Below are 57,671 nucleotides of genomic sequence, written 5' to 3'. Positions count from 1 at the left end.
TCCTGACCTTACCGTTGACTCTGTTGCAGTCACCGGGCAGGTGATTACTGCACTCCAGCAATTAGCCAGCCGCCAGATAGATCCCGCTGATCCCGTCGTTTTGACGATTGCTACCATCCATGGCGGAACGGCAAACAATGCCATTGCTCCTTTAGTCAAAATGACCGGAACGGTGCGTACATTGAATCCCGAACTGCGCAAAACGATGCCCGAACGAATGACGAGCATTGTAAAAGGCATCACCTCAGCCTTCGGAGCAGATTATGATCTAGACTACACATTCAGCTCACCATCGATCATTAACGACGACCGCATGACGCTGCTCGCACAGCAAACCGTTGATGCGCTGCTTGGCAAAGGTCATCGCTTGCAAAGTAAGCCGAGCCTCGGAGGAGAAGACTTCTCGTTCTACACGGAGCAGCTCCCATCCGTATTTTTTGTGCTTGGAGCAGGCAGCGATGCGATACCGCGTCACCCAAACCACCACCCGCAATTCACCGTTGACGAACGCGCCCTGCCTTACGGATCCGCCGTACTGGCCGCACTTGCTATGAATGCTCTTGAAAATTGAAAAAGGCTTCTGAACCGAACAAGCGGTTCAGAAGCTTTTTTAATAGACATTTTTCATGTATCGATGCGTTTTATTTGCACATCCGTTACTCAAGAACACTTTTATTTACGCAAAAAAAATCCTCCTAAAGGAAGATCTTCTTTCCTTATAATCAAAAACGCGGCCTTACACTTCCGAATTTGCTTGTTTCATTTCGATGCAGGCATCGACAAAGTGCTTGAATAAGTTGAGCATGGTTTCACTGCCGCCGGCGGTCATCGATTCCGGATGCCATTGGACACCCATCAATCCCTTCTCCGTCATATCAATGGCTTCAATAATACCGTCGGACGAGAATGCAGCAGTTTTCAAGCCATCTCCTATTTTGTCAATGGACTGATGATGAAGACTGTTGACAACAAGTGTTTCCTGCTCACCGAGCACTTGGTACAATCGAGTGTCTTTTTCAAGATGCACCCGATGACTGCCTTCACGACGCGGCACTTTTTGTTCATGCTGAATCGGATGTTCCAATTCACTGCCGATATCCTGAATCAATGTGCCTCCAAGCGCAACATTGATGACTTGAAGTCCGCGGCAGATGCCGAATACAGGCTTGCCTCGCTTCAACGATTCACGTACCAATTGCAACTCTGCTTTGTCACGTTCCGTATCAAATACGCCGCAGCCGGGCGTCGGATCTTCATTAAAGAATTGCGGATTCACATCACATCCGCCGCTGAGCAGAAATCCATCGCACAGTTCTGCATACCGCTCTGTGCATGGACCGGGAGCGATCGGCAGGATCAAAGGAACAGCGCCAGCCATTGTCAGCGAAGTTATATAATCTTTATGCGCATAATCACCTTCTGAAAAATTTGTGAGTTTTACAAAACCACTGGTGATTCCGATAATAGGTTTTGACACCGCTTCTACTCCCTTCTCGCTCTGGTCGTTTTACAGTTTAATATAATGATTTTTTACGAGCACGTCAACGTACCTCTGGAGATCACGAATTTATGGTGCCTCAAAGCTGATTTTGAGCTCGTTTTTCTTCATTTTACTTAAGTAACGGTAGATCGTCGCTTCCGAAGTCTTCAGCTCCTGGGCAACGGTTCCGACAATACCCTTGAGCAGGAAAATACCATTGTTGTTCAGCTGATGAACCACGTGCAGCTTTTCTTGCTGTGACATACGTTCTGACGGAACATTAACGCTTGAGACAATCTCCTTAATGCTGCTGATGGCAATATCTTCAATGGATGGACTGAGGTGTTCAACATGAGGTTCTTGATCACCGTCAACCGGTCGATCGATACCGACAAAGTCGCCTAGGTACTGAATCGCTTCCTCCATTTTGCGGAAATTGATGTTGATACACAGCATACCGATAATCTCATCGCTCTCGTCATAAATAAAATATGTCGATGATCTGAGGACCGTGCCGTCTTTGGATTTTCCTTCATAATTGGTGACGAAGGTTTTATGAGATTTTTTCCCTTCCTTCAATTTTTTTAAAATCAAATTTGTTGCCGGCGACCCAATCTTGCGATCTGTCAAAGTGGTATCGCTTAATGCAATCACCGAATGCTCCAAATCCCGCACATCGTGAAGAATGATTTCTGCGTCATCCCCCATCACATCGCTTAAAAAGGAGACAAATTTCTTATACCGCTGCAGTTTATCTTTAATGTTTGTCCTCCCCTTACTTTCAAAAATTCGACAGCCATCATGTTCGTATGTACAGTCGTATTAAACGTTCGCACGAGCAGCCATTAATTGTTGAAAAGCGCGCAGCACCATGCTTGTGCCCTTTTCAACATTTACTCGCGGCGTTGCAATATTCATTCGAAAAAAACCGTTTCCGGCTTCGCCGTACATGCTGCCCATTTGCAGCGCAACTCCGTTGGCAACAAATGCTTCATTCACTTCTTGTTCAGACAATCCCAGTTCCGCATAACTGATCCACATTAAATAGGTCGCATCACTGTCCATACATCGGAGTCCGTTAATTTGCGTGAGGTGTTTGCGAACGTAATCACTGTTTCCCTTTACATAGTCAAGCAGCTCGTTCATCCATTGCTCGCCTTTTTCATAAGCGGCCGTCATCGCTGCAATTTGAAAAGGATTGATTTCCGGATAAACCATGAGCTTTTGTTCACGTTTTATTTTTTCGGTAAGTTCGCGTTCAAATGTCAAAATATAGGATGGGCCGATTGCCGCCAAATTGAATGTTTTTGTCGGTGCCATTAACGTAATAATCGTGCACTTCCCGGCGGCAAGCTGTGCCATTGGCTGGTGTTTCATCCCGGGAAGTACGAGATCCGAGTGAATTTCATCCGCAATAATCGGCAACTCATACTTTACAGCCAGATCAATCACAACCTGCAATTCCTCCGGATCCCAGATGCGTCCGCCGGGATTATGCGGCGAACAAATGAGAATACACGAAACATTTTCTTCATTAATTTTACGTTCCATATCCTTAACATTCATAAAATAGCGGTTATCATGAATGTCGAGTTCCGATACAACCGGAACGCGCTCAAGCTGCTTTAGCTGCTCAAAAAAAGGATTATAAACCGGGTTATGGATCAAAACCTTATCCCCTTTTTTCGTCAGCACGCGTAGCGCAAGCGAAATACTTGATACCACGTTATGGTTGAAAACAATTGCTTCGCTCGGAACCTTCCAATCATAATGCTTACTCAGCCACGACTGTACCACCTGTTTCAAGGATTCAGGGGCATAGGTATAGCCGAAAATTTTCTGATTTAGGCATTCCTTCAGCGCGCCAAGAATGCAATCCGGTGCGCTGAAATCCATGTCAGCAATCCACATAGGGAGCAGCTGCGGCTTTCCATACAGACTTTCCGCCCCGTCCCATTTGACACAATTTGTATTTTTTCGTTCCACAATTTGATCAAAAATACATTTTGACACCGTATGTTACACCTCTTTTCAAAAGATCATTTTTCATCATTTCATCATGCTTAAAAAGAAATCATCATTTAAAAAATAATAATCTCGTATCAATTACGAGATAATTTGTTATCATAATAATAATTTATTTATTGTTTATATTTTCTTTCTTTTATAAAAATAAGTCAACATTTTTTTATAACTTTGGACATCTCTATGGAGACTATTGGCGCGCAGGTGAACTGATAGGGACTCTATTTCTTAATAGGACGTTCCCGCATGAGTCTTGCACTTACGTGTCTGATGTCCAACTTTTATTAATCCGAAACCCATTTACTTTCTTTTTGTATTAGAAAAACCGGGCAAAAAGCACTCGGTCGTTACTTCCGCAGGACGCGGTGACTTTCGCGTTGGAAAGTGCCTTTATCTCACTTCTGTTTTATTAAGCATTCTGGTCCTTCATTATGTAACGAGTAAAAATAAGCGGAGATTTTCCGCTTATATGCACCATGAAGGTTATTTCGCCGGTAAATAAGGGTAATTTTTCCGCTTATGCAAAGCAAAACTCTCCATTTTTCCGTTTTTCGATTCGATAAGCGGAATTCTTCCGTCTATTTAAGCTATTTTTTTGTTCGTTTTCTAAATAAGGGTAATTTTTCCGTCTATCTATCGGAATGGGTGCTTCACATGATCTCCCAATCGATAAGTGCGGATTAGAATCAACCTCTTATGACCTTATTGTCGTGCCGGCAGGGCAAAATCTTATACTTTCTTTTTGTATGATAAAAGCCTTTCCTTATAAAGGAGAGGCTTTTGCCGCAATGATGGCTCCGGAAAGCATCAATAGCCCAGTTCATATTTTGCAAATGGATCGCTGATCACAATTCGCTGCGCCTCTGCATCGCTCGTGCCGACGTATAGCGTCATCCGTCCTTCACTGCGAATGGCGCCGCCGGTGAAGACGACATCGCGAAGATCCGGGCGTTTTGTCGGTCCATCAATAAAATCTTGACGTGTGGCAATGATTTCAAGCGGTGAATGGCGTCCGGTCATCGGGTCCAAAGTAAAAATCATTGAGTAATAGTGTCGTTCCCCTTGGTGATCAAAATATGCGATATGTCCGAGCACACCTGCATTGCCATTTTTTAGTGGATGAATTTCATTGGCTCCGCCCCACTCGTCATCGGCAAAGTGTCCATCGAGCAACGGCGCACATTCAATTTTTTCCGTATCGAGCTCATCAAGCGAAGCGAGAAGCACATAGCCGATCTTACCGCGTCCTCCTTTTTCACCTTGAGGGCGGGTTAAAACCAGAATCAAGCCATTCGGCATTTGAGCAATTCGTATGTCCTTCATACCAACCGGTCCTTCAAAGAAAGGACGCAAAGAGCGAATGGTCTTGCCACGGAAAAATAACGTCCGCCAAGTCACATGGCCCTTCGTGTCATGCGCGACCCAAACTCCCCCAAAAAGCAGTAAATCATCGATTTTCGTGATAAACGGATCTTGAAGCGGGAAAAACGGCATGTCCTTCATTAAAATCCATCCATTTATATCTTGCTCAAAGAATCCGACATGGGCGCTTTCGCTGTCCCGAGATTCTACGCGCGCCGCGATGATCCGTCTTCCTTCATCATAAAAGGGAGCCGTGCAGTTATAAACATCCTTAGCACCAGCCCCCTTAAAATTTAGTTTTTCAACAGCGTACACAGTCGAATGATCAGCCATGTACTGCTCTAGTAAGTCCAAGCATTCTGTGACATGCTCCATGAATCTGCGCCTCCCGAAATAACACCGCGCTGATACGGCATCACCTCTACTATAGTCTTCTGAACACGCAAATTCATGTGTCGGCACCATTTTTGTACTGTCTCTATTCGTTATTTTGCTGAACACTGCGAATCAGCTTCTCAATCGCAGCATGCCGATCCGCGAAGGTGAAGATTGCTGATCCCGCAACAAATAATGTTGCTCCGGCATTAAAGCAGAGTGGAAGCGTTTCCGTATCCACGCCGCCATCTACCTCAATTTGAACCGACAGATTTGACGTAGCAATCATTTCATGTACAGCTTTTATTTTATCAATCATTGAAGGGAGAAAACGTTGACCGCCAAATCCGGGATCCACGGTCATGATCAAAACATAGTCGACATCCTTAATAATCGACTCCAGTGCTGATGCAGGTGTTGACGGATTCAATACGACTCCTGCTTTTGCTCCTCCGTCCTTGATCATCTGAATGGCGCGATGCAGATGTGTGCATGCTTCATAATGAACTGAAATCATGTCTGCGCCTGCGTCAAGAAACGATGGCAGTAAATGAATCGGCTCATCCACCATCAGATGCACATCTTGAGCGACCTGAGTATCCCGCTTCAATGCATGAACAACATTCGCACCCATGGTTATGTTCGGCACAAAATGCCCGTCCATGACGTCAACATGAATCAAATCAACATCTTTCTCTACATCCCGCACTTCATCTGCAAGACATGCGAAATTGGCAGATAAAATTGACGGTAAAATTTTCATGAATACTTCACTTCCTTCCTTTAATTGTAAACGTTTACGTATACAATCTATTTTAATCGTATTCCTCGGAAAATTAAAGCACCGCAGAGTTGGAGCCTTTTTTCTTTTCCAAATGGTCATTTTTAAGGTTGATTGATCTAAAAAAACCGCAGAGCCTTTAACAGGTTCTGCGGTCGTTCATTTAAATACACGATTTATTCAGATGCCCTCGCCATACGTTAATACATACTGTTCAGCGGCTTTTGACCACAATCCGTTATTTTGCACAAGTACCTCTTTTAAACCTGCGTAGAATGAATCCGAATGATCGCCTGTAACAATCTCTTCCAACGATTTGCGAGGCATATTCTTGTGTGTATAAATCAGTTTTTTTCCTCCTGGGATCGATGGCAGATTGAGGGTCGTATCTGCGACCGCATTTAAACCAAGAAGATGCGAAACTACTTTTTCAACCTTAACTTTTCGCTCTTCCACTAATTTAATTGCCGCACGCATATCATCGGTATTCCCGCCTGAAGTGCCAACATAGTGTGTGAAATTATAGTGCACGTCATACAGATTCACTTCTGCAGAGAAATTCTTATCTCGTGGACCTGCAAAGAAATTCAGGCACCCGTCTTTGGCAAGCAGGGTCGATGCTTGAGTAAGAACTGGTTTTACCGGAACAAGCACGAAGATATCATCATACGATTCATTATCGACAAATGACTGAAGATAAGCCACTTGGTCTTCTTGCTTGCTGACATTAACATAATGAAGATTTATTCCATCCTTCTTAGCATCCTCAGGTGAATACAATTTTGCAGCCGCCTGTAATTTTTCATCGGTGAGATCGGTCACAACGAGATTTTTTGGATTAATTGGACCATGCAATGCGTAATCAATCTGCAAAAGACCCATTGGACCCGTGCCGCCCATAATTAAGAGATTGCCGCCTTCTTTGATCCCCATTTTATGATCATAAGTGCCTTCAATGAGATGATAGTTCGCATTAAAGCCGCCGATAACACAAGAGAGCGGTTCCAATAATGAGCCTTCAAAATAGGTCTCCCCGTTGTATTCAAGTAAACAATCATGCTCCATAACTTCTTTAGGTATGACCACATAGGTCGCATCTCCTCCAATATACGGAAATGAATAACCTGGGCAATCCGGGCGGTCCGGCAGCTGAAGGTTCGGCTGAATGGCGAACTTGCTTCCTTCTTCAAATTTATCTTTCCATTTGTCTCCTACCTTGACAATCCTTCCACAAAATTCATGTCCGACAATAATCGGATTTTCCGCTATATCATTCGGAACTTTCTTGTGATCAGACGCGATCTTCGCTTCTTTCCAAGAAGACATGCAGATGCTGTCCGTTACAACCTCAGCAAGTATTTCGTCACTTTTTATTTCAGGAAGTTCAAATTTTTCTAATCTCAGGTCTTCTTTTCCATAGAGTCTAAGCGCAGTTGTTTTCATTTTTTCATTCTCCCTCTCGTTTTTCATTTTTTGTCTCTTGATTTATTTAAGAATACCTAACCAATAACCAAGGATCCCTACACCAAATAAGGCGAAAATAAGCAGAATCGGGCTTGCTTTCTTTTTCAGCAGATACATCATCAGAAACGTAAGACCAAGAGCGAGCAGCCCCGGACAGAGTTGATCCAGAATCCCTTGTACCGTCATTGTGGATTTGACGCCAGCCTGATTGGTTGTCTGCGAGATCACAACGGGCACATTAATTTTTGTCCATTTGGTAACAAGCACACCCATGACAAATAATCCGAGAATACTTGCACCTTCCGTCAGTTTCGTTAAGGTGTTAGAAGCCATATCCTTCACAATGCCCATGCCTGCCTGATAACCGTAGGTAATTCCGTACCACTTCAGTGCAAGCCGTACCGCGTTAAAGCTGATAAAGAAAAGCAATGGCCCCAAAATGTTGCCGTTAAGTGCAAAGGATGCACCTAGTGCAGCTGTAATCGGCCGCAAGGTCCCCCAAATGAGCGGATCACCGACACCGGCAAGGGGGCCCATTAAACCGACCTTTAGACTATTAATCGACCCGTCATCAATCGGTTCACCATCTGATCTTGCTTCTTCCATGGCAGCAGTTACACCGACAACGGGACCGCATACAGCCGGAGTCGTGTTAAAAAAAGCCAGATGGCGTTTTAAAGCAAGGCGCCGTTCTTCATCCGTTTTATAAAACTTTTTAATTGCAGGAATCATGTCAAAACAAAACCCTAATGCATGAATTCGTTCATAGTTAAAGGACGCTTGCTGAAAATTTGAACGAACGAACATATTAAATAAATCTTTTTTGTTTAACTTTTTAACCGCTCCACTCATCGCCTTCTCCTCCTAATCCTCAAGCATGTCGTCGGCAAGCGTTTCTGACGACCCCGTAGCTGCTGTCTGAGTATGTTGTTGATATTTTGGATTGAGCTGTGTATAGATAAAGGCCACAATCAAGCCTATTGCACCAAAGCTGAGCAAGCTGAAGTTCAAATAGGACGCCAAGATGAACCCAAGGAAGAAGAATGGCATCAAGTATTTAGCGCCCATCATATTGAGCACCATCGCATACCCGACGGCGACGATAAATCCTCCGGCAACATTCAAGCCTCCCGTAACCACATTAGGAATCGAGTTGAGCAGATGCTGCACGCTGCCGGCATTCATGAATACGGTCACCAAGAGTGCTGGAATCGCCACACGCAAAGCCTGAACAACGAGAGCGGACATGTGCAGGAAATCCAAGAGTCGGAAATTCACCTTCTCCGCAGCTCGATCCGCAGCATGTTGGAAGAAGACAGTAATTGTACGTGCGAACACCGTCAGCACTTGCCCGGCGGCCGCAACAGGCAAGGCAATGGCGATGCCTGCCTGAATACTTTGATGGCCAACAATAACAAGAATGGCCGAAATGATACTTGCAAGTGCTGAGTCCGGTGACTGAGCCGCCCCAATGTTCATCCAACCAAGAGCGATAAGTTCCAAAGTTCCGCCTAAAATAATGCCCGTTTGAATATCACCGAGAATGAGTCCAATGATTGTACAGGCAATCAACGGACGATGCGTTTGGAATTCATCCAAAACACTGCCCATGCCGGCAATACACGCGAAGACAAAGATGAGTATGACTTGGTACAGTTGTATTTCCATAAACTCGCCCCCTTCTAGTTAGTCGAAGACAACCCTTCGATTTTTTTCATGATATTAATTGGTGCATCGCTGTCCACGACACGCAATTCCAATTCAACGCCGCTCTCATTTAATTTCTTGAACGCCTCAATATCTTCGGATCCGAGCGAAACGGCCTTAGTAATTTGTGTTTTTCCTTCGCGATAAGCCATACCGCCGATATTCACCGTTTTAATGGGAACATTCTGTTCAACCATGCGCAGAACATCCGTGGGATTCGTGAATAAATAGAAAACGGTTTCATTTTTGTATAAAGGATTAAAATACACCTTGACTGCCTTATCCACTTCACAGACATTGACTTTCGTTCCCGGCGGTGCCGCTTGCTTAAGGAGTGTTTTGCGAATTTCATCATGTGCCACTTCATCACTGCACACGATAATTCGTTTCGCATTTGCCTTTTTTACCCAGACCGTTGTGACTTGCCCATGGATAAGACGATCATCAATTCGAGCAAAATGTATAATCATTAGAAATCCTCCTCTTCCTGTGCCTGTAATTCATCCCTCAATACTTTAAATGTGTCTGGCGCCGCTTGTTTCAGCCACGCAACAATTTCTTCAAGTGATTTAATCGTTTGATTAGAAACGGCCTCAAGACAAAGCGGAAGATTGACGCCGCTGACTAATTCAATCCCTTCATGAGTCATTGCATAGGCTGCCGACGCATTGTAAGGGCTTCCACAAAAGATATCAGTAAAAATCAAGGTTTCTTTTAAATGATTTACCTCAATTGTTTCTGCCAATTTCTTTTTGATGTCCTCCACATTTTCTCCAGGAACAAAACGGATCGGGAACACATTCTTCGCTTCACCAAAAATCATTTCAACAGATTTTTTTATCGATTCTGCAAGGTCTCCATGAGCACATACAATAATTGAATACATACGAACATCTCCCCGAACTTTTAACCTCTTGTCTTACCACCGGCAATATTGTAAGTAGTACCCGTAATATAACTTGCTCGATCCGAGCTCAGGAACAAGACAAGATCGGCAACTTCTGACAGCTTCCCATCACGTCTGAGCGGAATAGACTTGTTCGTGTATCCCTTGCGAAGCTGCTCTACGGTTATACCTCGCGTGTAGGCGAGCGCTTCTTCATACGCCGGCGTGCGAAGTCCCGTTTTTTCGAGAATACCCGGTGCGAGGCCAACTACTCTGACATTGTATTTTCCAAGCTCTTTTGACCAGGAGCGAGTAAAACTATAAATCGCTGCTTTTGTCGCCGCATAGGCACTTTGGCCTTCCGATCCCTCTAAACCGCTTTCAGAAACCATGTTGACAATGACCCCTTTGCCTGCCTTGACCATTTCTCTTCCTGCAATCTGTGAACAGAGGAATACACCCTTTTGGTTAATGCTGACCATCTTATCGAACGTTGCGTCGCTCAATTCGAATTTACTGTTTTCTTCCTTTGGGTCAATTAAGAGGCGCGGTAGATTAATTCCAGCATTATTTACAATGACATCAACGGATCCAAACTGCTTTTTGGCTGCATTCACAAGATTTCCAACGCTTGATCGATCAGTAACATTGGTTGATACAAAGAGAAGCTGATTATCTTTTGCCTTGTTATACAGATCTTGATCCGGTTCGTGCAAATCTGCTAGTACGACCTGAGCATCATTGTCTAGTAGGGCTTCGACGACCGCTTTACCAATCCCAGATGAACCTCCTGTTACAATAACTGTCTTGCCTTTAAGTCCGAGCCATTCACTCATGATAATACCTCCAGTACATTTTTATCAGGCTTCAATTGCACAATTGTGTTTTTAATGATCTTTTGTGATTACCCTTTTAGTATAATTTAAATATATAAGTTGTCAATTGTTCTTATGTTGCAAATTTGTTAACTTTTTAAGTGCTTTCATTATCTGTTTTACAAAAAGATGATCTTGGAATATAATAAATGGGTAGTTATATGCACATTTTCAATAAAGTTGACCATTTGTGCTCGATGAGGTGATGAAATGGATAACGTAGAAACGAAAAAAAAATATATTCAGATTGCTCAGCTGTACTATGAGCAGAATCTGACCCAAAATGAGATTGCTCAAAAGACCGGTATCAATCGAACATCAATCAGCCGAATTCTCAAGAAAATTCGAGAAGAGGGGATTGTAAAGATAACCATTAACTATGATCTGAATGACCTGTCACTAGCGGAAAAATTAGAGAAAACCTTTCATTTGAAAAAAGCGATCGTGATTCCTGTCGACCACCAGCAGCCCACTTCCGTAAAGCTTACGGCAATTGGTCAGGCTGCTGCAAAATTTCTCGATTCTGTTCTTGAAGATAATGATGTGATCGGCTTTTCCTGGGGAAGCAGCCTTGCAGCAACTGTTGAAGCGCTCGATCCGATGGATGTACACCAAAACATTTTTTGTGTGCCTATGGTGGGCGGTCCGGCAGGAAAACTCGAAAGCCGGTATCACGTCAATACAATTTGTTATCAAGCGGCAGAAAAACTTAAGGGACGCTCATTAATGATTGATGTCCCAGCAATCGTTGAGAAGCCGTCAATGAAAAGTGACTGGATGCAGACACAATACTATAAAGAGATTGCGAACATGTGGAACAACATCAGTGTCGCATTGATTGGCATAGGGTCAATCAACAGTACTGGTCATTCAACGTGGCGCGCATTCTACAGTGACAGCTCCGTTGAGAAATTCAAGGCAGAGTACGCAGTGGGCGATCTATGTTCCCGCTTTTATGATCGAGACGGCAATGAAGTGCAAACACATCTCTCAGACCGAACCCTCTCAATCCCGCTGGATATTCTGCACAGAACACGTTATACAATCGGCGTTGCAGAGTCTGAAGAGAAGATTTCCGGTATCCTTGGCGCATTAAATGGCGGCCATATTAATGTACTGATTACAACGGAAGAGACAGCTGACGGCTTACTAGAACAGGTAAATCAAGAACAAATGAATGAGAAAAAGAGCCAATGATCCTAAAATCGAGATCTTTGGCTCTTTTTAAACTTTATTTTTAATCGATCAGCCTGTATCGTTTATATTCTTAATTCTTGTTAATCACAAATTGTGAGGCAATCTGTCTCAGTTCATCAGCCAGCGCTGACAGACTTGTTGCATTGTGTGCAATTTCTTCCATAGACGCGGATTGTTGTTCTGCTGCTGCGGAGACATTTTCTGTCAACCCACTTGCGGTTTCCGACAAATGCGCAATGTCATCAATGCGATTGACAATCTCTCCGGTAGCCCCTGATATCGTCTGTACAGAATGGTTGACCTCATTCGCCGCTTCTGACACAGATGTCACCGTCTCTTCAATAGATGTGAATGTCTTTGTCGCTTCATCCGCGACAATAATGCCTTGATCAACTTGCTCAGTACTGGTTTGCATCGATTGCACAAGCTCGCGTACCTTTTCCAGAATAGAATCCTCAATTTCAGCAATCTTCTTCGAGGAATCTGAAGATTGGTTCGCCAGCTTCTGAATTTCTGCCGCGACGACACTGAATCCCTTACCTTGTTCACCGGCACGTGCCGCTTCGATCGCCGCATTTAATGACAAAAGGTGCGTCTGTGCGGCAATATCGTTAATTAAGCTGTTTGTGTAATTGATTAATTCCATCTTTTCAACCAAATCATTCAGCTCACCAGTAACCTTATTATTTGTTGATCGAATGTTTTTAATCTGTCCGGTTACCTGGTTCAACGAAACTTTTCCACTGTTTACGGTACCCATTGCTGCATCCGATTTATCACGAAGTGTACCCGCCTTCATCAAAATATTCTCGATTTCTTTATAAATAGCCGTAACGTTTTGTTTCGAAGCATCCACTTTCTCATTTTGATCTTGAGCACCGGCTGCGATATCCTGAATGGAATGGGCAACTTCATCAGATGTGGCCTTATTCTCTTCTGTTGAAGCTGTCAGTTCTTCAGAGGAAGAGGCGAGCGCAGTCGCTTTTTCATCCACATGTGACAAGACATCGCTTAGTGAATCAATCATTTGGTTGAATCCGATTCCCAAATGTTTAAATTCCTCAAATCCATCCGTATTTGCATAAGCAGTGAGATCCTTATTTGCAACCTTCTTTGCTACACTGATTAAATTTTTAATCGGACGAATGATCCATATTACGGCAACTAATGCAATCAGCGCCGCGATGATTGCTGTGATGCCTCCGACAATGATGGAACTCCAAAGAATGCTGTTTGTATTGCTCTCCACCTCACTCTGGAGCAGCGATCCGACAATCACCCAGCCAGTATCTTTATTCGTGACGTAAACATCTTGTTTGCGCACCCCTTTATAAACTGAGTTGAATGCGCCATGGCCCGATTGCTTCACACGTTTAAGTAATAACTTATCAGGAACCTTAACACCGGGCTTGAGGCTTGGATGGGCAACGATTTTTCCGTCACTGCTGATAATAAATGCATAGCCCTTTTGACCAATGTTTACTTCATTGGAAATCTTCTGAACATCATCCAGTTTTAGATCTAATCCGACCACGCCTTCTCCATCCGTAGTCGTTTCCGACAATGACACTACATAATCCTTCACTAGTTCCGATTGATAAGGTTCGTTGACAACAATATGGTGCGGATTCGCCATTGCGCTTTCGAACCATGGTCGTTTTGCAGGATTATAGTTGTTCGGTTTGATTAGTGACTGCGGTGTATACACATAGTGACCCTTTTTATCGCCGACATAAGCCTGAGCAAGGCCACTGTCTGATTGCTGTTGGGACAACAACGTATCCAGAATCTCACGATTGCCTCCACCTGTCATGTTGGCGGCCGACACGTGAGTGGATAAATAATCCAGTCTTGTTTTTTCTTTATCAATCATTTGGGTAATGTTTTGATTGAGCAGTGTCACACTATTTTTCGCACTGTCCTCCATTTGCGCCGTTACGGCATTCTTCGCGTTTATAAAAGAAAATGTGCCTACTATCGTTGCTGGAATGATGGTAAAACAAACCGCAGCGGTAATTAATACGCGTCGCAAATTCACTTGAACAAAGTGGAAATGAAATTGTTTTTTCTTTTTTGACATTATTCGACAAAAACCCCTTCCTTTCGCTCTTATTAATATATCGGAAACAGAAGGAGGTTTTGTAATAATAATTTCATATTACTATAATAATAATTTACGATTCATTAAGATTTTCTTTCAACTTTTCCCATTTATTGAATGTTCGTCATCATCGTTTACTCTCAACTTAATTAAAAATAATGGATTCATTAATTTTAACGCGCGGGTGCAGGGATTGAATAACCGGACAATTTTCTGCGATCTGATAAAACACATGTTCAATTTCCTTACGTACGCGTGCATTTGCTTTGATAAAAAATTGGACGTCGATCTTTGCGACTGGATTCGGATAATATACTCCGAGTTGATAATCAAACAAAACTTTTTTCAGTTCGTAGGGAATGCCGCGTTCGTCAAGCAGCTTTTCAAACACGTACGTGCTGCAAGCAGCCGCTGATGCTGCGATAAGCTGGACGGGTGAAAAGCCGGTCTCCTGGCTGATCGACCAATTTCCAAGCGTATGAACAAGCTCCAGGGTCTCAGAAGGTTGAATCAGTTCCATATCTGCCGCCTCCGAAAAATCGTTCTTTTTTTGCATTTACTCAATTGTATGGCTGGATTCATGTCAATATGAGCAGGCATTCGAACGCAATATATTAAAAATACGGTAACTTTTTTTCAACACATTCTGAAAAAAAAGTCGAAATTTTGCTATACTATTGGAATGGTATGGAAGTAAGCCGAGCGGTGGATGACCAACTGCTTCTCTGCCGCAGCATTTCTTCGCACACCGTTCACTTCTGAACGATTTCGACAGTTAAAAGGAGAAAAACATGGTTAGAAAAAATGAATCGGGCAACTCAAGAAGTACACTTAGAAAATCAAGAAAACATCATCGCGTTCTTCGTATCGTTTTGTTGAGTCTCGCACTCCTGCTGATCGCAGGAACGGCTTATGGATTCTTTGAATATCATCGTCTCAAACCGGAAAACCATTTTAATAATCTTAAAACCGTCGGCGGCACTTCGAAAAGCACAAGCAACTATAAAGAAAAAGCCGGCACATTCAATGTACTGCTGATCGGATCGGATGCACGAAAGGGCAACACGGCGAGCCATACGGATTCGATGGTCTTGATCCACGCTGATCTGAACAATCATACATACAATATGCTGAGCATTCCGCGAGACACGCGTGTATACATGCAAGGCTACGGCTATACGAAGCTGACCAGCGTACAGTATATTTCGCAAGTAAAACAAGGCGAAAAAAAAGGAATTGTTTCAGCCGTACAAGCCGTGTCTAATCTCACCGGTGTTCCGATTCACTACTATGCCGAAACTAACTATTGGGGGCTGCAATATATGGTTGACGCACTCGGCGGTATTGATATAAACCTGCCATTCAAGGTGACGCTCACCCATCCCTGGTATAAGAGAAACGCAGGCAAAACCTTTGCACCAGGTGTTCACACGGTGAACGGTGAAATGGCCGCTGAACTTACCCACGAACGTTATTCATTGCCCGGCACTGACTACGGACGCCAACAGTTGCAGCAAGCTGCGCTGATCGGTATCGCCAAAAAAATAATGCAGCCGTCAAATGTCACTCGACTGCCTGCCCTTTCCCGTTCACTGTCTAAATTTTTGGTTGCGACCAACATGTCTACAGAAGATATGGTCAGTGTGGGGCTTGGTGTCAAAGGCGACTTTCATCCGGAAAGTCAGATCAAATACCGCCAAGTTAAGGGAAGCAGTGCCACCATGTATGATGATCTGCTCAAGGCTAACAACAGCCAAATCATTCTGAACAAGAACGAGCTTCAGACAACGATTAAGAAATATTTCTCGAATTAAAATAAATAAAAGAGCCGTTCCGCATTTTGCGAAACGGCTCTTTTATTAGAGCAATAAAGCCGGGATCATCCATCCCGACTTTATTTTTCGGATAAATTTTGATAGATACTCTTCAAACGCTCTTTTGTTATCTCAACCGGATTATTGCTCATGTTCGGTGCAAAGCTTTTGCTCACCAAATCATCAAGATCTGCAGAATTAATACCCGCTTCTTCCAACGTTGTATGAAGCTTCATTTCCCTTTTCATCATATCCATCCGATCGGCCAGCGCAGCACTGTCCTTAAACCCCAACCGTTTACTGAATGCCTGCAGCCGTTCTGTTTCTGGGCCTTCGCTGCTGTTCAGCCTCCAGAAAGAAGGTAAAGTAAAGGCGCATGCATCCCCATGGGGAATTCCATAGTCCTGAGTCAATGGATAGGAACAGGCATGTGCTGCAGCCGTTTGAGTGATGCCGAATGCAAGGCCTGCCGTTACCGACGCCTCACTCATTTTTGCTCGTGCTTCTTGATTGTCCGGCTCACGGTACGCAGTGAGCAGATAATCAAAAACAAGTGTGGCTGCACGTTCTGCCGCAAGATCGGTCAGCGGCTGATGCTTTTTGCCGTAATAGGCCTCTAGCGAATGTGCGAGCACATCAAATCCGCTCGCAGCCGTCACCCTTGGCGGACAGGTCATCGTTAATTCCGGATCAACAAGCGCATAGACCGGATAGAGATAATCGCTTGCCAGCAATGCTTTGACTCCGCGCTCCGTATCGGTCAATACCGAAGCCGTTGTCACCTCACTTGCCGTTCCGGATGTTGTCGGAACAGCAATCAGCGGAATCCCCGCATGATCGATCTTCCGCTCACCCGAAAGAAAATCTGCCGCACTGTATGGTGTCCCGGCAACAAAACACGCTGCCTTCGCACAATCCATGACGCTTCCCCCGCCGAGCGCGATCGCAAAGGTGCATTTATCTTTGCGGAGCATCGCTGCACACGCGTCCGTATTTAAGACGGTCGGGTTCGGTTGAATATCTGAGAAAACACCAATAATGCGTCCGCCCGATTGCTCCATGACACGCTGTGCGATTCCAGCGCGTACCATCGACGGCGCGCTGATTAACAAGCCGCGATCCAGATTCATTTGAGCCAGAATTTCCGGCATCCGGCTGAGTTTTCCGAAGCCGAAGTCAATGGGTACCGGTTGTTTATAATAAAAATTCTCCACATATGTCACCTTCTTTTCATTTCAATCCAACCGTTTGATCAACAAATAGGACATGGTCTTCAAAATGCCGTAACACATCTTCAAACAGATTCATTGCTTCATTAAGTTCTTCTTCACTAATAATAAGCGGAGGTGCAATGATGACGCTTGACTCATGAGAATAGGTGTAAAATCCATATTCACTCAACATGCTGATGAATGTGGACATCAGGCCGACCTTATCTTTCCCATAATCCATGCCGTATGCGATCAAAGGTTCCTTTGTTTTTTTGTCTTTAACAAGCTCAACCGCCGCAAAGAGTCCGATATAGCGCACATCGCCGACCGAATCAAAACGGCGCAGCTTCTCAAGACGAGCCGCAAGAATGTTGCCCATCGCCGCGCTGTGCTCGATCACATGCTCTTCTTTGTAAATATCCATCGTTCGGCAGCCGATCTGAGTCGATACCGTGTGTCCACTATACGTCAGACCTGTCATCAGCACATGATCGTCAAAATAGTCGGCTATTTTTTGATTGACGATCACGCCGCCAAGCGGACTGTAACCGCATGTGACACCTTTCGCAAACGTCATCATATCCGGCTCGAAATCAAAATGATCAACCGCGAACATTTTTCCCGTGCGACCGAACCCGGACATCACTTCGTCACAGATCATCAAAATGCCATATTGGTCGCACAGCTCTCGGATACCTTCCAGATACCCTTTTGGAGGCACAAGCACACCATTGCTTCCGGGGATCGGTTCCATGAAAATCGCAGCGATCTGCTCCGGTCCCTCATACAGAATCTGACTGTTCAACCGATCCAGATAATAGTCGGAGACCGCTTCTTCACTCTCGAAATGGAGAAACTCACGATATAAATAGGGGGTATCAAACTTAATGAAGCCCGGAAGCCCTGGCTCAACAGCAAACCGGCGCCCCTCCCCGGAAAGATTGCCTGCACCGAATGTTGCGCCATGATAAGAACGATAACGCGAAAAAATTTTATAACGCCCGGTAACCATTCGCGCAATTTTTACCGCATGATCATTTGAGTCCGCACCGCCGTTTGCGAAAAAGACTTTCGCCATGCTGCTTGGTGCAGCTTCGATGATTTTCTTTGCAAGCTCTGCTTTCGATGCCGTCGCAAACCCAGGAGATGCAAGCGGAATCTCGCCGATATGCTTAAATTCATCCATCAACTTCGGGTGACTGTGCCCGACATTCAAATACACTAGCTGGGAACACATATCATAATACTTCTTTCCCTCTTCATCCCAAAAGAAAATGCCTTCGCCTTTTTGAATCACCTTTGGATGAACATTCTTCTGCTTTGACCATGAATGCAGCACGTATTTTTGATCGTCCTGCTTGATTTGTGCAACGTTCACTTTTTCCATAATAACCCGCCTCTCCCTAGTGACTGATCCTTTAAATTTCACTATAAAGCACAGGAAACGGAAAACAAGCAGCACAAAAACGAAAAAAATTGTGCAGATGCACAAATCAAGTGTATTTCGATTGGCGATAACCATTTTCTTAAGTTAATCGCAATGTATTTTATCTACTCCATTAAGGGTTCATGACAGTTCACGGACAATGCGCAGCACATCAGCCGGACGATCGGCAATAAAATCCGGTCCTGCCCTTCGGACATTTTCGATTCCGTCAAACCCCCAGGCTGCCCACATAACACGAATACCGCACTTTCTGCTCGCCAAAATGTCACGTTCCTCATCACCGATGTAAACGACCTGATCAGCCGTCAATTGGCTGCGCCGTAAATAGCGGTGCATCAGCCGATCCTTCGCAAACAGCTTCTTCGAACACATCACTGTTGAAAAGCAGTCCAGTCCATGCATATTCAGAAATGAGCGGATGTTTTTTTCTTCATTTGAAGATAAAATCGCTAAAGTATACCCGGTATCGCTCAATTCCTGCAGCATCTCCCGCACACCTTCCATCAATGGGATGCTCTTAAGTGAATTTTGATACAGCTTGGATAACTCTCCGACAAGAAAAGGGATTTTATAAAACGAAATGCCGAGCGCCGCACAGCGTTCCTTCATTGAGCGTGACTTTAATGAATCGAAACTCGCCAACGTCATTTTTTGGAAGTGATGCCGACCGGCTAATTGGTTGTACGCTGAAAGAAATGCTTCTTTAGAATCTGCTAAGGTTCCGTCAAAATCAAAAAGGACTGCTCTAAGCATCATAAAAGACCTCTATTCATAGATTTTCGTGCCGACATTTATTATGTTCTGCGCCACGGTTTCCCAACTCAAATGGTCTTCAGTTCCGATTATTAAGCTCAAGGACCTATGACCATTATTCTGATTTCACAGAAAAACAACACAAAAGCGACTTAGATCATGACTTTTTCATCACGATTTTTTTACTCATTTTATGAATACTAGAGGGTAGAGATCGTATATCGCAAAGGAGCTGACTTTGATGCGTCAATTACAACCGTCGAACGAACTAGTTTCAGATATCGTTACCTTGCTCAAACAGGAGCAAAGACCGCTGCATTCCGGTGAAATTGCCCGCAAACTGAACAAGAATGTCCGAGATATCCTTACCATTCTTTTCAATACAGCTTATCAGAAAATCATTCAAGTTGTCATAAACAAAGACGAAACGAATAAAATTTGTCAGCCTTCCTACAAAATAAGGTCGGAAAATACAAAATAAATTTTTGAATTTCAGCTGATGCAGCTGTTCAAAACCATCCCAGCAGCAAATCGAGCGATAGAGCGCTGATTACGGTTGTAATGAGCGTACAGCTGGAAACAAATTGAGGCTGTGCGTTGAATTGAATCGCGTATAACGTTGTGTTCGCTGCACTCGGCATCGCGGCCATGACAATAATCACGTTCCGAAGCAGTGGATCCATGGGGAACAGAAGGCAGACGAGGAACGCGATCACCGGAGATATGACAAGCCGAATGAAGGAAGCAAGACCAATACGGCCCCAATTCATATTTTGCACCGACACATTGGCCAGCTGCATACCGAGAATAATCATAATAATCGGGATCGATGTGCTGCTTACGAGTTCGATGCTTTGCATAAAATTTGCCGGAATCTGAATGTGAAACGTTTGAAGAAGTAAAGCAGGAAGAATAACGTAATTCATCGGCTGCTTGAGGACAGTGTAAAGTGCCATTTTTGCGCTGCCTTTTCCATTTGCGGCAATATAGATGCCGACAAAGCCCATCAGAATTGCATGGAAAATCATCAGAGGCATCGCGTACACCACACCTTGTTTCCCAAAGGCAAATAAAATAATCGGCACACCGTAGTTTCCGCTGTTTGCAAAAATGGTAGAGAGTAAAAACGCGTTCGTTTCACTTTTACTGTAGTGGAGGACATGTCCTGCAATGATACCGACAACAATTAACAGCAGCATAATCATCAGAGCGGTTGCTGCAATATAGAAGAAACTAAGATTCATAGGTGTTGTATAAAAGATATCAAAAACAAGAAACGGGAGCAGCAGATAGACGGCGAGCGTCGAGATCGGCTTAATATCTAGTTTGAAAATTTTCTGTAGAATAAACCCGCTGAGAAAAATTAAAAACACCGGCAAAATCACATCGAAAAAAATACGCACAATCTGTTCCCTCTCTCTGCTGTCCATGGTTTCAATGAGTTCATTTTACTTGGTTACCGTATGAAAGATCAAGATAAGTTTTACGCGCCGGTGTGTGTGCAAAACAGTGACTCAACATCTCGCCTCATTTATAGCTTAAAATTCACATAGAAAAAGAGACGGTGAGAATCATTCATTTCTCACAATCTCTTTTTCCCATTTTTAATAACACAACTGCCTTTTCTATGAATCAGAAAAGGCTATTTTTTTCACTCTTATTGGTCCACAACTGATCCATCAATATGAAGCCTGGTTTTTATCGGCCGTCGCACATAAGGAAATTTTGTTTCAATATCATCAACCAATTCGGTCCCAATTCCCGGCAACCGAGGAATTTCCATAAAGCCTTGCTCACATTTAAAGGTTGTCGTGACAACATCCTTCTTCCGAACACCCTTCTCAACATTTGTCGACCCGTATTTTTCCGAAAGCGCGGGCTGATCGTCACCAGGATACTCAAGGATCGCGAAGTTTGGTATACTAACCGCGATCTGCAGACAGGCTGCGGTTGATACCGGGCTCAGTGGATTGTGCGGAACAACCAGCACATCATTTGCTTCCGCAATTGCAGCGATCTTCTTTGTACCCGTTATGCCTCCGCACATGCACACATCTGGTCGAATGTACTGGACAGCATTTTTCTTAATCAGCATTGCAAATTCTTGCGGGCTGATTAATCGTTCACCCGTTGCAATCGGTACAAATGTTTTGGCTGCTACCAATTCCATCGAGTCAAGATTATCCGGACCTACAGGATCTTCGATGAAATAGGGATAGGAGTGTTCAATTCCCTTGGCAAACGCAATCGCATCTGCCGGCTTCAACCGAGTGTGTAGTTCAATCAGCAAGTCCACATCATTGCCGACAGCATCTCTGTAAGCAGCCACACGCTCAACGGCTTCGCCGATCTCCTTGGCATGAGTGGTGTAATAAGGCACATCTCTTGATTCATCCAGGAAAGGAGAAAGATGACCAATTGCGTTATAGCCCTGACTTTTCGCTTGCTTTAGATTGGCAATGACTTCCTCAGTTGTTGATCCACCAACATGGCCGTAAACACGGACCTTATCACGGCATTTCCCGCCAATCAAATTGTATATCGGCGTTCCATAATACTTTCCGGCAATATCCCACAAAGCAATGTCGATCGCGCTGATTGCGCCCATAATCGCCGATCCTTTAAAGTGCCAACAGCGATACATATACTGCCAGTGGTGCTCAATTCTTAATGGATCTTGTCCAATCAGATACGTCTTAAAAGCGTCAATCGCCCCTTTAGAAGCATCCAAAAAACCCCAAGTCCCTGATTCTCCTAAACCAACGAGTCCCTCATCCGTATAAATTTTCACAAAAAGATAGCGATTTGCTAAGATCGTTTTTACATCTGTAATTTTCATCCTTTGCGCACCTTTCTAAAATACTTGTCATTACCCATTTTGTCATTTAAAAAGCCGCCTTCTGAAAATAGAAAGCGACTTCGACTATGCGGATTATAAGCAAAAGTTTCTTCCTTATCTCTCAGAATAGATCTGCAGGATTTGACACCATACTTATTGCTGGTTGTCGGGGTTCATCGGGCCAGTCCCTCCGCCGCTCTTGATAAAGAAAACTTGGCGAGGCCAAACCTTTGGAGCAGGCTGAGCCTTAGTTGCACTTACACTATTTTCCTTGAATCTTTATACTTTATTTATGGTGTAAGAAATATTAATCATATTAAGTTAATATGATTAATTATATATAAATCTGTCCATAATTCAATCTTTTTTCATGAAAAGAAAAAAAACGCAATAAAAACGAGACTGCCCAAGTGGACACCCTCGTTTCTCAATCGTTCTTTCACACCTTTTGTTAAATCGAATAATTTTTACACCGACCGTCATCCCAAAGTGCCGGTCGTTTTCAGCTGTTTCGCGCTCTCCGCCAAATGAAGCAAATCCACGAGCATTTCATGACTTTTCGCTTCCATGCCATGTTTCTTTGCAGTTTTCACAATATAACCGTTTATATAATCAACTTCAGTCGGACGGCTATTAACCATATCCTGATACATCGATGGGTGGTGAAGCGGATTGACCTGTGAGCTTTCATGATCGATAATCTGCAGCATCTCTTCACGGCTTTGCATAAATTTGACACCATCCGCAACGCCCGCAGCATACCCTTCATCAATCAAGCGTCGGGACAACTCATCCGCCCCGGAATAAGCCACATACTCGCCCATCGTGATATCCATCAATGTGCACAACGTGTTGATGACCGAATTCATGAGCAGTTTAGACCACAGCGTTCCCATGTAGTTAGTTTGAAGCGTCGGATTCATGCCCGCTTTTTCAAATTCTCGGACGACCTCATGTGTGAATGCATCCGGATTTTCCGTGACATTCACCAGCTGCGTGTGTGCCGCACCCTTTGCACCCATGAAATCTACTTTTCCCGGTGCGTCAAGAACAGTCGCGATTAACGCAATCCCTGCAATAATGCGTTCATCAGGCACATACTTGCGAATCTCATCCACCGAACCGATCCCGTTTTGATTCGTCAAAACATAGGTGTGCTCGCCAATAAAATGCTGGCAAGCCTGCATCGCTTCTTCGGACTGCATCTGTTTTGTAAATAAAATCACCAGATCCGGAGTCTGCGCGTATTCAGCAGGCAGGAAAACATCAACCGGTACCAAATGCTGATTCTGATGGTCGCGAGAAACATAGACGCCGCCTTGTTCGCGAATCGCCCGATAGCTCGGTTTCCACGGTTCAACAAAATCGACGTCGTTACCTGCTTCTTGCAGAAGCACTCCATATCTGAGTCCCATTGCTCCTGCACCAATCACTGTAATTTTCATTTTGATTCCTCCACTCATCTGTATCTCAGCTTGTCTGTAACTATTTCTAAATACAATAATACTCTAAATCGAGTGGTGTAAAAAGAGCAGCCACTAAGGAAAAAGTAGCCACTCTTTTATACGTCTTATTTGTTCAAATTTCACAAATTCTTATCCATATTAAACGTCAGTTTCGACATACTCATGGATTGCGTCGTCAAGTCTTGCAAGAGCGCGCGCGTCTCGCTTAACGCGAGCTCGGCAGTTTCGCTGCTTGCCTCGTTCAGAACATCTACCACATTGTCTTGACTCGTATTTTTTGCTGCTTCGTCGGTCTCAGCGATCTTCCCAAGAAATTTACTGTACAGATGTTCTTTATAATCAAGCACCTGTTTGAGAAAGGCGTTGTAATGCGGTTCAACGATGACCGGAATCGTTTTATACAGCCAGTATGCCGAATCAAGAGACAGCTTCATCGGCGTAACTTCGTATGATTCCGGCACTGATGTAATGTTCGTATAAAAAGGCACATAAGGACTGAATGTGCCGGCAAGCGACACCCATTGAATGCCCGCGAATGCATCCGGAACATCAGGACGGATTTGCAAGATATGCGAGTCTTGAGTTCGATTTAATGAAATCGCGCGGAAAGTGGTCCGCTCTGCCTCGCTTCCGCTGCCCAATGGATCGAAAGGCGTTTCCTGATAGTGCGAATCTAGAATATAGGCAATGTCATCAACACCGATTTTTCTGCTTGCCTTGCACAGGAATGGCAGATCATTCGACATCGGATCCTGTTCGATTTCCGGATTCAAATATTTTTGACCATACCAGACGCGCGGCGTATTGTAATGACGGTCAAATACATTTTGCCGTCCGAAAATACTCCGGAAGTTGATCGTGTCAAAGCCGTTATTCAGATGATGCTTTTCAATAAAATCAATCAAATGGGTCGCCAGAAGGAAATTGTCCTTATCATAGGGATCAATTTCTTGAATTGCCGTCTGATTGGCAACCACCGCATAGGAATCATCTGGAATGCGTTGAGCAACCCATTGATGACCGGTTGCAATTTCCATATACCAGACTTCGTCCTTGTCTGAGAACAAGACGCCATTGGACTCGGCAGCACCATATTTTTCAACAATCGCCCCGAGTCTTTGCACACCTTCACGCGCCGAATTGATATACGGCAGCACAACCGTGACCATACAATCCTCGGCAATTCCATTTTCAACGAGCGGATCATAGCCCAGCACACGCGGATTACCGTAAATGCTTTCCGTCGCACTCATGCCGACATTTCTCTCATTAATCCCCGCATCTTCAAACGTAACATAACGTTCCTCTCGATCGGGAATCGCCGTATAACGATAGCGTTCCTTTGGCAAGGTGATTGTGAAGCGGTTGCTCGGCGACACATAGGTCTCCTCTTTTTCGAGCACTTGATGCGGATGCACCGTGAACTTTTTCGGAACGAGCACTTCATAGCTGTCTCCATTCCGTGCAATCATCGTTGACCCATCGAGTGTCGCGCCCTTGCCGACCAGTACTGTTGTACAGGCCGCGTGTGAATTATTCTGCATTATGCCATCCCTTTATTCACAAATTAAGTTGCAAGTAACTCATAAACTTACTACTATCTTAACTCAATTTTGTTTATGTGGAAATTCACGGCGTTCGAAAGAATCGAGTTCAATTCCGCGGACAATTACAGGTGTTGAAAACACAATCTGTGTATTCGTTTTGCCAAACCGCTGCAGTTCATTAATAAACGAATCAAGCAGTTCCGTGCTCTCGAAAATAACTTTGATCAGCATCGCAAATTCACCGGAAACACAATCGCATTCAAGTACATTAGGAATTTTCTCGATATATTTATAGAATTCGTGTTTATCGCTTGGCTCAACCTTCAAGTTAACATATGCCTTGATGTGATAGCCCATTTTTTTGTAATCAATTAACGTATAATAATTTTTAATGATTCCTTGTTTCTCCATCTGATGAATACGCGCCGATATGGTCGGCGACGAGATGTAACATTCATCCGCCAACGCCTTAATCGACACGCGTGCATTCTGCTGCAGCCGGTTCAGTATTTTGCGATCAATCGCATCCATTGAGGCAGTCTCAGCTCCTTCTTATCACCTTATCCGAATTCATTATATTAGCGAATCAAAAAGAAAGCAAAAATCATAGTCAGATTTTATGACATATGCTCGTTATTTTGTTAATTTATTTGACACTAAAATTTATTTCGTTAAATTTATTGTTCATGAATTTTTTTATTCAAGAAGTTCACGCGCAGGTATAGTAATCTTGTTCCTTTTCAATTATTTTTAACGTGCAGGATGACATGAATTGGAGGAATGAGTTCGTGAGAAACGAAAAAGATTCGCTCGGTACGAAGCAGGTCCCTGAATTCGCCTATTATGGGATTCACTCACTGCGGGCAAGGGAAAATTTTGATGTAACATCAGAAAAGCTTGATGTCGAACTAATCAATGGACTGGCACAAATCAAAAAGGCGGCTGCATTCGTTAATTATGAAGATGGGAAACTAACCAAGGAAAAGAAAGATGCGATCACACGTGCTTGCGATGAAATTTTGGATCGGCAATTTGACGCTCATTTTATTGTCCCGCCGATTCAAGGAAGTGCGGGAACGTCCATTAATATGAATGCAAATGAAGTCATCGCTAATCGGGCGATTGAATGGTTGGGCGGACGTAAGGGAGATTACTGCCTCGTCCATCCGAACGATGATGTGAATAAATCCCAGTCGACAAATGATGTGTTCCCATCCGCAAGCAAGCTGGCACTTCTGCAACTGACCCGTCTGCTTTCTTTGGAAATTGAGGATCTGCTGAGCAGCCTGCTCCGCAAAGCGGATGCTTTAGAACAGGTTATAAAACTTGGGCGGACACAATTGCAAGATGCCCTGCCGACCACGGTTGGCAGCACATTTAAGGCGTTTGCCGCAGCTATTGGACGCCATTTATCGGAATTCACACGTAGCCGAGAAGCTTTAAAAGCGTTGAACCTTGGCGGCACAGCAATCGGCACTTCCGTCAATGCCACCGCTTATTATGTCGAACACATTGTTCCTAAGTTGAGTCAGCTTTTAGATGAAGACTTGCGTCAAGCAGATAATCTGATCGATGCGACTCAAAATGTCGACGCATTCGTCCAGCTCTCTCATAGCTATAAACTGCTCTCCATAACCCTGTCAAAAATGGCGAATGACCTGCGTCTGCTTTCGAGCGGTCCCCAGTTCGGATTCAATGAACTGAGTCTGCCGAAAAAACAAGCCGGTTCATCCATCATGCCTGGCAAAGTGAATCCGGTCATTCCTGAACTCGTCAATCAAGTGGCATTCCAAGTCATCGGTTACGACACAACCATTACCATGGCATCCGAAGCCGGTCAGCTGGAGCTCAATGCATTTGAACCGATTATTGTTCGCAATCTGATTGTTTCGACACATTTGCTGCAAAAAACGCTGCACACATTCCGAGTCAACTGCATCGACGGCATTCAAGCGAATGAAGCAAAGTGCCTGAGTCAAGCGGAAAACTGTTCTGTTTTAGCAACCGCACTTGTTCCTTTTATTGGATACAACAAAACATGTGAGCTAGTGAACCAATCAATCCAAACCGGAATGCCCATTAAAAATATTGTCCGCGAAATGCCGCTTGCTCCTGCAACCGCAGCGGAATTGCTCAATCCTAAAAATCTTGTTCATTTATACGATCAACATGTGATGGTTGATTAATTGTTTATCTTTTACCTGGGATTACGCCTGTCTTAAAATAAAAGACAGAAATATTTGATGGGCACTGTCGTGAATTCACATAAAATAATAACGAACTTGTGCGAAGCTAATAGGATTCACAACTTATTTGTTTACAGCAAAAAGACCTTCAGTCCAATATGATCTACTAACTGATCATACTGCCAAAGGTCCTTTTTTGATTCGAAACTTTAAGACTCAGCCATGCGTGCTGCGCAGAAGCTCGGTTTCATCCCAAAGAATTTCATGACCTTCAATGACCACTCCGAACTCGGCTTTTGCGCGTTCCAGTGAGATATAGTCATCAAGCACGTCTGCGAGAACTTTCTTTGGATCTCGTTCGAAGGGATCACCGTAACCGCCTCCGCATGGACCGACAATTTCCAACGTTTCACCAGGATGTGTTTTCTTGTATGGCACTTTAGACGGAAGCGACGTTTCGTCTCCTTTATTATTTTTGAAAATCAACTTACTCGGTGTTCCGTCATAGCCGCCGTTAAAGCCCCAAGGTGCGTACTTTTGTCCTTCGCCTTCGACGGAAAAACCGCCATCATCCGTAAACTCAATATCACGAATCGGACCAACTCCGCCGCGGTATTTTCCTGATGCCGCAGCATCATCCGGAAATTCATATCGCGTAACACTCAATGGTTGATGCGATTCAATATCTTCGATTGGATTGTTCCGCGTGTTGGCATACAGAACATCGATGGCGTCCATGCCGTCTTTTCCGTATCGGCCTCCGGAGCTCCCCGCCATAATATCCATATATACCCAATATTTTTTATCAATCATGCCGCTGTAAGCGACCATGTACAAGTTTCCGATCCCAGCACATATTTGATCCGGTACCGCTTGGCCAAGCGCATGCATAATCGTATCTGCCAGTGCGTTGCCCGGACAAAATCGGGAAATCGTCGGCGCCGGGTACGTTGGATTAACGAGGGTTCCTTCAGGCGCAATAATTTTAATCGGCTTAATTAAGCCGGCATTTTGCGGAATGTAGCCGAATTTCTTTGAATCAAGTAAAATCGTTCGAATCGTCAGGTAAACCGCCATGTCCGTTGTTCCAGGGAAAGGCATATTGATCGGTCGGTCATCTACCTGATCAGAGGTACCGGTCAGATCAACAATCATATCGTCGCCTTTAACCGTAAGATTTACATCGAATTTCAAATCCTTACGTTTCGGATCTTCGCTATCCAAATAACCATCAATATAACCAACAGAGTGATAGGTACCGTCAGGAATTTTTGCTATTTCATGACGCAGGACGCGTTCGGAATAATCAATCATGTAGTCACGTGCAGCACGAACTGTCTCCAAACCAAATTTTTCAACCAATTCGAGATAGCGTTGAGCACCGATTCGACAGGTCGCAATCTGTGCTTCCATATCGCCGACCACCATATCTGTAGCACGTACATTGTCGCGAATCATGCGCCAAACCATATCAACGGGCTTGCCTTCTTCGTACACCTTTATTGCCTTAAATTGAAGACCCTCGGCAAAGCAATCGACCGCATCAATAATACCGATCGATCCGGGAGACAATGCGCCCAAGTCCAGCTGGTGTGCTGTGGAACAAGAGAACCCAATCAACTCATCTTTGTAGTAGACGGGCACAAAGAAACCGCAATCCGGCTGATGCGTCGCACCATAAAATGATGAATTGTGCAAAATAACATCACCAGGTTTGAAATCATAGCCTCGCTCCGCCATGATTTCACGGATTCCTTGAAGATACCCGGGAATCGGTCCGGATTGCAGCGGCGTACTGTTTACGGATTCGCACAACTGCTGACCGTTTTCGTCAAGCAACGCACAGCCGAAATCATTGGATTCACGGATAATGCTGGAATAGGACATTCGGGCAAGCTTATGTCCCATTTCAATTGCAATGTTCTTGAGTGCTCCGCTTAGAACTTGAGCAGTAATCGGATCAATCGCTTTCTTTGTATCCACCATTACGCCTCGCCTCCTATTTTCACAATGATGCTTCCGTTAGACCGCATCGTTGCTGTACAATCCGGCGGAATAACCGATGTAGTATCTTTCTGAAGAATAATGCATGGCCCGGCAATTACGTCGCCAATCGGCAGTTTGCTCTTCATATAATGTGGCGTATCGAAAGCTTTCAATTCGCCGTCTGCACGGAACCATGCCGAGGCGACTTTAACCAGCGCTTCGTCAAGCGAGTGGCTGCCTGCGGCAAAATCCGGATCGCCGATTTTCGGCATTTCTCCAATACCGGTCACGCGCATATTGACTATTTCAATTGGAGCATTTAAAAATGAATGACCGTATTCGCGTTTGTGTACCGTATGAAAGGTATCCCAAATATCCGACGCATTGCTCTTGTCAATTGGGCCGGATTCTACAGGAATCCGCAATTCATAGCCTTGCCCGACATAGCGGCAGTCAAAGAAGCGTAAAAGTGATATATGATTCGAATCAAATCCGGCTTCAATCAACTGAGCGGTAATCTCTTCTTCGAGACTCGTAAAACGTTGATTCAAATAATTCAGGTCAACCTTATCACTTGCCATGAAAATAGTCTGAACCGCGTCATATTTTAAATCGGTTGTCAGCAGCCCGGTTGCCGAGGTAATGCCAGGATAAGGCGGGATGATTACTTCAGGTATATCCAAAATTTTTGCCACTTCAATCGAGCACATCGGTCCGCCGCCGCCTAATGCAGCTAAACTGAACCCGCGCGGATCAAAGCCTTTCTGGATGGTTCGTGAACGAATGGCATTTGCCATATTATTATTTACGATTGTTAAAATACCTTCAGCTGTTTCATAGAGACCAAGGCCAAGCTCTGATGCTAGATTTTGAACAGCCTGCACCGCTTTTTCCGGATAGATTTCCATTTCACCATCAAGGAAATGATCCGAATCCAATCTGCCAAGCACCAAAGTGGCGTCGGTCACAGTTGGCAGTTCACCGCCGCGTCCGTAGCATGCAGGGCCAGGGTATGAGCCTGCACTTTGCGGTCCGACCTTGAATGCGCCACCGGCATCAACATAAGCAATACTTCCGCCGCCAGCGCCGATGGTGTAAATATCAATCATGGGAACTTGAACCGGATAGCCGGCAATTTCCGTGTCACCTGCCGACGATTCTGCAAAACCTCGCTCAGTCACAATCCCGATATCTGCACTGGTTCCGCCGACATCAAAGGTAATTAACCGCTCATGATGGGATAATTTCCCTGCCCATTGTCCACCAAGGACTCCCGCTGCAGGTCCTGACAGCAGCGTCATGACCGGCTTTTGTGAAACGGTAGCAGAATTAGCGACGCCGCCATTAGACGTCATAATCAGCAAATCACAAGAGATTCCCGTATCATTTAAACGTGATTCAAGGCTTTGGATATAGCCCTTCATCTTCGGCCCGACAAATCCATTCATACTTGCCGTCGCGAACCGTTCAAATTCGCGAAATTGCGGCGAGACATCGGCTGAAGTCGTGACATAGAATTCCGGAAACTTTTCGCTGATGATTTCCTTTACGCGTTCCTCATGAGCTGAGTCAAGATAAGAAAAGAGAAACCCGACAACAACAGATTCAACGCCTTCCTGCTTAAATTCATCAAGAATCTTCACCACCGCTTCTTCATCAAGCGGCACCTTCTCATACGCTTTGCCATCGAGAACACCGACACGTTCAGACACGGTCTTTCGGTAACGCCGTTCCACCATTGTGCGATCCTGCCACGGAATTTCCTGAGTGATCGAATAGTTTTCCGGGCGCTGATGACGCCCGATCTGCAAAATATCCCGATAGCCTTTTGTCGTAATCAACGCCGTTTTTGCTCCCTTATGTTCCAAAGCTGCGTTGGTCGCAATCGTTGTCCCATGAAAAACATGGTCCACACTGCTCCGATCAATGCCATAGCGACTGCATAGTTCTGAAATTCCGTTCACCATGCCGACCGATGGATCATTTGTGGTTGTCGGTGTCTTATGAATACGTGAAACGCCGGTATCCGTATCGGTATAAATAACATCAGTAAACGTACCGCCAATGTCTACTCCAATTAATTTCATACGCACTCAGCCTCCATCCGCTATTGCAAACTTGATTCCATGAGCGCTCCACAGTCCGGCAGCTTGAGTTCTTTTTCTCCTCAGTAAGAGTACTGCCTGAGATTCAGGATCCGGTCATGGATTGCTTCAATCTCTGTGCAAAAAGCACGTTAGTCATGTACCTCCGTGCATCTGCTGACAGCAGATGCACCGTTACGGACAGATCATCGTCCGCATCGTCTGACCGTTGCATAGTTACATAAGCGCCGCTGAGATTCTCAATCACTTTCACAATATGGAAATTGCTCTGCAGCAACTCGTCTATTTTTCTTTTTTCTTCTAAAAAAGACCGATGCTCGTGCATGGCTTACCCCCCAAACATGCTGATCATCCGCTGACGTTCGTTCCACGTCATTGAAACCTCACTTGGCTTGTCAATCATCGTAATGGCGCCTTCCGCAGGACAGACAATCGAGCAGAGATTGCAGCCGACACAATCTTCCTCACGAACGCTAAGTGCTCTCCGGCCATCCGCATCCGTGAAAAATTCAATACATTGATGCGCTGCATCCTCACACGCGATATGGCATTTGTTACAATGAATGCAATAATCTTGATTAATATGAGCAACGACTTTGTGATTCAGATCGAGATCGCCCCACTTCAAGTATTTCGGAACGGATTGACCGACCAGATCCATTACAGAAGCAAGGCCCTTGTCATCAACATAATTGTTCAGTCCGTCAATCATATCTTCCACGATTCGGAACCCATGGTGCATCGCAGCAGTGCACACTTGAACGGTTGACGCTCCCATCAGCATGAATTCGGCAGCATCCCTCCAATTCTCAATCCCTCCGATTCCGGAAATCGGAATTGGAATATCCGATTCACGTGCACATTCAGCAACCATGCTCAGTGCAATTGGCTTAACAGCCGGACCGCAATACCCACCATGCGTTCCTTTGCCCGCCACATTAGGAATGGTGTTCCAACTATCCAGGTCAACACCCATTAAACTATTAATGGTGTTGATCATACTGATCGCATCCGCGCCGCCTTGTGCCGCGGCAAATGCCGTAGCCGTAATGTCTGTGATATTCGGCGTCAGCTTCACGATAACCGGGGTTTCGGCAGCTTCTTTTGCCCAATAGGTCTGCTTTTCGACCAATTCCGGAACCTGTCCGGATGCAGAACCCATTCCGCGTTCAGCCATACCATGAGGACATCCAAAATTAAGTTCCAGACCATCGACACCGGCATCTTCAACCCGCCGGACAATTTCGTGCCATTTTTCTTGCTTTGGTTCAACCATCAGTGAAGCGATAATGGCATGATCCGGATAGTTTCGTTTCGTTTCCCTGATTTCACGCAAATTGACCTCAAGCGGCCGATCGGTAATCAGCTCAATATTGTTAAAACCCGCCACCCGCTGTCCGCCGTAGTTTAGACCTGAGAAGCGCGAGGTGACATTGATGACCGGATCACCAAGAGTTTTCCAGACCGCGCCACCCCATCCCGCATCGAACGCACGCTGAACTTGATAGCCTGTGTTTGTTGGCGGCCCGGAAGCCAGCCAGAATGGATTTTTCGACTTAATGCCTGCAAAATCAATCTGCAAATCCGCCATAAAAATCACCCCTTATCTTAAATTTTGCTGAACATTTGCTCGTGGATGGCACGTGCTGTCCGTTTTCCTTGTTCTGCAGCAGCAACCACCATGGCTTCACCTTTCCCGTTACCGAAAATGACATCCCCTGCAGCGAACACCTTTGGATTTGATGTCTGAAACGTTTCGGGATTAACCGTCACAACACCATGCGAATGAACTAATCCAAATGCATCAATGAGTGATTTATAGCGATTTTGGCCGATCGCCTTCACAATCACATCTGCATCCATAATAAAATCCGAATTTTCAATCTTAATCGGCCGATGACGTCCGCTTGCATCTTCATCACCAAGCTTCATCTGCACGCATTCAAGCTTCGCTACATGACCATCCCCATCACTTACAATCCTTTTCGGTTGTGTCTGCCAACAAAATTCGATTCCATCTTCTTTGGCAAATCGAAATTCAAAAGGGTATGCAGTCATTTCTGCCTCAGAGCGCCGGTAAACAATGTGTACCCGTGCAGCTCCAAGCCGTTTCAAGCAGGTCGCTGCGTCAATTGCTGTATTTCCCGCACCAACAACAACTGCCTTTTTGCCGATAAATTGACGCGTGGGTTTGCCATCTTTCACTTTTTCAATGAGTCGGATGGCATCATAGACTCCATCCAGATCTTCACCCGGAATACCGAGTGATGGAACATTTGCCATCCCTATAGCCAAAATGACAGCATCAGATTCATTCATGATTGATTGAACAGAGACATCTTTCCCAACTTCACAATTTGTTCGGATCGACACACCAAGTTGTTCAATTTGTTCCACTTCCCAAAGTGCTACCCTTTGCGGCAGACGGAAAGGAACAATGCCGTAAGTATTCAAACCTCCTGCTTTTTCATGCTTCTCATAAATGGTGACTTGATAACCAAATCGAGCCAGTTCCCGCGCCGACGACAGTCCCGCCGGACCTCCTCCGATGATTGCAATTTTTTTGCCGTTCGGCTTGCCTGCTTCAAACAATTGCGGGTTATTTTTCATTGCCCAATTTGTTGTGTGACGCTGCAAATCGCCAATCATGATCGGTAGCGATGCATCATTCAGCACACAGGCACCTTCACACAATTCTTCTGTCGGACACACACGCGCACATGTTGCGCCCATCGGATTAGCATCCATAATGACACGTGCCGAGCCTTTCATATTGCCTGTTGTAATTTTCTTAATGAAGAGCGGAACGTCTATGTTTGTCGGGCATGCCTTCGTGCAAGGAGCATCGAAACAGAACAGGCAGCGATTCGCTTCCTCCATGACCTCTTTCGGTTTCAAGTCGGGTTCCACTTCATCGAAAATCTTCCAAAGAACAGATGCATCAGGCGAATCCATTGCGACAGCCACCTCCATTTAATTCATCTTCCGGATGACTCATTAATTTATATGATTACACATTCTCCGGACCTTGTTTCACCATGTTCCCGGCAATATCTTTGGAGGCACTCGGTGGATCCATAACAACCGTGATTGCGGCATACTCAGCGTCAGTCAGACGACTTGAATCATTTTTCATTAAGTATCCGTAGACACACCCTGAGACAATGAGACCGATCGTCCAGGCATTATCCCACAAGAAGTGCAAACCCGGTACAAAAAGTCCGAGAACAGAGATCACAATACCAATCAAGAATGCATAAATACTTTTCATATTAAAACCTGAAGCATAGCTGTAACGGCCAGTAGGTGAATACAGCTCCGTTAATGAAAGCTTGCGCTGGCGGACGATCCAATAATCAACAATGGCGATGCCGTCAATAGGTCCGAGTAATGCTCCGTAACCACCAAGAAATACGAAAATATAATTGGAAATATTACCCACAAGGTACCATGGCTGCATTGCTAGTGCAAGAATTCCGGTCAATACGGCACCACCTGCAAAAGTGATCTTCCGAGGCCATAGATTCTCCGCAGCACGTGCCGGTGCGACAACATTTGCAGCAACGTTTGTTGTTAAAGCAGCCAAAATAATGCCTACAGTACCAATCAAGATAATAAATGGAGGAAAATGCGACATCAAAGCAGCCGGATCCCAAATTGCTTGACCGAAAATAACCACAGTAGCAGAAGTTACTGCAACACCGATAAAAGCAAACAGTCCCATCGTTCCAGGAAGAGCAATTGACTGCCCAACGATTTGTGCTTTTTGACTCTTGGCATAGCGACCAAAATCAGGAATATTGAGTGCCAATGTTGCCCAAAAAGCAATCACGCCCGTTAAGGATGGGAAGAAAATCGTGAAAAACTGTCCTGCGGATGTAAATTTAGAAGGTGCAGACAGCATCGGACCGAACCCCCCGGCAGCGACGATTGCCCAAATCAATAAAGCAAGGCCAAGAACAATAAGTACCGGAGCTGCCCAGGCCTCCATTTTTCGAATTGATTCCGGGCCACGATAAGCGACAATAACATTTAATGCCCAAAAAGCGAAAAACGAGATGAATAAGTGACCCCCGACATTTTCCCAGCCGGTCATTGACACAAGCAGCGTGTCAATGGCGGCACCGCCGTACCAGCAGTTGATGCCGAACCAAGCAGCAGCAACGATCGCACGTGCAATTGCCGGAATATGTGCCCCTTTGGAACCAAACCACAACCGTGCGAACACAGGATAGGGAATTCCGAATTTCGTTCCCGCATGAGTATTTAACAAGATTGGGACAAGCACAATCAGATTTCCTAAAATGATCGTGACGATTGCCTGCCACCAGTTCATACCAAGCGCAATTAGCCCAGAAGACATCGTATAAGTCGGTATACAGATACACATTCCAATCCAAAGACTTGAAAAATTATACGCCGTCCAATGATGCTCTTCCTTTGTCGTCGGACGCAGATCTTCATTCAGCATGTGACTGTCTTTTAGACTATCAGCTGCTTCGCTGGTAAGAGTAACAATTCCGTCTTGTTCAACTTGAGTTTTCAACATATGAATGCCTCCCTAATTTGAGTGGAGTTGCAGACTAGCCATCAAAAGAACCCGTCACATCTGTAAAAGCTTTCCTTATCAAAGGAATCTTTTTATTTCTTAAAAGCTGAATAAAAAAGAATCAGTGCGAAATCATTCGTCCAAAATCATGGAAAGCACGGCATCTAAAGCCACATTCACCCCCTTTGCGCAATCTTCATAGGAAGTTAATTCCTCTTCGCAATGGCTTTTGCCATGAACACTCGGTACGAAAATCATCGCCGTTGGAATGAAATCAGCGATGTATTGTGCATCATGTCCGGCACCACTGTACATTCTTTTGTAAGAATAGCCCAGCTCCTTTGTGGAACATTCCAGCTGATCGCAGATCTTGTGATCGAATTCAACCGTCTCCCTGGCCCATAATTTTCTTGCCCTGATTGAGCAGCCGCCGATTGAATCGGGCAATTCATTGATTGCTTGAACAACTTGTGCCACCACGTCCGGATCCTTGTGCCGAGCTTCCAGCGTGAATGTGACCCGATTTGGAATGACTGTATGAATGTTGGGAGAGACAAGCATCCGCCCCATAGTGTAAACAAGATTTGAATCCAGCCTGCTGAGTTTCTTGCGAAGCAATGTAATAACATCGGTCGCCGCAAACAGTGCATCTTTGCGCATGCTCATCGGCGTCGTCCCGGCATGATCAGATTCACCGCATACTTCAATTTCTTCATTCACCATACCGACGACGCCTTCGACAACCCCGATCGTCTTTTCTTCGCTTTCCAGAACGGGACCCTGCTCAATATGCATTTCGAGATAGGCTGATGCCTCTTGCAATCGATTGCCAGCCCCTCCTTCATAGCCGCTGGCAGCCAGCGCTTCCCCGAACGTCACACCCTCTGAATCAGTACTTTTCAGCATCTCCGATTTGTCGAATTTTCCGGTTATAATTCCGGAACACATCATAGCAGGATCAAAGCGGGCACCTTCCTCATTTGTGAAATCAACAAGCATGAACGGAATCTTAGGCTTGATATGATGATCATGAAGTGTCCTGGCAACCTCTAAAGCAGCAATAACTCCCAGTACACCGTCAAACCGTCCTCCTTTTTTAACAGAATCCAGATGCGAGCCCATGACAAGCGGAGGCAGATCCTCGTTTCCCTCCATCGTGGCGTAAATATTGGCAACGTCGTCAACTTTGACAGTCATTCCAAGCTCCTCACAGCATGAAATGAGATAAGTTCGCGCCTTGATATCCTCTTTTGAAAGTGATAACCGTGTCACACCGTTATGATCCGTACGGCCAAAATCAGCGAACCGCTCAATTGTCTCCTTCAACCGTTCCGCATTGACAAGTACCTTTTGTTCTTGCAAAACGATCACCTCCCGGTAAACAGAATCTCCACGACAGAACATCAAGCACAAATTACATTTTTCATTGAAAAAAAATATCTTTCATGTGTAGAAAACAATCGACCTTAATTATGGAGTCATCAGCTTTTGATCCGGAAAAAGATATGTGTTCTCAAATGCAGCAAGTGCAGACTCAAACAGATTCATTGCTTTATTTATTTGCTCTTCCGTAATGATTAGTGGCGGCGCGATCATGACACTGGACTCATGAGAATAAGTATAGAAGCCTTGTTCCAAAAGTAGACCAACAAATTTTTTCATCAGGCCGACCGTGTCCTTGCCATAATCCATACCATAAGCAATGATCGGTTCCTTCGTCTGCTTATCCTTAACGAGTTCCACCGCTGCAAATAAGCCGATATGTCGAACATCACCGACCGAGGCAAAACGCTCCTTGAGCTGCTCCAACCGTTCCGCCAGTACATCCCCCATCGCTGCCGCATGCTCAACCAGGTGCTCATTCTTATAAATATCCAGCGTTGCGCAGCCAATCTGAGTAGATACGGTATGTCCGCTGTAGGTCAAACCGGTCATCAGCACGTGATCATCAAAGTAATCGGCAATTGCCCGGCTGACAATCACGCCGCCAAGCGGACTGTAACCGCAAGTGACGCCTTTCGCAAACGTCATGATATCCGGTTCGATATCGAAATGCTCGACCGCGAACATTTTCCCCGTACGGCCAAAGCCTGCCATGACCTCGTCGCAAATCATCAAAATTCCGTATTTGGTACACAGTTCGCGAACGCCTTCCATATAACCTTTAGGTGGGATCAACACCCCGTTGCTTCCCGGAATGGTCTCCATAAAAATTGCGGCAATCGAATCCGGCCCCTCATACAGAATCTGGCTGTTGAGTCGGTCCACGTAAAAAGCTGCCGCCGCTTCCTCGCTGTCAAAATGAATCGATTCCCGATAAAGATAAGGTGTCTCGAATTTAATAAACCCCGGCAGCCCCGGTTCAACAGTGAATCTGCGATTCTCACCGGAAAGATTTCCCGCCCCAAAAGTCGCTCCATGGTAAGATCGATAGCGGGAGAATATTTTATATCTTCCCGTGACCATCCGTGCAATTTTCACTGCGTGATCATTTGAATCCGCACCGGCATTGGCAAAGAACACTTTTGCCATATTTTTTGGTGCCACCTCAATAATCTTCCTTGCCAGTTCCGCTCTTGAAGCAGTCGCAAATCCTGGCGATGAAAGCGGAATTTCACCAATATGTTTAAACTCCTCCATCAGCTTCGGATGATTGTGACCGACATTCAGGTAAACGAGCTGCGAACACATGTCGTAATACTTCTTGCCTGCATCATCCCAGAAGAAAATGCCGCTTGCCTTCTTAATGATCTTGGGATGGACATCTTTTTGTTTGGACCAGGAATGCAAGACATACAACTGATCGTCCCTCTTGACTTGCCTATCTTCAATAGGTTCCATAATCCGCCATCTCCCATTAATTTTCTGAATTAATATAATATAATGATATACCTACCAATATTGAATACAATGAACATTCAGCCAAAAAATAATGTGCATTCGCACAAAGCAAATGCACATTACTTAATCATGTCTTCAATCATAAATGCCAGTTGCAAATTGGTCTTCACAAAGGGATGACAGAGATCTGTACCGAGAATCGATTCAATCTTTTTCACCTTATAGAGGACTGTATTGCGATGAATAAATTCCTTACGTGCAATGAGTGACGTTCGCCCGTCTTCCTCAAGAAAGACTCGTAAAAAGTGAACGAGATCTGTTTCATGCAGATGATCATACCGGTATAGGACACCTAAATAGCTCTGATAAAAATTTTCAATCACGCGAGGCTTTTGTACGCCCATAATAATACGATACGCGCCTAAATCTTTGTATTCATAGATTTGCAGATGCGAATGACGCTTCGTAATTCGGAGCACCATTAACGCTTCGTGATAACTCTTCACGACCTCTGTTAATGGGTATTCATTTCCCATGCCAAGATACATCTGATGCATACCTATTTGGGAATCATATCCATTTTTTATGTTTTGCATAAGAGAAGCAAGTGTCAGGTCTGATCCACGCATTTGAACAGCAAGAAAAATCAGCTGATTGTCATGATGTATGGACAGCAACAACCGATATTTTCGCGAAAGTGTTACTTCAACGATATAACCAAGCGAGGAGGGAATCGTCTTTTTTGAATCAAAAGAACAAACAATAATCGAAAATAGTTGATCGGTTTTAATGCCCAGCTGATCAAATTCTTTATACACATAGTCATAGTCAGGAATATCATTGAATAGCAGCTCGGTCAGTGTGTGCTTTGAACGGATTTGACTCTGCTCTGCCGAAGCAAGAAATTGAATCGTAATTTTCACAAAATCCGCGACCCGGTATGCCCATGGCATGTCAAAGATCGGAAATTGATGCTCATCTGCAAACTCCAGCACTTGATTCGGAATATGGGGGATGTAAGGACCGACATTAAGTATCACACCGGATGCCTTATGCTCGTAGACATTTACAATCATCGACATGAGTCTCTGCTCATCTTTTTCCATATTAATACCCGTCGTCACGAGCAGCTCGCCCTCTTTAAAAAAATCGAAAAGGCTGTCGCTCTCCATCACGTTCACACCGGAAACCAGACGTTCCATCCCCTCTTTACCGGCGACAAGATGTATCGGCTCAAGTTCAGGCAACGCAAATAAATGGTTAAGTGTAATCATCACATAACCTCCTTTGAATCCGGAACAATTAAGAAGATGTATTGATTAAAAAAGCAAAATACTAGATAACATGATGACTCAAAGATTATTGGAAATAAGAAGGAAAAAATGTTCTCAGAGTTATTGAAAAATTTACACATATCAATAATATCACTATATAACCAACCCATGACTCTGTCCAATATGAAGTAAAGAATACGCCTGCTTTCAAAAGCGATTCTATTGAGAAAAAACATATGAATCATTCATTTTCGCCAAGGTGTAAAAAAGCCTTCCGGCAATGCATCTGCCAAAAAGGCCCTTGTGAATGAACATTAATGCTTCTTACATCTGATTAATACTTTGGTAACTCAAAACGCAGCGTATAGCCGGAAAGTTTTCCATAATAATAATTCATGATACGTGCCTGTTTGACGGCCCAACCAATATCAGTCGCATACTGATGCGATGCCGTCTGAGTATTCGCCGGATTCCAGCGCATTTTATAAAGCGTGTCCTGGTGATAGGCCGCACTATTAATATAACTTTGTGCGATAAATTGGGCGCCGCCGAGGATTGCTGCTTCCGGGGTAAACCAGCCTTGTCTTGCCGCAAAATCCGCACCTGCTTGATTTGGATTATCGTCGGTCGCACCAATCCCGAACATGTTATAGACCGTATGCAGCTGACCGTCCGTTCCCGTACCCTGCAGTTGACCAGTGGCTAGTTGAGAAGTGCCGTTTCCCGTTTCAAGCAACGCATGCGCGATCAGATAAATTTCATTGATATGTTGATCACTTGCTGCTTGAATGAACGTCGCTGCTTTCCCTGCAAGAATACCTTTTCCATTTAAAATATTGTTATTAATTTCATCAGCATTTACACTGGTTGTCGTTGAGAGATTCAGAAATTGATAGAATTCCGGCGACGTATTCGAAAAACTATTTGGATCGAGCATCGAACGCAAATCGTTCGGTGATGCATTGACCCATCCCATACTTGTACCAATCTGAAACCAAGAATCATTTCCATCTACCGGTTTCACTAAATCATTTGACAGCTGTGCTCCTTGCTTGACTTGCTTGACGATCCACGCGCTCCCATCAGCACCGCCTCGCACATCTGTATTCCCATTTACGGTCCACTGAATACCGTCGAAAGTAAGACTGTCCTTCGGCACATACATCGTATAATGATTATCCGTCTGTGCTGATGCATTGAGTTGGCGGTTTACCGCAACATCAAGTGGATATGGATACTGTGTCGTAAAATAACTGATCTCCGCCGGACGTGTGTTGCTTAAATAAGCCGCCTGAACATATCCGGTCGCATTATCAAATTGAACTTGAGCATATTTTTTGCCCATTCCAGTGATCTGGACTTGATCTCTGAACCGAGCCGTACGCAGTACCGTGTACTTTGTGCTTGCGTGATCGCGAACTTTCAATGTCGGAGAAGTCACAAACGCAGTACGTGCCGCAAACGGAGTCGTCGTCAGGCATTGATTCCGTACATAGCCTGTTACCCCGTTTGCGCTGATCAGTGCGTATTTGTTTCCCTTCCCTATAACAGACACCTGATTGCTCATGCTGAGCACTTGCTTCACTGAATAATGAATACTCGCTTTACTGCGCACTTTCAATGTGTACGCTGTCACATAAGCAGGGTACGCGCCGAACTTGGTTCTACTTATATGTTTTGACTGCACATAACCGGTCGTTCCCTTATAAGAGATGCGAGAATATGAACCATGAATACTCGTCACTTTTACCTTATTTCCCATGTTCAGTGTGCGCAGCACTTTAAATTTTTTACTCGCTTTATTTCGTACCTTCAGTGTATAGGTTTTGACGTAAGCACTGTATGAACTGCTCGCATGAGCTTGTCCGCCTAACGGAATGCCAAAGGACGCAAGCAGCAGCACCGCAACCAGTGCACCTGTTACTATTTTTTTCATATGTATTTTCGACTCCCCCCAAATAAACTTTCAATCTTCTGCAGCTTAAACTCTATTTCATCAGGTCCAAAGAACCAAAAATATATAGTTTTAATTTTCTCATAGTAAAGTCCTAGCGTCTATGTATGATTGACAAAAATCAGGAATAAAATGTAAAGTTTCCCTTATTGAAGATAATGCAAGGAGTATACAGTAAAGATGGACTGCGCAGCAAAGGGAGATTCGGTTCAACTTTTCGAGCTTTCGGTCTAACCTTCCATGGATTCGGTCTAACTTCTCGAGTGTTCGGTCTAACTTAAGTTAGTCTTAATAGTGGACATGTTAAAATGGGATCCCGTATGATTTAACTATCATTTAAAAGGACGTGTCCATCATGGCAAAACACTACGATCATGACTATCGAGACTATGTAGCTAGACTTGTTGTTGACGATGGAAGAAAGGCGCGGGAGATCGCGTATGAGTTAGAGATTGCGAATTCTACAGTTAGTCGGTGGGTGTCCAGTTATCGTGAGAAACGGAACGAGGGCAACATTACGAAGTACCAGACTCAAAACGAATTAGCGCGCATTCAAAAAGAACAGGAAAAAGAGATCAAACGGCTTAAAGAGGAAAACGAAATCTTAAAAAAAGCGATGCACATCTTCACGCACGACCAAACGTAAGGTACAGGTTCATTCATGCTCTTCGAGATGAACATTCTGTAGTGATGATGTGCAAAGTGCTGAGCGTATCGAAGAGCGGCTATTACAAGTGGAGACAAGCACGAACGCGCGAAACCGAACGGGCACACGATCGAAAAAAGATGAAACGTCTGATTCGAAAATCCTTCTACCTGAGTGATGGGACATACGGAAGCCCCAGGGTGCATGATGACCTTCTAAACTGGGGCCATGTGATCTCTCAGAAGACGGTTGCACGTATGATGAAAGAAATGGGACTAAGAGCGACACCAGAGGTAAACTATTTGACGACGACCGACTCAAATCATGACCAGAAGATCTATCCGAACCTACTTAATCGAAACTTTCACCAAGACGCACCCAATAAGGCATGGGTAACGGATATGACCTATATTTGGACGTTGGAAGGTTGGATTTATCTTGCTTCAGTGATTGACCTGTTCTCTAGAAAAGTGATTGGTTGGCATATGGCTACAACCCTGAAGACAGAGCTTCCCTTACAGACACTGAAGATGGCAATCATGAAACGTCAGCCGGAGGAAGGGCTGATTCATCACTCAGATCGGGGCTCACAATACTGCTCTGGAGATTATACGGAGTTACTCAAAGAACACAAGATGCAGATCAGCATGAGTCGTAAGGGAGATCCTTATGATAATGCCTGTATGGAATCTTTTCATGCGACACTTAAGAAAGAGTTGGTGTATCGAAGACGTTTTAAATCACGCAAAGAAGCGATTCATGCGATTAACCATTACATCAGCCGCTATAACCAATGGCGGAAACACTCAAGCTTGGGCTATTGTTCACCGAGTCAAGTTGAACACTTATATCAAGTTGAGCAAGCTGAAAAGAGTTCATAAATAGCCCATTAGGGTTCAATCATGAAGAGTTGGCTCTTTCAACTGTTCGTGGTTGAATCCAACCAAGCGCAGCGCGGTGGGCTTTGAAATGTATTTGAACCAATTTTTTGTGTCCACTTTATTGACAGAAGTCCAAACCTTCCATGGATTCAGTCTAACTTCTCGAGTGTTCGGCCTAACTTTCCATGGATTCGACCTAACCTCCACTTTTCGGTCTAACTGTTCGAGCATTCGATCTAGCTTTCCATGGATTCGACCTAACCTCCACTTTTCGGTCTAACTGTTCGAGCATTCGATCTAGCTTTCCATGGATTCGGCCTAACTTTTCAAACGTTCGGTCTAACTCCTTCTCTTCGGCTCAACTTTCCTCATATTATAAGTGTTTTTTCCATTGATACGATGTGGTGCATTTTCCGTCTACTGTCAGATAGGCGGTTAACGCTGTTTTCACCTTCCCTCCGTAAAAAAAGCAGGCCACAATCGGCCTGCTTCCAAGAATCCTATTTCTTAAAATCCTCCAATAACCACTGTATCCAGCGACTTCAGAATTTCTACGGTCAAATTCACGGCGGAGACAAAATCTTCATACGCAACGAAGCAATACGGAGTATGTGCATAGCGCACCGGTACACTAATCACAACGGTCGGCGCACCTTGATACAAATTAATCACAGCGCCGTCATTGCCGCCGCCTGTTCGCACGGAACGCTGCACCTTGATCTCGTTTTTCTTCGCAATGTCCAGGCAAAACTTTTGAAAGCGCGGATTGACAATGATTGATTTATCAAAGTCACGCAGCATTGGACCTCGCTTTAATCCCGTCTGAATCATGTAATCCGGCATGACGGTATCATCCGCCGGTGCACCCTCGAAGACAACGGAAACATCAGGACTAACTTTCTTCACGGCAACCTGGGCGCCGCGCTCCCCGACTTCCTCTTGAGCAGACAATGAAGCCACGACATCCACATTTAAAGAGGTGCCGTCCAACTCGCGAAGTACCTCAGCCATAACCGCCGTCCCAATACGATTATCGAATGCCTTCCCGAGCATCACATCCTTTTCCCTGAGAAACTCAAAGGTAACGTCAGGCACGACGGGTGCACCAATATCAATTTTAAAATCATGCGCCGCCTCCTCGGCGGAAGTTGCACCAACATCGATCACCATATCAGCGACCTGCGGCAGACGATTGCGCTCTTCCGGCGTCATAAAATGAGGCGGTGTGCTGGCAATAATCGCCGGGATATATACACCTTCCCGATTGCGCACACGCACCTTATGAGCAGGAATGTTTGCCCGGACCCAGCCGCCTACTGTCACAAACCGCAGCATTCCGTTCGGCTTGATCGCCTGAACCATAAAACCAACCTCGTCGCTGTGCGCGTCCAATTGAACAACCAATCCGTTTCCCGAATTTTCATTTCGCTTCACATACACATTGCGCATATGGTCTTCCACAACTTTGCCAAATGGGCGTACAGCATCAGAAAAAATGCCGGCCACCTCATCCTCAAAGCCTGAAACACCATTCGCATTTGATAATTTCTCAATCAACCTCAATGACTGCTCTTTGTCCATAATTAAGCTCCTTGAATAAAATTCAAAACTAATATTAATTATAATCCTTCATAAAAATAAAAGGACGCTATTGGTCATTTAGCGTCTCAAGTTTACACAACATCTTCAGTTGTTTTTTTAGGATTATTAAATAGAAAAGATGGAAAAAGTGGATAGCATTCTGTTCCAGCTCCTAAGATGGGAGCACGTTCCAAAAGCAACAGGTTCAATCAGCAAGACAAATCCGTTCCATTGAAAACAGCAGCTTCCTGAAACTGTTTTATTGAATCAATAATTTCTCCGTAACTTTTCCCCTTGCCAAAAAGAGCAGAAGTACCAAGTACAAAACCCGTGACGCCAAGCATACTCAATTCCTGAATCTTTTTTAAAGATATTGCCCCATCAACTACAATTTCAAAGTGATCGGACTGGCGAAGTTTACTCAATCGTTTAATTTTTTCAGTGACAAATTCAAGATACTCCTGACCGGCAAAGCCCGGATTAACGGTCATGACCAGTACTTGATCAACGAGCGGTAAAAGTTCGCTAACAAAATCAACGGACGTCCCAGGATTAATTGCAATGCCAACCTCTGCACCGAGCTGCTTAATTTGGCTAATAATCCGGGATGCATGCGGCGTTGCTTCGGGATGAAAGTAAACGCGTCTTGCTCCTAATTTAATAAACTTTTCCACATAATTTTCCGGATGGTAAATCATCAGATGGACATCAAGTAATTTGTTTGTGTGATCCGAAATTGTTTTAAAGTCTTCCGGACTCATCCCAAAATTCGGGACAAAAGCCCCATCCATAATATCCATATGTAACCCATCAATTGCCGATTCTGACAGCAGTCGTGTTTCTTCTGAAAGATGATTAAAATTAGCACACATCATTGAAGGATAAAGCTTTCTTTGCATCGTTCATTCTCCTTTCAAAAAGCTTCTATGGCGGAGCTGTGTGGTTGTTTTCTCATTGAACCTACTCAAAGAGTAGCATAAAAAAGCCCTCATAGTAAAGCGCTTTCATTTTTTCTTCACTTATTTATTTGCAGAGGCGTTCAGAACTGGATGTGGTAAATTAATTGCCCCTGGCCAGTCCACTATGTTTCTCTCTCTGAACATTAAATGAAGCATCCATTCGACTGCGGATAACAAATAAAAGGAAGAGACTTATCGCAAATTACATTAAATCAAAAGCTCACTATAATAAAGCTTATGAAAAGATTCAAGATATAGATCCTGTTCATTGCCGCCTTCCAAACGAATTCGATGCAGAAGTTGTTCTTTAAAGGAGCCGCCGCCAAACTGACTGACATGCTGCTCCGCCGATTGAACTTTCAAATGGAATGTCTCACGAATATTTACCGAATAATTAGGGTCATCGGTGTTGAAAAGATAAGTTTCCTGCGGCTTTGAAGGTTCAATGCCTTCTTCCAGATGTTCGGGGTAATAGCAGAAGCCGTCCGCCAAATAACCCGCCTCTGAAGCAACACACCCAATTGTAATATGATCGGAATGAACATCATATTTTTTAAAGGGATCAAAAGTAATCAAAATATCCGGTCGCTCCAATCTGATTTTCCGAAACACCTTCTCTTTGAGTTCTGCTTCTCTAGCAAACAGAGTTCCGTCAGAAAAATTAAGCCAGTTCACCGTAATCCCGAGTACATGGGCAGCAAGTGCCATTTCAGTCCGTCGAATAGTTGTCACTTGTTCAGGTGTCTGCGCCCGATCATGGGTCCCCTTATCACCATTTGTCGCGATCACAACAAGAACCCTATTTTTTTGTCGTACCAACCTGGCTAACGTGCCACCGATAAATGTTTCATCATCCGGATGCGCAATGAAAACAATCACTTTTTTCTCTTCGACTCCCATCTCTCTTCCTCCTTGCTGGCGTAGTTCTGCGCCTATCCTTCCAAATAGGATTTCACCAAGGCAACAAACAGAGGTATGGAAGTCTCAAATGCTTTAGGATCTGCCTTGAATTTACTGCTATGAACCGGATATGCTGACCCAACACCTACATTGAAAAAAGTACCCGGTATGATCTGTTGATAGCAAGAAAAATCTTCTCCACCCATACTTGCTTCTAGATGCACAACATCAAAATGTTTTTTTAAGGCAACCGTTTCAACGAATTTTGTTAATCGTTGATCATTGACCACGGCCGGAGCACCGTCCACCCATTGGAATTCACTCGTGACCTCGTTAGTGGCGGCAATGCCGCTTGCTACTTTCTGCAAACGCGTTTTTATTTTTTCTCTCGTCTTTTTATCAAAGGATCGAACGGTTCCTTCAAGCAGCGACGTGTTTGGCAGCACATTCCAAGTCTTTCCGGATTCAAGATGTGTGATTGAAACCACGCTTGGGTCAAACGGATTGACATTTCGACTGACAATGGTCTGAGCGGCAACAATAAATTCACCTGTTGCCACAATCACATCATCCCCGCTTTCAGGATGAGCGGCATGCGTACCCTTCCCATGAAACGTAACAAAAAAGCGATCCACTGCGGCATTAAAATTCCCCGTTTTGACCCCAACAACACCTGTGGGCAGTTCTGGATTAACATGCAGTCCGAAAATTGCCTCGACACCATTTAATATCCCTGTATTTACAACTCGGTCCGCCCCATGATCCACTTCTTCAGCCGGCTGAAAAATAAGTAAGATGCTTCCGTTTAACTGATCTTCAATTTTCTTTAATTCAATCGCCGTCGCCAGTAAATTGGTTAGGTGAAAATCATGACCGCATGCATGCATCCGATTTGAATGTTCCGATGAATAGGGCAAACCACTCTCCTCATTAATCGGCAGTGCATCAATGTCCGCTCGCAGCGCGATCAAACTGCCTGGTTTTTTTCCGCCAATCTTCGCAAACACCCCTGTATCCATTGGATTGGATAGAATGTCAATGTTGTGCTCTTGAAGCACTGCTTTAATCTTCTTTGTCGTCTCAAATTCACTAAGGGCAAGTTCGGGATGTCGATGAAACCACTGAAATAAAGCTAAGGTTAACTTTTCTATCCCACTTTCTAATTCATATTGAGTCATCTTATTACCCCTCATAACTGATTTTTTGAAGAAACCTTAAGTTCTTATGTTGCTGCTTTTTGTAAAAACAGCACACTAGAAAAATAAAAGCGGCCGCTTTTCTTAGAACACAAGAAAAGTAGTCGCCATTGCCGTCCGATTGTACTTTTCTTATCTCTCAGATCAAATCTGCCGGAATTAACACCATACACAGTTTTCTATGCTGGTTGTCGGGGTTCATTGGGCCGGTCCCTCCCCCACTCTTGATAAGAATTATTTAGTTGATGTTTAAAGCTTACGAGAGTTCCGTTGAAGAGTCAATACTAATTCATACTATTTTTATGCGATTTGTTTTTTTGAATTAAAGTTCACCCATTTTTTTAAATCAATTGATGCCGGTGGTTCGACAATCACTCAGTTTCTACATCATCTCCGAAGATTCCTTTCAAGTGGTCTTCGAAATGTTCGTGGATGGTCTTGAATTTCTCGTCAAATTCTTCCTGTGTGATGATCCCTTTCTCCATAAGCAGATAAAATAGTGCCATGTTTCGCTCATAATTCAGCACCGCCTCTGATCCAAGCTCAGTCATCAGTTCATCATTGGTCACAAAAATCATCTCCATGTTATCGTAATGTCAGCAGCAATAATAGGATAAACGAGATTGTTTCTCGGCATACATGAAGATAATTCACTAACCACAATAATCAAGCAGTGACGAGAGCTCAGCTCATTCACCGCTGTTCCTGCCCATTATGTTCCTCTCTCTGAACAAATCGATAGAACATGTAACCCAAAACAGCTCCCGTTGTATTGAGAATCACATCATCGATATCGGTCATACGGTTAGGCAGGAAAAGCTGGACCCATTCAATAGTCGCTGAAAACAGAGCACCCATAAACAAGGCATGTGCCCAATGGAACTGCGGATACCTCATTGCCAGAAAAAAGCCAAAGGGTAAAAACAGCATAATATTCCCAAGATCATCAACGATAAAATAAAATAGAGAGGCTGATTGAAAATTTTTAAAGATCACAAGCGGATTCAAATTAATAGTAAAATGCTGAACAGGTGTCCCGGCAACGTTCCCGGTATGAATAATCCCATGTGGAATTAAGGTCAGATACAACACGAACAAAATGGAGAAAGTTAGAAGTATGTTAGCGAGAGCAATTTTTAATTGTTTCATTAAATCTCTCCTATATATTACTCAGAAAATCACAACCTGCTTGTCTGTATTGTTAGTCATTCCAAGACGATTTGTCAAACTTATAGACTGAATCGTTTTATTAATCAGGTAGAAGATAAGAGAATCCAGGAGTAAAAACTAGATTATTTTAAAAAAATGCGTGCAAAGTAAAGACGACTGCGAAGCAAAAGGAGATTCGGTTCAACTTTTCGAGCGTTCGGTCTAATTTTTCACAGATTCGGGCTAACTTCTCAAGTGTTCGGTCTAACTTTCTATCGGTTCGGCCTAACCTCTACTTTTCGGTCTAACTCTCACTAGATTAGGCCTATTTTTTCATGGATTCGGCCTAACTTTTCAAACGTTCGGTCTAACCCTTTCACTTCGGTTCAACTTTTCTCATAATATAAGTGTTTTTTCCATTGATACGATGCTGCGCATCTTCCGATGGTGTAAAAAAACACCGGAGCATTTTTACCGCTCCGGTGTTTTTGTTTCTTATTTATTTCCGCACTCAGCGCTTCTTCAGCGGCTTTGTGCCTAGATTGACCCGATATACATAACCCGTTTTGCCTTTATAAGTGACCTTGTACATTTTTGCTGACAGGGGACTTTTGGTCTTGAGCTTTGTATTTTTCGGGATCTTGATTCCTTTTCGTTTCTTACCCGTATTGGTGCTGTATAAATACGATGGCTTGTGAACGTAACGCGTCACGGACTGTGCTTTAGTTCCGAGATTCACTTTATAGACGTAGCCTGTTTTTCCCTTGTACGTCACTTTGTACATTTTTGATGAGAGCGTACTGATTGTCTGCAGTTTCACATTTGTTGCGATCTTAATTCCCTTGCGCTTTTTACTCGTATTGGTGCTGTACAAATACGATGATTTATGGACATAGCGTGTGACGGACAGGGGCTTTTCCCCAAGGTTGACTCTGTAAACATAGCCTGTTTTTCCTTTATATGTGATCTTGTACATCTTGGCTGATGGGTCGGTCTTGGTCTTGACCTTTGTATTAACTGCGATAAAACCAATTCTCGTCTTGCTGCCATTTGACGAACTGTAAAGATAGGAGCCCTTTTTCACATAATAAGTATGTTCTTTCGCATTCTCCGTATCACTCGTCTTTTGAAGCGCATCAAGACGTTTTTCCAAGGCAGATTTTGCATCGCTGTCCGCCAAAGCATTGACCTTGACTCGAGCAGCATCCACGTCTGCTTGCGATTTGGTTTGTTCCGCCTGCTCTACTGCTTTTGTTGCCGCTTCTACTGCCTTTGCCGTCTCCTCTTCCGCAGCCGCACCATCTATCTTCTCTTGTACAACTTTCAACCGAGCATTCAGCGAATCCTTCGTCGTTCCTTCCGCCAAAGCATTGACTTTAACTTTTGCTGCATCCACATCTGCCTGCGATTTGGTTTGTTCCGCCTGCTCTACTGCTTTTGTTGCCGCTTCTACTGCCTTTGCCGCCTCCTCTGCTGCAGCCGCACCATCTATCTTCTCTTGTACGACTTTCAACCGAGCATTCAGCGAATCCTTGGTCGTTCCTTCCGGCAGCTGAGCAACAAACAGCTTTGCTGCATCTGCATCCTTCTGCAGCTGACTCTGTTCCGCCGTTTCAACCAATTGGACAGCGTCATCGGCAGCAGCTTGTCCATCCATCACAATGTTGACTTTTATTGTTTTTGTTGCTGTTACTCCGGCCTGATTCGCTACTGAATAGGTTATTTGATAGGTGCCAGGCGTTTTCGTTTTCACTGTATCTCCGGACACCTTGATATCAGAAGTCAGATCGCCATCCTTCAAATCATTGGCCGACACGCCATTCAGTGCATCAAAACTGTCACCATAATTCAATGTCGTCTCATTCGGTGCTTTAATACTTGGATTATTTCCCCAGATGCTTTTAAGATGTTCACCCTCAGCCTGACTGATCGATACCGTACCATTATTAACGAAATAAGCTAGGTTGCGTGAATCAGACGGCTGATCCGGATTCGGGTAAACAAGCTGTGTGATTACTTTTTCTCCATCATTGACAAAGACTTCAATAGAAGAGGTATCCACGTATACGGTTAGCTTAATGCTGCTTGCCTTTTTGTCCAGCTTTACTTTTGTTTCCTGGCGATTAATCGATTCGCCGTCCTTGGTACGGTCAAGATAAACGATCTGCTTTTGCGGATCATAGCCGACCTTTACATATTTTGAACCGTCATCGGACTGTCGGAGCAAATAGCCGAGATCATTCGGCTCCGAAGCATTTGTCCAAGTAAAATCTGCACTGATTTTATATTGTGTTCCTGAAAAGTCCTTAATCTGCGACGTTTCGGTATCCCCGTAGCTGTCCTTGATCTTCTCATCTCCAAGGTTTATAGCACCTTGTCCAATTTGATCATCAATCTCTGAAACAGGCTCTTGCCGAATCGTATAACCGCTGTCCGATTTCTCTAAGTTCAGCTCGCGCGGCAAGGTCATCTCGCCCTTCCAAGGTGACGTGTTCTGCTCCCCGTTGTACGTCCAGTTGGACATCCATCCAAGCATAATCGTGCGATCCGGTACATTGGCAAACGTAATACCCGCGTAAAAATCTTCGCCATAGTCGAACCATTGCGGATTCTTCATGGTGTCATCTGTATCCGGAGTGAATGCAATCTTATCCGCATCATTTTTGCCGAGCGTTCCTACAAAATACTGCATACCCGACCCGCCGGCAGGAGCGCCATTTTGCACACTCAGTGACAGCACCCACTTCTTTTCGTTGGTTCCCTTAACTGTCATTGGAATCAGTTCCGGGCACTCCCAAACACCGTTTCCCACATCATTTTCACGCTTGATGCTTGTTTGATAATCCCAATCCTTTAAATTCTTCGATGCAAAAATTTCAACTTCCTGCCCGGATACAACAGGCATGATCCACTCCTGATTCGCCTCGTCATACACAACGTTCGGATCACGGAAATTGCCCGCATCCTTTGTCCGCACCTCAGTAACCGGAATAATCGGCTTTTGATTATTATATTTTTTAAACGTCTTTCCGCCATCCGTACTGTAGGCCATATTCTGTTCCTGTACTTCACGGATGCCGATGATATTTCCGAGCGAATCCTTGCTGTAATCATCATCCCGCACGCACACCTGATACGTACTCGTGTAGAAAGCGATCAGCGTATTCTGACCAAAGCCGCTCACATTATCTTTATCAAGCACAACGGAACCGCTGAAGATATACCGCTTGCCATTCGGATTGTTGAGATCCCAGTTTGTGGTTGGGCGCCCCAAATAATGGACAGGCTTCGCATCATCCTTCGTTTGCATCCAAAAGTCTACCCACGCATCGTTATCATCTTCCGGAATGGCTACCTTCTGTTCCTTCCAGTGAACGAGGTCTTTACTGATGGCATGTCCCCAGGACATATTGCCCCATTCATTGCCTTCCGGATTATACTGATAAAACATATGATAGACACCATTGTATTTAATCAATCCATTCGGATCGTTCAACCAATTCTGTTGAGCTGAGTAATGATACTGATTACGATATGGCTCTTGATAGTAATGACTGCTCGAATCCTCCGCCTTGACTTGCACCGGCAGTGACGGCACCATTAATCCTATACCTATAAGTAACGCAATACTGAATTTGAGTAGTCGATTCAACTTTTTAACCTCCTCTATTTTATTAAGCGCTTTCATTAACACATTTTGTTATGCAAGTTTCATTCCAATTAGTGTGTTATTTTTAATTGCTGATAAAGTTTGTGAAAAAGCTTGCTAATAGTGGAAAAAATTTGATGATCATTTTTTTACATTTTATGTAAGCAACTCACTAATTCTAAAAATGAAACAGATTGAACAAAAAAAGATTCACTAGAGTTAATTAAAGTAGATTTCTAAAACACTAGAAAATAGATTACTAGATTAGAGCTGACCTCTTAAAAGATGCACGCAAAAAACGACCCGAACCCACTTACACCATGGATTCAGATCGTTTCGCTTTTTAGTAAAAAAATTGTAGTGTCATCGAACAGCTCAAAATGCTATTGGACTACTCAGGTTGGTTCAAACGATTAGTTAAATTGATTCCTTAACCACTTTGCGTTCAAATGGATCTGAGCTGATACCTTCTTCAACAATCTTCTTTGACCATTCCTTGGCTGAGAAGAGTGAGTGATCACGATAATTGCCGCAGCTTTCAATCGTCGTTCCCTGAACGTCGTCCCAAGTGGCTTCGTTTGCGATAAATTCAAGCGAACCCTTCAGCGCTTTGGCAACGTCAATTGGTTCATGTTCGCCCCAAAGAATCAAGTGAAAACCGGTGCGGCAGCCAAATGGCGAGCAGTCAATCACGCCTTCCAGTCGATCACGCAGCAGACTGGCCAGCATGTGTTCAATCGTATGCAGCCCTGCTGTCGGAATCGCATTTTCATTCGGCTGTACAAAACGCAAATCATAATTTTGAATCACATCGCCCTTAGGACCTTTTTGTGTCGCAATTAATCGGACATATGGAGCCTTGACTTTCGTATGATCAAGAGTAAAACTTTCAACCTTTGCCATGACTACAATCGCCTCGCCTTTTTGTATTTTCGTAATGACCTATTACTATTTTATCAGCATCGCACTATTTATTGCATGATTAAGTGATTGGTTAATGAGCTATCTGTCTAAATCCAAAATACAAAAGAATCGACTTCGGTGCGAATATTGTATGCAAAGCACAGACTGTTCCGCTATTCATGTTTCATGATGAATCAGAGCTGATCCCCTCTCTAATGGATTAACGTTATTCTATACACATAATTCATATGTGTCAACTGTGATTTAGGCAGTCTTGGTTTCTTGATTTCTATTTTTCCTCTAACCTTAGAGTTTTTTGTTGGTTCTTTTACCGTCGATTTTTATGCACTGATTTAAAGAAAACCGCTGTTCGCATGCTGCAGCGGACGGCGGTTTTGTTAGATTATGGTAAGTATGTTTTTTATTTATACAAGTCAGGATACATTTCTTTTGCGAGTGTATCCAGACCATCAAGCGTGTTGTAGCTGTAACTGAACAGATAATTGTAATCCATGCTATATACTTTTTTATTTTTGATCGCTTTCATACTGGACAGCTTCGGATTTGAGTAAAGGGCCTTTTTCATTTTACTTCCGTCCGCTCCCCAATCCAGAACAATCAGCACGTCAGGGTTCGTTTTCACCAAGGTTTCAACGCTGACATTGCCATTCACATTTTGGAAGACATTATTGAGCTTGACCATCTTAAATGCATTATTGAAGAACGTTTCATTATAAGCAGAATAGACGTAAACTTCTTTTGGATCCGACATATGCAGATAAGCGAAGGTCTGCGTCTTTTTAATTTTCGATAACTGCGACGTAATTTTTTTCTGATGAGCCTTCAGTTTGTCGGAAAACGCTTTGGCTTTATCCTGAACATTGAAGATTTTCCCCAAATTGTCAATATCTTTGTAGATGTCATCATAGGTACCGCCGCGAATCGAGGACTTCAATGCATAGGTATTGACGTCCATCGAGTTCAGCGAATCAACCGTTCCGACACCCCAGTCCGCATTGTCAAACAAATCGCCACGGCTGACAATGATATCGGGATTCGTACCGATCGCTGCTTCTTTGCCAACATAGGAGCTGCCAAGCTTCTTCAATGAGTTGTACTGTTTTTCAACCGATGTGTCCGCAGCTCCGAAGTTCCCGCCAACACCGACGATCTTGTCTTTCAATCCGAGATGGAGGAGCAGTTCGGCTACCGTTCGGGTCGTTGCCATCACTCGCTTCGGTTCCTTCTTAATGATCTGATCTTTCTTCTTCCATTCGGTACCACCTTCTGCTTTCGTATAGTTATGAATCGTCAGCGGATAGTGCGATTTGCTACTTTCAGCAGCCTTATCCGATCCACTTGTTGTTGTCGAGCTGCCGCATCCGGCGAGTAGTAAAATGCCTGTTAGACAGCAGGCAAGTAATTTCTTTTTCATGTATGTTATCCTCCTCAGATTCCATAGGCGAAGCCTATATGTTTTGTCACTGGATTTATAAAGGTCTGGCATTTAATTTGATAGAGTGCTTCAACGGTTTCGGGAGTCAGTACGTCTTCCGGCTTCCCGTGTGCATAAATTTCACCGTCTTTAACCGCGTATATATAGTCACAGTACATAACCGCCAACTCCAGATCATGAAGCGCAGCCAGGACACTGATGCCAAGCTGTTTCACGCAGGAAAGAATCTCAAATTGGTAGCGTATATCAAGATGATTCGTTGGTTCATCGAGAATCATTAATTGCGGCTGCTGCGCAATGGTGCGCGCGAGAATAACCCGCTGCTTCTCACCACCGGAAAGTGACTGATAGCTGCGCGAGCGATAATCCTGTAATCGTGTGCGCCTCAGTGCCTCTTCTACAATCTCATAATCATCCGATTGATCCGGCTCCAACAATTTCTTATGCGGAGTCCGTCCGAGAAGCACCATCTGCTCAACGGTTAAATCAAAGCTCATTTCATTGAACTGCCCAACAACGCCCAAGCGCTGTGACACCTTTTTCTCTGAACTCTTCAGAACATCAAGATCATTTAAAAAAACGCTGCCGCTCTGGGGTGTTAGACTTTTATAGATACTTTTAAGCAGTGTCGACTTGCCGCAGCCATTTGGCCCGATCAGCCCGACAAACTGCTTGTTTTTCACAAATACAGAAGCATTTTTGATGATTTCTTTTTTGCCTCTGCGCACGTGCAGTTCTTTTGCCGCAAGTTCCATTCCTCAGCCTCCAAAGTTATAGCCTTTTTTCACAATCATATAGATAAACAGCGGCGAACCAATCACTGATGTAATGATTCCGATCGGAAGGTCAACATTGGGAATCAGTATACGGGACAAGATGTCTGCCCAGATTAAAAAGAGACCGCCAAGCAGAAGCGTTGCCGGCATCAAACGTCTATGATCCGCTCCAAAAAGCCCGCGGCAAATATGCGGAACAATTAAGCCGACAAAGCCAATCGTCCCAGAATAAGCAACCATCGTTCCCGTGATCAGCGCCGCGAGCACCATGTAGGTCTTACGAAACACGCTCAGATTAATTCCAAGTGTCACCGCCGATTCATCCCCGAGAAGCATGGTGTTTAAAACGCGATGCTGGAAAAGAAAAATACCGCTGCCAAGCAAGACAACAATGGCTAAAATCGGTACCTTTTCCCAGCTTGACGGAGCAAGACTCCCCATAGACCAGAAAGCAACCTGCTGGACACCCTCTGCATTGTTGGCAAAGTAGATCACCAGACTTGAGAGTGAACTGCAAAAGGCCCCGACAACAACCCCTGAAAGTACAAGCTTCACTGAGGTCGCCTTTCCGCCAATGCTTGAGAGCAGAAGCACCGCGGCAGAGGTTACGACTGCGCCGGCAAAAGCGCCGAAAGCGACTCCAAAATTTGCAAAGAGAGCGCTTGAACCAAAACCGATCAAGATTGCGACCGTAGCTCCAAGAGAAGCTCCCGAAGAAATGCCAATAATATATGGATCAGCAAGCGGATTTTGCACAACGGCCTGCATCACAGTTCCACATAGAGAAAGACCTATACCGATCAATAAAGCAAAAATCACACGTGGCATTCGGATCTGATAGATAATATTGAAGTATGACTCATTTCCTACCGCACTCGAAGAACCCAACTTGCCATTGGTCAGTACGTGCAATAAGATATTCATCGATTTTCCGAATGGGATATGTACTTGTCCAATCGATACAGAATAAACCGCTGAAACAGCGATCAAAAAGAGCAAAAGAAGAATAATAGGATAATAGAAATAACCTGTTACCCCTCGTGATTCCTGCCGTTGCAAAATGTCACCTCATCTCATTCTATATGGTTGATAATGATTCTCATTATCGACAATAATTATATTAACGTATAATAGGGCAAAAAACAATACGTCAATCAAAAAAACCGGTTATAGTAAACCGACTCAATTTGTGCTCCTTCTCGATCAAAAATTCTGTTGCAACCTGCAAAAAAACATAAGAAAACTTGGCTTCGCCTAGCCTCTGACGAAGGCGAAGACTTAGTTGCACTTATACTATTTTCCTTAAAATCTAGTCGAGTAGGACAGCGATTCACATCTTCTGTCCCCTCC

General features: G+C 44.2%; 49 protein-coding genes and 2 riboswitches (1 of these 51 running past the window's edge). Of the genes, 7 read left to right on the top strand and 42 right to left on the bottom strand.

Translation table 11 applies throughout. From position 1 onward, the window contains the following. Nucleotides 1-571 carry the final stretch of a M20 metallopeptidase family protein gene (locus tag NOM01_RS10645; protein ID WP_255748469.1) on the top strand. 617 nt of this gene lie to the left of the window's left edge, so the window shows 571 of its 1,188 coding nt (coding positions 618-1,188); its start codon lies beyond the left edge, outside the window; its stop codon occupies nucleotides 569-571. Between the two features lie 165 nt (nucleotides 572-736). Here the strand turns inward: NOM01_RS10645 and NOM01_RS10640 are convergent, their stop codons facing one another. The 11 genes from NOM01_RS10640 to NOM01_RS10590 all read right to left on the bottom strand — a co-directional run bounded on the left by NOM01_RS10640 (nucleotide 737) and on the right by NOM01_RS10590 (nucleotide 10,916). Next, nucleotides 737-1,477: a gamma-glutamyl-gamma-aminobutyrate hydrolase family protein gene (locus NOM01_RS10640; RefSeq protein WP_255748468.1), complete on the bottom strand. Its 741-nt coding sequence runs from the start codon at nucleotides 1,475-1,477 to the stop codon at nucleotides 737-739. A gap of 90 nt (nucleotides 1,478-1,567) precedes the next feature. Next, a complete protein-coding gene (locus NOM01_RS10635; protein ID WP_370646064.1) occupies nucleotides 1,568-2,269 on the bottom strand; it encodes a helix-turn-helix transcriptional regulator in 702 nt (233 codons plus the stop codon). A gap of 33 nt (nucleotides 2,270-2,302) precedes the next feature. Next, on the bottom strand, nucleotides 2,303-3,493 hold the full coding sequence (locus tag NOM01_RS10630) for a MalY/PatB family protein (protein ID WP_255748467.1): 1,191 nt from the start codon (nucleotides 3,491-3,493) through the stop codon (nucleotides 2,303-2,305). An 819-nt stretch (nucleotides 3,494-4,312) separates the two neighbouring features. After that, nucleotides 4,313-5,242, bottom strand: a complete 930-nt coding sequence (locus tag NOM01_RS10625; protein WP_255748466.1) for a DUF1861 family protein — start codon at nucleotides 5,240-5,242, stop codon at nucleotides 4,313-4,315. A 103-nt stretch (nucleotides 5,243-5,345) separates the two neighbouring features. Next, nucleotides 5,346-6,005: a ribulose-phosphate 3-epimerase gene (gene rpe, locus NOM01_RS10620; RefSeq protein ID WP_255748464.1), complete on the bottom strand. Its 660-nt coding sequence runs from the start codon at nucleotides 6,003-6,005 to the stop codon at nucleotides 5,346-5,348. Between the two features lie 198 nt (nucleotides 6,006-6,203). After that, complete coding sequence (locus NOM01_RS10615) at nucleotides 6,204-7,466, bottom strand: zinc-binding dehydrogenase (RefSeq protein ID WP_255748463.1); 1,263 nt, start codon at nucleotides 7,464-7,466, stop codon at nucleotides 6,204-6,206. A 42-nt stretch (nucleotides 7,467-7,508) separates the two neighbouring features. Then, the gene (locus NOM01_RS10610) at nucleotides 7,509-8,339 is read right to left on the bottom strand and encodes a PTS system mannose/fructose/sorbose family transporter subunit IID (RefSeq protein ID WP_255748462.1); all 831 of its coding nucleotides are present in this window, start codon (nucleotides 8,337-8,339) and stop codon (nucleotides 7,509-7,511) included. 12 nt (nucleotides 8,340-8,351) lie between these two features. Continuing rightward, complete coding sequence (locus NOM01_RS10605) at nucleotides 8,352-9,149, bottom strand: PTS mannose/fructose/sorbose transporter subunit IIC (RefSeq protein ID WP_370646063.1); 798 nt, start codon at nucleotides 9,147-9,149, stop codon at nucleotides 8,352-8,354. 20 nt (nucleotides 9,150-9,169) lie between these two features. Beyond that, nucleotides 9,170-9,664 carry a mannose/fructose/sorbose PTS transporter subunit IIB gene (locus tag NOM01_RS10600; protein ID WP_255748460.1) on the bottom strand — a complete coding sequence of 165 codons (495 nt, stop codon included), beginning with the start codon at nucleotides 9,662-9,664 and terminating at the stop codon, nucleotides 9,170-9,172. Beyond that, the gene (locus tag NOM01_RS10595; RefSeq protein ID WP_255748459.1) at nucleotides 9,664-10,080 is read right to left on the bottom strand and encodes a PTS sugar transporter subunit IIA; all 417 of its coding nucleotides are present in this window, start codon (nucleotides 10,078-10,080) and stop codon (nucleotides 9,664-9,666) included. The genes NOM01_RS10600 and NOM01_RS10595 overlap by 1 nt, the downstream gene beginning before the upstream one ends. Before the next feature lie 20 nt (nucleotides 10,081-10,100). Further along, nucleotides 10,101-10,916: an SDR family oxidoreductase gene (locus NOM01_RS10590; RefSeq protein WP_255748458.1), complete on the bottom strand. Its 816-nt coding sequence runs from the start codon at nucleotides 10,914-10,916 to the stop codon at nucleotides 10,101-10,103. A 249-nt stretch (nucleotides 10,917-11,165) separates the two neighbouring features. On the opposite strand from NOM01_RS10590, the gene NOM01_RS10585 reads away from it, so the two are divergent. Further along, entirely contained in the window at nucleotides 11,166-12,152 is a 987-nt protein-coding gene (locus NOM01_RS10585) for a sugar-binding transcriptional regulator (RefSeq protein WP_255748457.1), read from the top strand. 70 nt (nucleotides 12,153-12,222) lie between these two features. Here NOM01_RS10585 and NOM01_RS10580 read toward each other — a convergent pair whose 3' ends face one another. Next, nucleotides 12,223-14,232: a methyl-accepting chemotaxis protein gene (locus NOM01_RS10580; RefSeq protein ID WP_255748456.1), complete on the bottom strand. Its 2,010-nt coding sequence runs from the start codon at nucleotides 14,230-14,232 to the stop codon at nucleotides 12,223-12,225. Between the two features lie 166 nt (nucleotides 14,233-14,398). After that, nucleotides 14,399-14,773, bottom strand: coding sequence for an OsmC family protein (locus NOM01_RS10575; protein WP_255748455.1), 375 nt, complete (start codon nucleotides 14,771-14,773; stop codon nucleotides 14,399-14,401). Nucleotides 14,774-15,044: 271 nt separating this feature from the next. Between NOM01_RS10575 and NOM01_RS10570 the strand changes: the two genes are divergently transcribed. Continuing rightward, entirely contained in the window at nucleotides 15,045-16,067 is a 1,023-nt protein-coding gene (locus NOM01_RS10570; protein WP_255748454.1) for an LCP family protein, read from the top strand. An 80-nt stretch (nucleotides 16,068-16,147) separates the two neighbouring features. Here the strand turns inward: NOM01_RS10570 and NOM01_RS10565 are convergent, their stop codons facing one another. From NOM01_RS10565 to NOM01_RS10555, 3 genes are all read right to left on the bottom strand, one after another. Next, entirely contained in the window at nucleotides 16,148-17,281 is a 1,134-nt protein-coding gene (locus NOM01_RS10565) for an iron-containing alcohol dehydrogenase family protein (RefSeq protein WP_255748453.1), read from the bottom strand. Nucleotides 17,282-17,297: 16 nt separating this feature from the next. Then, the gene (locus tag NOM01_RS10560) at nucleotides 17,298-18,665 is read right to left on the bottom strand and encodes an aminotransferase class III-fold pyridoxal phosphate-dependent enzyme (RefSeq protein WP_255748452.1); all 1,368 of its coding nucleotides are present in this window, start codon (nucleotides 18,663-18,665) and stop codon (nucleotides 17,298-17,300) included. A 180-nt stretch (nucleotides 18,666-18,845) separates the two neighbouring features. Next, nucleotides 18,846-19,481, bottom strand: coding sequence for an HAD hydrolase-like protein (locus tag NOM01_RS10555; protein WP_255748451.1), 636 nt, complete (start codon nucleotides 19,479-19,481; stop codon nucleotides 18,846-18,848). A gap of 238 nt (nucleotides 19,482-19,719) precedes the next feature. On the opposite strand from NOM01_RS10555, the gene NOM01_RS10550 reads away from it, so the two are divergent. Continuing rightward, nucleotides 19,720-19,959: a hypothetical protein gene (locus NOM01_RS10550; protein WP_255748450.1), complete on the top strand. Its 240-nt coding sequence runs from the start codon at nucleotides 19,720-19,722 to the stop codon at nucleotides 19,957-19,959. Nucleotides 19,960-19,987: 28 nt separating this feature from the next. On the opposite strand, the gene NOM01_RS10545 is transcribed toward NOM01_RS10550, so the two are convergent. From NOM01_RS10545 to NOM01_RS10525, 5 genes are all read right to left on the bottom strand, one after another. Then, complete coding sequence (locus NOM01_RS10545) at nucleotides 19,988-20,881, bottom strand: AEC family transporter (RefSeq protein ID WP_255748449.1); 894 nt, start codon at nucleotides 20,879-20,881, stop codon at nucleotides 19,988-19,990. Between the two features lie 254 nt (nucleotides 20,882-21,135). Further along, a complete protein-coding gene (gene dgoD / locus NOM01_RS10540; RefSeq protein WP_255748448.1) occupies nucleotides 21,136-22,317 on the bottom strand; it encodes a galactonate dehydratase in 1,182 nt (393 codons plus the stop codon). Nucleotides 22,318-22,428: 111 nt separating this feature from the next. After that, nucleotides 22,429-22,526: riboswitch (SAM riboswitch) on the bottom strand. 270 nt (nucleotides 22,527-22,796) lie between these two features. Next, nucleotides 22,797-23,762 (bottom strand): ketopantoate reductase family protein, encoded by a 966-nt coding sequence (locus NOM01_RS10535; protein ID WP_255748447.1) that lies wholly within the window; start codon nucleotides 23,760-23,762, stop codon nucleotides 22,797-22,799. Between the two features lie 140 nt (nucleotides 23,763-23,902). Further along, the gene (locus NOM01_RS10530; protein ID WP_255748446.1) at nucleotides 23,903-25,327 is read right to left on the bottom strand and encodes a C69 family dipeptidase; all 1,425 of its coding nucleotides are present in this window, start codon (nucleotides 25,325-25,327) and stop codon (nucleotides 23,903-23,905) included. A gap of 63 nt (nucleotides 25,328-25,390) precedes the next feature. Beyond that, nucleotides 25,391-25,861 (bottom strand): Lrp/AsnC family transcriptional regulator, encoded by a 471-nt coding sequence (locus NOM01_RS10525; protein WP_255748445.1) that lies wholly within the window; start codon nucleotides 25,859-25,861, stop codon nucleotides 25,391-25,393. Nucleotides 25,862-26,118: 257 nt separating this feature from the next. Here NOM01_RS10525 and NOM01_RS10520 point away from each other — a divergent pair, with 257 nt between their 5' ends. Continuing rightward, nucleotides 26,119-27,516 (top strand): aspartate ammonia-lyase, encoded by a 1,398-nt coding sequence (locus NOM01_RS10520; RefSeq protein ID WP_255748444.1) that lies wholly within the window; start codon nucleotides 26,119-26,121, stop codon nucleotides 27,514-27,516. 216 nt (nucleotides 27,517-27,732) lie between these two features. On the opposite strand, the gene NOM01_RS10515 is transcribed toward NOM01_RS10520, so the two are convergent. From NOM01_RS10515 to NOM01_RS10470, 10 genes are all read right to left on the bottom strand, one after another. Continuing rightward, the gene (locus NOM01_RS10515; protein WP_255748443.1) at nucleotides 27,733-29,502 is read right to left on the bottom strand and encodes a hydantoinase B/oxoprolinase family protein; all 1,770 of its coding nucleotides are present in this window, start codon (nucleotides 29,500-29,502) and stop codon (nucleotides 27,733-27,735) included. Continuing rightward, on the bottom strand, nucleotides 29,502-31,589 hold the full coding sequence (locus NOM01_RS10510; RefSeq protein ID WP_255748442.1) for a hydantoinase/oxoprolinase family protein: 2,088 nt from the start codon (nucleotides 31,587-31,589) through the stop codon (nucleotides 29,502-29,504). Before NOM01_RS10510 ends, NOM01_RS10515 begins: the two co-directional genes overlap by 1 nt. A gap of 103 nt (nucleotides 31,590-31,692) precedes the next feature. Beyond that, the gene (locus tag NOM01_RS10505; protein WP_255748441.1) at nucleotides 31,693-31,932 is read right to left on the bottom strand and encodes a hypothetical protein; all 240 of its coding nucleotides are present in this window, start codon (nucleotides 31,930-31,932) and stop codon (nucleotides 31,693-31,695) included. Nucleotides 31,933-31,935: 3 nt separating this feature from the next. Next, on the bottom strand, nucleotides 31,936-33,198 hold the full coding sequence (gene preA / locus NOM01_RS10500; protein ID WP_255748440.1) for an NAD-dependent dihydropyrimidine dehydrogenase subunit PreA: 1,263 nt from the start codon (nucleotides 33,196-33,198) through the stop codon (nucleotides 31,936-31,938). A 17-nt stretch (nucleotides 33,199-33,215) separates the two neighbouring features. Next, the gene (locus tag NOM01_RS10495) at nucleotides 33,216-34,562 is read right to left on the bottom strand and encodes an NAD(P)-dependent oxidoreductase (protein WP_255748438.1); all 1,347 of its coding nucleotides are present in this window, start codon (nucleotides 34,560-34,562) and stop codon (nucleotides 33,216-33,218) included. A 55-nt stretch (nucleotides 34,563-34,617) separates the two neighbouring features. Next, entirely contained in the window at nucleotides 34,618-36,153 is a 1,536-nt protein-coding gene (locus NOM01_RS10490; RefSeq protein WP_255748514.1) for an NCS1 family nucleobase:cation symporter-1, read from the bottom strand. A 135-nt stretch (nucleotides 36,154-36,288) separates the two neighbouring features. Then, nucleotides 36,289-37,518, bottom strand: coding sequence for a Zn-dependent hydrolase (locus tag NOM01_RS10485; protein ID WP_255748437.1), 1,230 nt, complete (start codon nucleotides 37,516-37,518; stop codon nucleotides 36,289-36,291). Between the two features lie 108 nt (nucleotides 37,519-37,626). Next, the gene (locus NOM01_RS10480) at nucleotides 37,627-38,997 is read right to left on the bottom strand and encodes an aminotransferase class III-fold pyridoxal phosphate-dependent enzyme (protein ID WP_255748436.1); all 1,371 of its coding nucleotides are present in this window, start codon (nucleotides 38,995-38,997) and stop codon (nucleotides 37,627-37,629) included. Between the two features lie 119 nt (nucleotides 38,998-39,116). Continuing rightward, nucleotides 39,117-40,271: a PucR family transcriptional regulator gene (locus tag NOM01_RS10475; protein WP_255748435.1), complete on the bottom strand. Its 1,155-nt coding sequence runs from the start codon at nucleotides 40,269-40,271 to the stop codon at nucleotides 39,117-39,119. Nucleotides 40,272-40,605: 334 nt separating this feature from the next. After that, nucleotides 40,606-42,207 carry an SH3 domain-containing protein gene (locus NOM01_RS10470; RefSeq protein ID WP_255748434.1) on the bottom strand — a complete coding sequence of 534 codons (1,602 nt, stop codon included), beginning with the start codon at nucleotides 42,205-42,207 and terminating at the stop codon, nucleotides 40,606-40,608. A 373-nt stretch (nucleotides 42,208-42,580) separates the two neighbouring features. Between NOM01_RS10470 and NOM01_RS10465 the strand changes: the two genes are divergently transcribed. Continuing rightward, nucleotides 42,581-42,871, top strand: a complete 291-nt coding sequence (locus NOM01_RS10465) for a transposase (protein ID WP_255748433.1) — start codon at nucleotides 42,581-42,583, stop codon at nucleotides 42,869-42,871. Nucleotides 42,872-42,882: 11 nt separating this feature from the next. Next, entirely contained in the window at nucleotides 42,883-43,752 is an 870-nt protein-coding gene (locus tag NOM01_RS10460) for an IS3 family transposase (protein WP_255748513.1), read from the top strand. A 507-nt stretch (nucleotides 43,753-44,259) separates the two neighbouring features. Here the strand turns inward: NOM01_RS10460 and NOM01_RS10455 are convergent. From NOM01_RS10455 to NOM01_RS10405, 11 genes are all read right to left on the bottom strand, one after another. Further along, the gene (locus NOM01_RS10455; RefSeq protein ID WP_255748432.1) at nucleotides 44,260-45,333 is read right to left on the bottom strand and encodes a M42 family metallopeptidase; all 1,074 of its coding nucleotides are present in this window, start codon (nucleotides 45,331-45,333) and stop codon (nucleotides 44,260-44,262) included. Between the two features lie 209 nt (nucleotides 45,334-45,542). Then, nucleotides 45,543-46,232 carry a ribulose-phosphate 3-epimerase gene (locus tag NOM01_RS10450; protein WP_255748431.1) on the bottom strand — a complete coding sequence of 230 codons (690 nt, stop codon included), beginning with the start codon at nucleotides 46,230-46,232 and terminating at the stop codon, nucleotides 45,543-45,545. A gap of 267 nt (nucleotides 46,233-46,499) precedes the next feature. Next, nucleotides 46,500-47,192, bottom strand: coding sequence for a PIG-L deacetylase family protein (locus NOM01_RS10445; RefSeq protein WP_255748430.1), 693 nt, complete (start codon nucleotides 47,190-47,192; stop codon nucleotides 46,500-46,502). 32 nt (nucleotides 47,193-47,224) lie between these two features. Next, a complete protein-coding gene (locus tag NOM01_RS10440) occupies nucleotides 47,225-48,370 on the bottom strand; it encodes an amidohydrolase (RefSeq protein ID WP_255748429.1) in 1,146 nt (381 codons plus the stop codon). A gap of 147 nt (nucleotides 48,371-48,517) precedes the next feature. Next, nucleotides 48,518-48,622: riboswitch (SAM riboswitch) on the bottom strand. Between the two features lie 137 nt (nucleotides 48,623-48,759). Beyond that, nucleotides 48,760-48,966 carry a hypothetical protein gene (locus NOM01_RS10435; protein ID WP_255748512.1) on the bottom strand — a complete coding sequence of 69 codons (207 nt, stop codon included), beginning with the start codon at nucleotides 48,964-48,966 and terminating at the stop codon, nucleotides 48,760-48,762. A gap of 115 nt (nucleotides 48,967-49,081) precedes the next feature. Further along, nucleotides 49,082-49,537 carry a VanZ family protein gene (locus NOM01_RS10430; RefSeq protein ID WP_255748427.1) on the bottom strand — a complete coding sequence of 152 codons (456 nt, stop codon included), beginning with the start codon at nucleotides 49,535-49,537 and terminating at the stop codon, nucleotides 49,082-49,084. A gap of 511 nt (nucleotides 49,538-50,048) precedes the next feature. Continuing rightward, complete coding sequence (locus tag NOM01_RS17345) at nucleotides 50,049-53,189, bottom strand: GH32 C-terminal domain-containing protein (RefSeq protein ID WP_255748426.1); 3,141 nt, start codon at nucleotides 53,187-53,189, stop codon at nucleotides 50,049-50,051. A gap of 414 nt (nucleotides 53,190-53,603) precedes the next feature. Continuing rightward, entirely contained in the window at nucleotides 53,604-54,089 is a 486-nt protein-coding gene (locus tag NOM01_RS10420; protein ID WP_255748425.1) for an S-ribosylhomocysteine lyase, read from the bottom strand. Nucleotides 54,090-54,510: 421 nt separating this feature from the next. Next, nucleotides 54,511-55,524: an ABC transporter substrate-binding protein gene (locus tag NOM01_RS10415; RefSeq protein WP_255748424.1), complete on the bottom strand. Its 1,014-nt coding sequence runs from the start codon at nucleotides 55,522-55,524 to the stop codon at nucleotides 54,511-54,513. Nucleotides 55,525-55,538: 14 nt separating this feature from the next. Then, nucleotides 55,539-56,300, bottom strand: coding sequence for an ABC transporter ATP-binding protein (locus tag NOM01_RS10410; RefSeq protein ID WP_255748423.1), 762 nt, complete (start codon nucleotides 56,298-56,300; stop codon nucleotides 55,539-55,541). Between the two features lie 3 nt (nucleotides 56,301-56,303). After that, on the bottom strand, nucleotides 56,304-57,380 hold the full coding sequence (locus NOM01_RS10405) for a FecCD family ABC transporter permease (protein WP_255748422.1): 1,077 nt from the start codon (nucleotides 57,378-57,380) through the stop codon (nucleotides 56,304-56,306). Nucleotides 57,381-57,671: the final 291 nt, after the last annotated feature.

It is taken from the genome of Sporolactobacillus sp. STSJ-5, from assembly GCF_024385605.1.
GTDB lineage: Bacteria > Bacillota > Bacilli > Bacillales > Sporolactobacillaceae > Sporolactobacillus.
The sequence above is the reverse complement of the archived record's forward strand: the minus strand, read 5'-3'. Positions and strand labels throughout refer to the sequence as shown.

Bases quoted from the DNA above. Each gene is read 5' to 3' on its own strand.
- NOM01_RS10480 (WP_255748436.1), bottom strand. From the start codon at position 38,997: ATGGAACCTATTGAAGATAGGCAAGTCAAGAGGGACGATCAGTTGTAT.
- NOM01_RS10555 (WP_255748451.1), bottom strand. From the start codon at position 19,481: ATGATGCTTAGAGCAGTCCTTTTTGATTTTGACGGAACCTTAGCAGAT.
- NOM01_RS10625 (WP_255748466.1), bottom strand. From the start codon at position 5,242: ATGGAGCATGTCACAGAATGCTTGGACTTACTAGAGCAGTACATGGCT.
- NOM01_RS10530 (WP_255748446.1), bottom strand. From the start codon at position 25,327: ATGCAGAATAATTCACACGCGGCCTGTACAACAGTACTGGTCGGCAAG.
- NOM01_RS10575 (WP_255748455.1), bottom strand. From the start codon at position 14,773: ATGGAACTGATTCAACCTTCTGAGACCCTGGAGCTTGTTCATACGCTT.
- NOM01_RS10585 (WP_255748457.1), top strand. From the start codon at position 11,166: ATGGATAACGTAGAAACGAAAAAAAAATATATTCAGATTGCTCAGCTG.
- NOM01_RS10560 (WP_255748452.1), bottom strand. From the start codon at position 18,665: ATGGAAAAAGTGAACGTTGCACAAATCAAGCAGGACGATCAAAAATAC.
- NOM01_RS10610 (WP_255748462.1), bottom strand. From the start codon at position 8,339: ATGAGTGGAGCGGTTAAAAAGTTAAACAAAAAAGATTTATTTAATATG.
- dgoD (WP_255748448.1), bottom strand. From the start codon at position 22,317: ATGAAAATTACAGATGTAAAAACGATCTTAGCAAATCGCTATCTTTTT.
- NOM01_RS10495 (WP_255748438.1), bottom strand. From the start codon at position 34,562: ATGGATTCGCCTGATGCATCTGTTCTTTGGAAGATTTTCGATGAAGTG.
- NOM01_RS10415 (WP_255748424.1), bottom strand. From the start codon at position 55,524: ATGAAAAAGAAATTACTTGCCTGCTGTCTAACAGGCATTTTACTACTC.
- NOM01_RS10420 (WP_255748425.1), bottom strand. From the start codon at position 54,089: ATGGCAAAGGTTGAAAGTTTTACTCTTGATCATACGAAAGTCAAGGCT.
- NOM01_RS10595 (WP_255748459.1), bottom strand. From the start codon at position 10,080: ATGTATTCAATTATTGTATGTGCTCATGGAGACCTTGCAGAATCGATA.
- NOM01_RS10450 (WP_255748431.1), bottom strand. From the start codon at position 46,232: ATGCAAAGAAAGCTTTATCCTTCAATGATGTGTGCTAATTTTAATCAT.
- NOM01_RS10505 (WP_255748441.1), bottom strand. From the start codon at position 31,932: ATGCACGAGCATCGGTCTTTTTTAGAAGAAAAAAGAAAAATAGACGAG.
- preA (WP_255748440.1), bottom strand. From the start codon at position 33,198: ATGGCGGATTTGCAGATTGATTTTGCAGGCATTAAGTCGAAAAATCCA.
- NOM01_RS10525 (WP_255748445.1), bottom strand. From the start codon at position 25,861: ATGGATGCGATTGATCGCAAAATACTGAACCGGCTGCAGCAGAATGCA.
- NOM01_RS10430 (WP_255748427.1), bottom strand. From the start codon at position 49,537: ATGAAACAATTAAAAATTGCTCTCGCTAACATACTTCTAACTTTCTCC.
- NOM01_RS10600 (WP_255748460.1), bottom strand. From the start codon at position 9,664: ATGATTATACATTTTGCTCGAATTGATGATCGTCTTATCCATGGGCAA.
- NOM01_RS10515 (WP_255748443.1), bottom strand. From the start codon at position 29,502: ATGGTGGATACAAAGAAAGCGATTGATCCGATTACTGCTCAAGTTCTA.
- NOM01_RS10410 (WP_255748423.1), bottom strand. From the start codon at position 56,300: ATGGAACTTGCGGCAAAAGAACTGCACGTGCGCAGAGGCAAAAAAGAA.
- NOM01_RS10535 (WP_255748447.1), bottom strand. From the start codon at position 23,762: ATGAAAATTACAGTGATTGGTGCAGGAGCAATGGGACTCAGATATGGA.
- NOM01_RS10440 (WP_255748429.1), bottom strand. From the start codon at position 48,370: ATGACTCAATATGAATTAGAAAGTGGGATAGAAAAGTTAACCTTAGCT.
- NOM01_RS10510 (WP_255748442.1), bottom strand. From the start codon at position 31,589: ATGAAATTAATTGGAGTAGACATTGGCGGTACGTTTACTGATGTTATT.
- NOM01_RS10455 (WP_255748432.1), bottom strand. From the start codon at position 45,333: ATGGACAAAGAGCAGTCATTGAGGTTGATTGAGAAATTATCAAATGCG.
- NOM01_RS10590 (WP_255748458.1), bottom strand. From the start codon at position 10,916: ATGAGTGAATGGCTCGGACTTAAAGGCAAGACAGTTATTGTAACAGGA.
- NOM01_RS10550 (WP_255748450.1), top strand. From the start codon at position 19,720: ATGCGTCAATTACAACCGTCGAACGAACTAGTTTCAGATATCGTTACC.
- NOM01_RS10470 (WP_255748434.1), bottom strand. From the start codon at position 42,207: ATGAAAAAAATAGTAACAGGTGCACTGGTTGCGGTGCTGCTGCTTGCG.
- rpe (WP_255748464.1), bottom strand. From the start codon at position 6,005: ATGAAAATTTTACCGTCAATTTTATCTGCCAATTTCGCATGTCTTGCA.
- NOM01_RS10435 (WP_255748512.1), bottom strand. From the start codon at position 48,966: ATGATTTTTGTGACCAATGATGAACTGATGACTGAGCTTGGATCAGAG.
- NOM01_RS10465 (WP_255748433.1), top strand. From the start codon at position 42,581: ATGGCAAAACACTACGATCATGACTATCGAGACTATGTAGCTAGACTT.
- NOM01_RS10445 (WP_255748430.1), bottom strand. From the start codon at position 47,192: ATGGGAGTCGAAGAGAAAAAAGTGATTGTTTTCATTGCGCATCCGGAT.
- NOM01_RS10475 (WP_255748435.1), bottom strand. From the start codon at position 40,271: ATGATTACACTTAACCATTTATTTGCGTTGCCTGAACTTGAGCCGATA.
- NOM01_RS10570 (WP_255748454.1), top strand. From the start codon at position 15,045: ATGGTTAGAAAAAATGAATCGGGCAACTCAAGAAGTACACTTAGAAAA.
- NOM01_RS10615 (WP_255748463.1), bottom strand. From the start codon at position 7,466: ATGAAAACAACTGCGCTTAGACTCTATGGAAAAGAAGACCTGAGATTA.
- NOM01_RS10580 (WP_255748456.1), bottom strand. From the start codon at position 14,232: ATGTCAAAAAAGAAAAAACAATTTCATTTCCACTTTGTTCAAGTGAAT.